Genomic DNA, 53,487 nt, shown 5'->3' on the forward strand with positions numbered 1-53,487 from the left:
CTTCTTGTTCCACTGGGGCCTCGTCTTGCTGCGAATATAAAAGGAAGGATCAGCGCAAACCCCTGTGGCGAGGGAGCTTGCTCCCGCTGGGGTGCGAAGCAGCCCCAAAAACTTGCGAGCGCTGCGCACTCGAGCGGGAGCAAGCTCCCTCGCCACAAAGTGCCCGCTTCAACTATTCGGAAACACCTCCCCCCATCTTTTTGTCATGTTAAAGGAGGATAAACACACCCATGCATGGGCCGATTGTATAAACGTCGCCTGCGCAGAAAACAAGCAGACAAATGCGTTTCGATCGGGTGGGTTTTCTGTGGTAACGTCCGCGCCCGCAAAAACCTTCAAGCTGTTTTCGGATCGTCGAAACCAATGAAAAAAGGTCCACTCCAGCTAGGTCGCGGCCTACAGAGCTGTTCCACGTTTCGCACACAAATTACGCACAGGCTTATCCACAGGTAGTACGTTGCATACCCCCCAAAAACGCATTATCTTGTAGCCCGCCGCGTAAAAAACCCTACATGTAGGGTTTCAGGCCAAAAACCAAACACAAGTCGGGCAGAGAATTCAAGCGCTTTTCTTGCTTCTGTCCAACTGGAACATCGCATTTCCCCAAGCCCAGACCGCCCCTGCGGATGGCAACTGTTTCAAGGTCCGAAACGACCGAAACGGTACGGGTGTTGCAGTCAATTGCTGCCACCCCGGCAACCCGGTTTCGAGCCTCGCTCGCAACCTGAGAACTTCGGATGGAAGCGGCATTAAACGCCTGCTTCCTACTGTCCCGAAGTTGTTATGCCCGGCGCCAGTCGGTTGTAGTGCTTCAGGACGGAACGGTGGGCACCGTGATGGTGCCCAAACAAACATAGAGAACGTGGAGACACCCATGCACACCGACACAACTCGCGAGAACCCGCAGGGCACCGCGCCGCTGGCCGCCGATTCGAGCCCGGATCTGTCCGCCACCGCGCCGGGCCAACTGCGCGTGATCAAGCGTAACGGCACTGTCGTTCCTTACACCGATGACAAGATCACCGTCGCCATCACCAAAGCGTTCCTCGCAGTTGAGGGCGGCACCGCTGCCGCTTCGTCGCGAATCCACGACACCGTGGCCCGCCTGACCGAACAGGTCACCGCGACCTTCAAGCGTCGCATGCCGTCGGGCGGCACCATCCACATCGAAGAAATCCAGGACCAGGTCGAACTGGCCCTGATGCGTGCCGGCGAGCAGAAAGTGGCCCGCGACTACGTGATCTACCGTGACTCCCGCGCCAAGGAGCGTGCTACCCGCTCCCCTGCCGACGCCCCGGTCCAGGCCCACCCATCGATCCGCATCGCACGCGCCGACGGCAGCCTGGCGCCGCTGGACATGGGCCGCCTGAACACCATCGTCACCGAGGCCTGCGAAGGCCTGGAAGAAGTCGATGGCGACCTGATCCAGCGCGAAACCCTGAAGAACCTCTATGACGGCGTCGCCCTCAAGGACGTCAACACCGCGTTGGTGATGACCGCGCGGACCCTGGTGGAACGCGAGCCGAACTACTCCTTCGTGACCGCCCGCCTGCTGATGGACACCCTGCGTGCCGAAGGCCTGAGCTTCCTGGAAGTCGCCGAGAGCGCGACCCACCACGAAATGGTCGACCTGTATGCCAAGGCTCTGCCAGCCTACGTCGCCAAGGGTATCGAATTCGAACTGCTGAACCCGGTCCTGGCCGAATTCGACCTGGAAAAACTCGGCAAGGCGATCAACCACGAGCGCGACCAGCAGTTCACCTACCTGGGCCTGCAAACCCTGTACGACCGTTACTTCATCCACAAGGATGGCGTGCGTTTCGAACTGCCACAGATCTTCTTCATGCGCGTGGCCATGGGCCTGGCCATCGAAGAGAAGCAGCGTGAAGACCGTGCGATCGAGTTCTACAACCTGTTGTCGTCCTTCGACTACATGGCCTCGACCCCGACCCTGTTCAACGCCGGCACCCTGCGTCCGCAGCTGTCGAGCTGCTACCTGACCACCGTTCCGGATGACCTGTCGGGCATCTACGGCGCGATCCACGACAACGCCATGCTGTCGAAATTCGCCGGTGGCCTGGGCAACGACTGGACCCCGGTTCGCGCATTGGGCTCGTACATCAAGGGCACCAACGGCAAATCCCAGGGCGTCGTGCCGTTCCTCAAAGTAGTCAACGACACCGCTGTCGCGGTCAACCAGGGCGGCAAGCGCAAGGGCGCGGTCTGTGCCTACCTGGAAACCTGGCACATGGACATCGAAGAGTTCATCGAGCTGCGCAAGAACACCGGTGATGACCGTCGTCGTACCCACGACATGAACACCGCCAACTGGATCCCCGACCTGTTCATGAAGCGCGTCTTCGATGACGGCAAGTGGACCCTGTTCTCGCCATCCGAAGTGCCGGACCTGCACGACCTGACCGGCAAGGCTTTCGAAGAGCGCTACGAGTACTACGAAGCCCTGACCGAGTACAACAAGATCAAGCTGTTCAAAGTCGTCCAGGCCAAAGACCTGTGGCGCAAGATGCTGTCGATGCTGTTCGAGACCGGTCACCCATGGCTGACCTTCAAGGACCCGTGCAACCTGCGCAGCCCGCAGCAGCACGTGGGCGTGGTCCACAGCTCGAACCTGTGCACCGAGATCACCCTGAACACCAACAAGGACGAGATCGCGGTCTGCAACCTGGGCTCGATCAACCTGCCGAATCACATCGTCGACGGCAAGCTGGACACCGCCAAGCTGCAACGCACCGTGAACACCGCCGTGCGCATGCTCGACAACGTGATCGACATCAACTACTACTCGGTGCCGCAAGCGAAGAACTCCAACTTCAAGCACCGTCCGGTGGGCCTGGGCATCATGGGCTTCCAGGACGCGCTGTACCTGCAGCACATCCCGTATGGTTCGGACGCTGCGGTCGAGTTCGCCGACAAGTCCATGGAAGCGGTCAGCTACTACGCGATCCAGGCTTCCTGCGACCTGGCCGACGAGCGTGGCGCCTACGAGACGTTCCAGGGTTCGCTGTGGTCCCAGGGCATCCTGCCGCTGGACTCGCAACAGATCCTGATCGCCCAGCGCGGCCAGAAGTACATCGACGTTGACCTGAACGAATCCCTGGACTGGGCACCGGTTCGTGCCCGCGTGCAGAAAGGCATCCGTAACTCCAACATCATGGCCATCGCACCGACCGCCACCATCGCCAACATCACCGGCGTGTCGCAGTCGATCGAACCGACCTACCAGAACCTGTATGTGAAATCGAACCTGTCGGGCGAATTCACCGTGATCAACCCGTACCTGGTCCGCGACCTCAAGGCCCGCGGCCTGTGGGACTCGGTCATGATCAACGACCTGAAGTACTACGATGGTTCGGTGCAGCAGATCGAGCGCATCCCGCAAGAGCTCAAAGCGCTCTACGCGACCGCGTTCGAAGTGGACACCAAGTGGATCGTCGACGCCGCCAGCCGTCGCCAGAAGTGGATCGACCAGGCTCAGTCGCTGAACCTGTACATCGCCGGCGCCTCGGGCAAGAAGCTGGACGTGACCTACCGCATGGCCTGGTACCGTGGCCTGAAAACCACCTACTACCTCCGTGCCCTGGCCGCTACCAGCACCGAGAAGTCGACCATCAACACCGGTAAGCTGAACGCGGTTTCCAGCGGCGGCAACCACGGTGACGATTCGGTCCTGGCCGCTCCAGCCGGACCTGCGCCAGTGCCGAAGGCCTGCGCGATCGACGAGCCGGATTGCGAAGCTTGCCAATAAGCTGAGCGGGTGGGCGTGTAAAAGCGCCCGCTGAAGAAGCCCCCGATAGACCGCTGGTTTATCGGGGGTTTTCTTTTGCCTGAAGAAAATTCGGCGCCTGGCCCCATCGCGAGCAGGATGTAGAACTGCGTACACATAACCCTGTGGGAGCGGGCTTGCTCGCGAAAGCGGTGGGTCAGGTACCGTCAATGCTGATTGTGCCGACGCCTTCGCGAGCAAGCCCGCTCCCACAGTCGGAAGTTGTTTGCTCGCGATGAGGCCAGCACAGGCACCACAAAAATAGCCACCCATAAAAAAGCCCCTCTTTCGAGGGGCTCCTTGTGCAGCCTTCAAACAGCCATCGACATCAAGCCATCTGAATGATGGTCTGCATGATGGTGCTCTGGGTGGAGATGGTCTTGGCGTTCGCCTGGTAGTTGCTTTGCGCCTTGATCAGCTCGACCAGTTCGTTGGTCAGGTTGACGTTGGACTCTTCCAGGGAGTTGGAGACGATCGAACCCAGGGTGCCGGTCTGTGGCGCATCGTAGCCCGGGATGCCCGAGGCGAAGGTTTCTTTCCAGCTGGTGCCGCCTACCGGTTGCAAACCTTGCTCGTTGGTGAAACTGGCGAGGGCGAGCTGGCCGATCGGCTTGGTCTGGTTGTTGCTGAAGTTAGCCAGCAATACACCGCTGCCGTCGATGGTCAGGTTAGTGATCTGGCCAGTGGCGTAGCCGTTCTGGGTTGGGATCGAGCGGGCGGTGTCGGCGTTGAACTGGGTGGTGTTGCCCATGGAAATCGTAATGGTCGGTGCGCTGGAAGCGCCGTTGGCGGTCCATGTCCCGTTGGTCACGGTGCCCGGAACCCAGCCGGTCAATACCAGATCGCTGTTGACGGTCGCTGGCGGAGTGGTGACCGTGGTCAATCTGCCGCTTGAATCGAAGTTCATGGTCGAAGGAACAGGCGCGGTCGCACCAGTCGTGGTCGGTGCGGTGCCGTTGAGGTTACGGCCATCGATCAAGGTGTAGACATTCCAAGTGTTGCCAGCCGTCTTGACCATGTACTGGTCCATCGAGTGCTGGTTACCCTGGGTGTCGTAGATCGGGGTGGTGAACTGCTTGGTAAACGTAGCGGTGTCGGCCGGGTTGAACGCGGCAGTGATCGGCGTCGCTGTCGAGTTCAGGTTGATGGTCGACGATACCAGGCTGGTAGCGGTCGGCGGCAGGTTCGAAGTGTCGATGCGCAGGTCGGTCAGGATGCCGTTCTGGATCTTGCCGTTGGCATCCACGCCATAGCCCTGCAGGCGCGCAGTGCCATCGCTGTTGGTGATGAAACCTTCCTTGTCGGTCTTGAACGTACCGGCACGGGTGTAGCTCAGGGAACCGTCGTTGCTCAGGACAAAGAAGCCCTGGCCCTGGATGCCCATGTCCAGCACGTTGCCGGTGTTGTTCACGTCACCCTGGCCGAACTGCTGGGAAACGTTGGCCAGGCGCACGCCGTTGCCGACGGTCTTGCTGCCCGAACCCAGCTTGGTGGCCGAATAGACGTCTTCGAATTCCGCGCGGGACGATTTGAAACCGGTGGTCGCCACGTTGGCGATGTTGTTGCCGGTCACGTCCAGCTGTTTGTTGGCTGCATAGAGACCGCTAAGGCCGATGTTGAAAGACATGTTGACTCCTTTTGCCGGTTAGTCGGCTCTACATACCAATAGTTTGTACTTTGGACAGGGCAATGCTGCCCAGCCCGGCCAGGTTGAGCATCAGCTCACCGCCCGTCTGGCTGATCGTCACGCTGCTGACCGTGGCCGGCAGGTTGGTGATCAACGACGTGGCCTTGCCATCGATGGTGGTCGAGGCCGCGAAGGTGTACGTGCCCGACTCGACCGTCGTGCCCGCGTCGTTCTTGCCATCCCAGATGAAGGCGGAGTTGCCGGCCTTCTGGCTGCCCAGGTCGATAGTGCGGACGGTCTTGCCATCCTTGTCCATGATCTTGACCGAGAGGGAAGACACTGCCGCCGGTACCACCACCGTGCCGTTGAGGCTCTTGGAGGTGTCGACCACGGCCTTGTCACCGGGCGCGATCACCGAGCGACCGACCAGGGACGAAGCCTGCAACGCCTGGGACGAGTTGTAATTGCCAGCGATGCCGCTGACGGTGTCGTTGAGCGTGGTGATGCCTTCCAGGCTGCTGAATTGCGCCAGTTGGGCAACGAATTCACCGTTGTCCTGTGGCTCCAGCGGGTTCTGGTTTTTCAATTGGGTAACGAGCAGTTGCAGGAACGCATCCTTGCCCAATTCCTGGTTGCCGCTCGCCGCATTGGTCGCCGCGCCCAGGCCATCGGTCGTGGTGTTGGTCTTGACCGAGGAGTTGGCCAGAATCTCGTTGAGGCTCAAACCGCCTGTTGTACTGGTGACGCTCATATGAATCGCCCCTTATCACTGACCGAGGGTCAGGACCTTCTGCATCATGGTTTTGGCGGTGTTCATCATTTCGACGTTGGTCTGGAACGAACGACTGGCGGAAATCATGTCGGCCATTTCTTCGACGACGTTGACGTTCGGGTAGTAGACATAACCCTTGGCGTCCGCGGCCGGATGGTTTGGCTCATAACGTGCTTCGAGGTTGCTCTGGTCTTCGACCACGCCAAGCACTTGCACGCCCTGCCCCGCCGCGTCCTGGTCCTGGAACAGCGAGTCGCTGCCGCCGGACTGGCCGCCCTGGAACATGGTGGCGAATACCGGGTGGCGGGCGCGGTAGGTCTGGTCGATGCTCGACGAGACGGTCTCGGCGTTGGCGATGTTACTGGCGACGGTGTTCAGGCGAGTGGTCTGGGCACTCATGGCACTGCCGGCGATGTTGAAAACGCTCGCGATCGACATGGCTTACTCTCCACGCAGGGCCGATACCAGCCCTTTGAATTTACTGTTGAGCAGGGTGAAGCTGGCCTGGAAGTTCACGGAGTTTTCCGCGTAGTTGGACTGTTCCAGTTGAGCGTCCACGGTGTTCTGGTCGATCGACGGCTGCATCGGCGTGCGATACATCAGCGATTCGTCGCCGCTGCCCACGCCTTCGGCTTCGATATGACGATTGTTGGTCATGTTCAAGGCGAAGTGGCCGTTCTTGGTCTTCTCGTTCTGCTCGGCGAGCACCTTGGAGAAGTCCAGGTCGCGGGCCTTGTAGTTCGGGGTATCGGCGTTGGCGATGTTGTTGGCCAGGACTTCGGCACGCTGGGCGCGGAAGCTCAGGGCCTGTTCGTGGATACCGAGCGCTTTATCGAAGCTGATGCTCATGTCGGAAACCTTTGGGTGACCAGAATGTACGTACGATGGCTTTAGCAAGCGTCGTGCCACTTTCAGAAACCCCGTAAACCGGGGCTTTGCGGGGATCGGCAAAGCGGCAATGCCAGAAAAGCGGCAATCGGCTTCCGCTGGCTGCCGCTTTTCTGCCGCTTTCCAAGGGCAGTGATATTCAAATTGTGGGAGCGGGCTTGCTCGCGAAAGCGGTGTGTCAGTGACTGTTATCTTGACTGACACACCGCTTTCGCGAGCAAGCCCGCTCCCACAGGGGACTGTGGTGGATTAGAGAAAACCGGCAGGCAAAAAAAACGGGAACCCATGGGGCTCCCGTTCTTTTACAAAGCCAATCACTTCGCCTGGTAGATGATCCCCGGGCTGCACTGGACCATCTGGTAATGATCCGGCAAACCGTTCAACGCCTCGGAGGCGCCGAGGAACAGGTAGCCACCCGGCTTGAGCGTGCCATGGATACGCAGCAGGATGTCTTTCTTCACTTCGGCGGAAAAGTAGATCAACACGTTGCGGCAGAACACGATGTCGAACTTGCCCAGGCTGGCGTAGCTGTCCAGCAGGTTGAACGAACGGAACTCGACCCGGCTCTTGATCGGCGCCTTGACCACCCACTTGCCCGGCCCTTTCGGGTCGAAGTAGCGTTGCAGGCGGTCCGGCGACAGGCCACGGCCGATGGCCAGGCTGTCGTACTCGCCGGTCTTGCAGTTATTGAGCATGGTGCCGGACAGGTCGGTGGCAACGATCTGCACGCCACCTTTCAGCTGGCCCAGGTTGGTCCGCTCGAACTCATCGATCGACATCGACAACGAATAGGGTTCCTGGCCCGACGAACAGGCCGCCGACCAGATCCGCAGGCGCTGGCCCGGGCTGGCCTTGATGGCCGCCGGCAGCACTTTGTTCTTCAGCACCTCGAATGGATAGGTGTCACGAAACCACAGGGTTTCGTTGGTGGTCATCGCGTCCACCACCATCTCGCGCAAGCCGCTGCGCGGTTGGGTCTGGATACGCTGCACCAGCTCGCCCAATGACTTGAGGCCCTGTTGTTCCATCAATTTATTGAGACGGCTCGACACCAGGTACTGCTTGTTTTCACCAAGCAGGATGCCACAGGCTTTTTCCAGGAAGACCCGGAACTGTTCGAAATCCAAATTACCCGTAGACAAGATACCGCCTCTTTCATCGTGTTGACTTGCCGGGCGCACAACGCACCCGACCTCTACTTTATTCTGCTGCCTTGATCCGATCGACGACCCGGGACGCCAGGTCATCGGGGCGGAATTTCGCCAGGAAATCGTCGGCACCGACCTTCTTGACCATCGCCTGGTTGAAAACACCGGACAACGAAGTATGCAAGATGATGTGCAGCTTTTGCATACGCGGGTCGCTGCGGATTTCCGAAGTCAGGGTGTACCCGTCCATCTCCGGCATCTCGATGTCGGAGATCATCATCAGGAACTCTTCCTCGGGCTTCTTGCCCTCGTCGACCAGCTTGCGCAGGTAATCCAGCGCCTGTCGCCCGTCGTTCAACGCCACCACATCGACGCCGACCGTTTGCAGGCAACGAGTGACCTGCTTGCGGGCCACCGAAGAATCGTCGACGGTCAGCACCCGCAGCGAAATCGCCTTGTGCTGGGTCTCGGCGTCCACCACGCCCGCGGAGATCGCTTCCGGCGTGGGTGCCACTTCGGCGAGGATTTTCTCCACGTCGATGATTTCCACCAACTGGTTATCGACCCGCGTCACCGCCGTCAGGTAGTGATCGCGACCGGTGCCCTTGGGCGGCGGATGGATCTCTTCCCAGTTCATGTTGACGATGCGTTCCACCGAGCGCACCAGGAAACCCTGGGTCTTGGTGTTGTACTCGGTGATGATCACAAACGGATTGCTCTGGTCCAGCAGCCGACCGGAACCGGTCGCCATAGCCAGGTCGAGAATCGGGATGGTCGCACCCCGGATATTGGCCACACCGCACACGACGGGGCTGGACTTGGGCATCAGGGTCAGCTTGGGGCATTGCAGCACCTCGCGGACCTTGAATACGTTGATCCCATACATTTGTTGGCCGTCGAGACGGAACAACAACAGCTCCAGGCGATTCTGACCGACCAGCTGAGTGCGCTGGTTTACCGAATCCATTACTCCCGCCATGCCCTGACTCCTACCTAACGCTAATGTGTCCGACGCGCATTCATCACTAAACGGCACGGGGCTTGCTATTGAACCGGCATGAACGCACAAACGACATTTTCTCGACGCCTGACCACTCACTGCCGCCACTGGCTCGGTGCACTGTTGGCTGCCTGCCTGTTCACCTCGGGTGGTCCTGCCCTTGCGGCGGTTCCGGTTACCTTGCCTGATCTCCTTATCGGCGTCACTCAGGGCTTTCTTGAATTCACCGTAGAAGACTATCTGGCAACCAGTCAAACCGAAGGTCGTTACGAAATCGAAGTCAACCAGCTCGACCCGCGCCTGCGCATGCCCATGTGTGACAAGGAATTGACTGCTTCCCTGGAGAGCCCGGCCCGGCCCCTGGGTCGCGTCACGGTGAAGGTCCGTTGTGACAGCGCCGCGCCCTGGACGGTGTTCGTGCCCGCTCAAGTGCGCCTGTTCCGGGAAATTGTCACCACCACCCGTCCGCTCAAGCGGGCCGGGATCGTCGAGCCACAGGACGTCATGTTGCGCGAGCGCGACATCAGCCAGATCACCCAGGGTTTCCTGACCTCGGTCGATCAGGCCGTCGGGCAGAAACTTGTCCGACCAATGGTCGCCGACCAGGTCGTAACCCTGGTGCATCTGGAACAGGCCGAGGTGGTCCGCAAGGGCGACCAGGTGGTTATCACTGCCCGCAGTGGTTCCCTGGCCGTGCGGATGCCCGGCGAGGCCCTGTCCAATGGCGGCATGCGTGAACAGATACGAGTAAAAAACCTTAACTCCCAGCGCGTCATCAAGGCGCAGGTGATGGCCCCAGGCCAAGTGGAAGTAGCGATGTAATGACCTGGTAAAGGAGGTAGAAAGCTGGCGCTTGATCCCGGTGTTCCCTAGACTGTGCCTTATGCAAAGGCAAGCGCAGACGTGCGCACGTTCATTGAATAAATGAGCCTAAAGTTTTTTTGGGAATGGCCGAAAACATGGCAAGCGTCCAAATACCCAGAGGTTTTTTACCATGGTCATCGATTTCAATCGTTTAAACAGCTCTTCACCGCTGACAGGCACTACGCGTACCAGCGCCACCAAGGAAACCGTCGAAACCGACAAATCCGCGCCGCTGTCCACGCCAGCCGAAGTCAGCAACGGGGAGTCGGTACACCTCAGCAATGAGGCTCAGCAGTTGCAGAAGCTCACTGACAAGCTGCGCGATCAACCTGTCGTCAACAACGCCCGCGTGGCCGAGTTGAAAGCAGCCATCGCCGATGGCAGCTACAAAGTCGACAGCAACCGCGTAGCCAGCAAACTGCTCAACTTCGAAGCCCAGCGCTAGGCCGCCGCCTGCGCCAGGCTTTTGGACGCTAAGACCCAAGGCCAGCCATGCACGACACTCAATTATTGCAACTGATCATCGACGATTTCGTACCAGCGCAACAATTGCTGGAGTTATTGCAGGCCGAATCCGTGGCCCTGCACGGTCGTGACATGCCTTTGCTGGAAAACATCCTGGCGCAGAAACAGGCACTGATCATCTTGCTCGACCAGCATGGCCGCAAGCGCAGCGAGATCCTCGCCAGCCTCAACCTGCCCGCCAATCATGACGGCCTCGAGCAATTGGCCGGTCAGTCGACCGTCGGCGATCAGTTGCTGTCCCAGAGCAAGGTGCTCAACGACCTGCTCGCCCAATGCCAGGCCACCAACGCCCGTAACGGCCAGTCGATCCAGATGCAGCAGGCCGCCACCGCCAACCAATTGCGCATTCTCAACGGCGGCGAGATCCCGACACTGTATGACGCCAGCGGTTCGACGGCCAGAATGGTCAAGCACCGTCCGCTCAGCCAGGCATGAAACGAACTATGCCTTCGCTCTATCAACGCGCGAAACATGCTGGCAAAATGCTAGCCATTCGTAGTCGTATTTTGCCTGGAGATTGACCCACCGTGTTCAATGCCTCAAACGCGGATGATGCTCCGCAGCCACCCAAGGTCCTTACCACGCCCCTGGAAATCTCCGGCAACCTGCGGATGCTGCAAGATAGCCACGACCCGCTGATCATTACGTTCCATGAACGTACCCAGCGCTTTCAAAGTTATCTGGTCAATGTCGATCGCGAGACCAACTCCATCGCCCTGGATGAAATGATTCCCCGGGACGGCGAGCGTTTCCTACTGGCCGGCGAGCCGTTTCGCGTCGAGGGCTTCCATGACGGCGTGCGCATCGCGTGGGATGGCAAGGGCCCGCTGACCATCGATGAATCCAGCGACGGTCGCTGCTACCGCGGCGCCCTGCCCGACGAGGTGGTCTACCACCAACGTCGCAACGCCTTCCGCGCCGCCTTGAAGCTGGCACAACTGGTGAGCGTTGAACTGGGCGGCGACAAGATGAAGTCCCCCGTAGAAGGCAAGCTGCTGGACATTTCCGCCACCGGTTGCAAGTTGCGTTTCGACGGCGATATCACCGAGCGACTGCAATTGGGCCAAGTGTACGAGCGCTTCGTCGCAGCCCTGCCGTTTGGCAACATGACCGCCCCCGTCGAGCTGCGCTACCTGCACTTCGAAGAACGATTCAACACCACCTTCGCCGGCGTACGCTTCCACAACATCAGCGGCCTGGTGCAACGGCAAGTCGAGCGGTTCGTCTACCAGCTCCAGCGCGAAGCCCGCCGCTTCGACAAAGACGACCTCTGATCCTCAAGGCATAAAAAACGGGCAGTCCCTTGCGGTGACTGCCCGTTTTTTTATGCCTGCCCTGGACGGTTTCACTTCGATCCAAGTGTTGTTGTGTTTGGGCTCACCTCATCGCGAGCAAGCTCGGCTCCCACACTGGCTCTCCAGTATTCAAGCTCAAGGCCTGGCCTGGGTAAAACTGGGGCCATCGGGCTCTTCGGTTTCCGCAGCGGCTTCGGCGGCCGGCTCAGGCTCCCCGTCCGGATTGGGCGATGTCTGCATCTGCTCCTGAACGACCTGCTCGTCGACCCGCGGATCAAGGCACGCCACCAAGGGCGAGCTGGTCATGTTGTCCGGCATGGCCACATGGTGCAGCGGCGCATCATCGACCTGATGCAGATTGGTGACCGCTTTCGGCCGAATCCGCCACACGAGCACCAACGCAAACAAAGCGAAGAAGCCATACAGCATCTGGCTGCCGTACAGCTTCATCAGCACGCCGGCCACCAATGGGCCGATACTGGCGCCCACGCCGTAGGTCACTAACAGCATCGCCGTGAGCGACACCCGGCGATCGCCCTCGACGTGGTCGTTGGAAAACGCCACCGCCAGCGGGTACAGGCAAAACTGCACCAACGAACAGCAGAACCCCGCGACGAACAATATTTCCAGCGGAACCTTCGACAAGATGGCCAGGGGCAATGCACACACCGCCAGGGCCAGAGCGAAGCAGCGGATCAACAGTGCGCGGTCATAACGATCCGATAGCCAGCCCAGCGGCCACTGCACCAACAGGCCGGCAAAGATGCAGCTACCCATGAACAGGCCGACCTGTTCGGTGCTCAGGCCCTGCTGGGAGGCGTAGAGCGGCGCCAGACCGTAGAAGGAACCGACGATCAGCCCCGAGCCCAACACCGTGGTCAAAGACTGTGGCACGCGTTTTATAAAGAAACGCGGCTCCATCGGTGCCGGATGCAGCGGTGCCGGGTGAATCCGCCGGGTCAGCGCCACCGGCACCAGGCACAGGGCGAAACACAGCGCCACCAGCATCAGCAGTTCCAGGCCCAGGGCGGGGTGCATGACCAGGATCAACTGCCCCAGTACCAACCCCAGGTACGAGGCAATCATGTAGCCGCTGAACACCACACCGCGCTGCTTGGCGTCGGCCTGTTCGTTGAGCCAGCTCTCGATGACCATGTACTGGCACATCATGCCGAGGCCAACGATCATCCGCAGCACGATCCAGGCCGGCAGCCAGTTCACCAGGCCATGGCCCAGCACCGCCGCCCCGACGATCCCGGCACAGGCCGAGTAGGCGCGGATGTGTCCGACACGGGCGATCAGCCGGTGACCGATCTTGCCGCCCAGCACTAGGCCGAAATAGTTGGCGGCCATCAGCGCACCGACCCAGAGGCTGTCCACATGGTCGGCGGCCAGGCGCAAGGCCAGGTAAGTACTCAAGAGGCCCGAGCCGATCAACATCATCAGCGAGGCGAAATAAAGCGCTCGAAAAGGTTTCCAGATTTGGCGCATCGGCGTTCCGAGCGGCTCCTTGAGGTAAGTAAGGGCTATCCGTTGAAGATAGCCCGAATGCGACGGTTCGTTAGGCCTGGGCCGCGAGGACACGCCGCTCCCAGGGCGTGATTTCGTCAAAGAAACTGGTCAGTTCCAAGGTCTTGGAGGCGATGTAGCCTTCGATGAACTCCGTGCCGAACAGTTCCTTCGCCAGATGACTACGCTTCAGACGCTCCAGGGCGGCATGCAAGGTACATGGCAGTGATAGATTATCCGGCACTTCGAATTCGCCCTGGATCGCCGCGCTCGGCTCCAAGCGATGTTCGATCCCATACAGCCCGGCGGCCAGGCTGGCGGCAATCGCCAGGTAGGGGTTGGCATCGGCCCCGGGCAAGCGGTTCTCGACCCGTCGGGCCAGCGGCGAACTGGCGGGAATCCGCAACCCGGCCGAACGGTTGTCATGGGACCAACAGGCATTGTTCGGCGAAGCGAATGGATGGCACAGGCGTTGGTAGGAATTCACGTTCGGCGCGAACAACGCGGTGAAGTCCGCCAGGCACGCCTGTTGCCCGCCGATGAAATGCCGGAACGTGGCCGTCGGGTCGCCCGCGTCGTCACTGAACACGTTGCGGCCGCTGTCCACCTCGACGACGCTCTGGTGGATATGCATCGAGCTGCCCGGCGTGTGGGCCAGGGGCTTGGCCATGCAGACCACGGTCAGGCCGTGCTTGAGCGCCACTTCCTTGAGCAGGTGCTTGAACAGGAAGGTCTGGTCCGCCAGCAACAAAGGGTCGCCGTGCAGCAGATTGATCTCGAACTGGCTCACGCCCATTTCGTGCATGAAGGTGTCGCGAGGCAAGCCCAGCGCCGCCATGCAGGCATAGACTTCGCTGAAGAACGGGCGCAGGCCATTGTTGGAACTGATGCTGAACGCCGATTGGCCGTCTTCGCGACGTCCATCCAGGCCCAGCGGCGGCTGGAACGGCTGGGTCGGGTCCGGATTGGGGGCGAAGACGAAAAATTCCAGCTCGGTCGCGACCACTGGCGCCAGGCCAAGGGCCGCATAACGCGCGACAACTGCCTTGAGCTGGCCGCGTGTCGACAGCCGGGAGCTTTCACCGGTCAGTTCGTCAGCGTCACAGATCGCCAGGGCACGGGGCTGTTGGCTCCAGGGCAAGCGGTGGATCTGTTTCGGATCGGCCACCAGCGCCAGGTCGCCGTCGTCGCTGCCGTAGAAACGCGCCGGCGGATAACCGCCCATGATGCATTGCAGCAGCACGCCCCGCGCCAACTGCAACCGCCGGCCTTCGAGGAAACCCTCGGCGGTCATCACCTTGCCCCGCGGCACGCCGTTCAAATCCGGCGTGACACATTCAATCTCATCAATGCCCGTCAGTCGCTGCGCGAGTGAACGCTGGCCATCGGTTGTCATGACGCAATCCTTGTTATGTGCGAGCCGCGAACGGCAACCCGTACAAAATAGGCTCCGGCTGTTCGGAATATCAAGCGCCCACAAACAATAAACACGAGTGCGGGGAATGTGAGGTCCAGTGTGGGAGCGGGCTTGCTCGCGAAAGCGGTGTGTCAGTCAGCATAAGTATGACTGATGTACCGCTTTCGCGAGCAAGCCCGCTCCCACAGGGGATTTGTGGTGTTTTTTTAGGGCACGCTCAGGGCAAGTAAAGCCGGAACACCCCACCGCCCAACACACCGCCATTGGCAATCTCGGTCCGCCCGCTCACGCCGCCGCGCTGGTGCAGTCCGGCGATCCGTGCGGCGAAATACAGGCCCAGCCCGGTGCTGCCGCTGCTGTGGTTGATGCCTTGCACATACTCGGCCTGACGCTCGATCATCTCTGGCGGGTAACCTTCGCCGTCGTCGTTGATGGTCAGCACCAGTTGCCCGGCTTCGTCGCTCACACTGATCAACAATGCCTGGCGCGCATGGCGAATGGCGTTGTTGATGCAGTTGTCGAGCACCGACGCCACCAACTCGCGGTCGAAAAAGCCCAGCGGGCTGAGCGGATCGACGTCGAAGGTGGCCATGATCCCACGGCTGCGGAATACATCCTGATGGCCAGCCAGTTGCGCCTCGATGAAGTCATCCAGCTCATGGTAGGCCGGGTGCAACGGCAACTGGTTGACGCCGAGCTTGTACAACCCCAGCAACTGCACCATGAGGCCATTGAGATGGGCGAACTCGAACTCGATGACGCCCTGCTCCGAGGTCTGTCGCTCGGATTCGGGCAAGCGCTCGAGCCATTGCCCATGCGCCTGCATGAGCAAGGTCAGGGAGTTTTTCATGTCATGCACGGTCGACGCGATCACCGTGGAAAAATCGAGTGCCTGTTCGCTGTCATTCATCGCCAAATGCCTTGCTTCGCAGTTTTTGATAACGCGCAAAACGCGCATCGGTGTCGGGCATCATGCCCACCAGTTTCAGGCAGGCGCGGCACTCCTGCAGCAGTTCCGACTCCACAGTGGTGTCGGTGCCATGCAGCAGCGATTGCGCCATGTTCAGGGCAATACTGATGTTCTTCGGTTGCATCTTCAGGGCGCGGCGGAACAGCTCTCGCGCCTCCGGCAATGCGCCAGTCTTGTAGACCCGCACGCCTTCGCGGTTCAACTCGGCGGCGGCGTTGCCCTGGTTGAGGATGTTCGGGTCATCGGTGAGCTTGGCGATGCCTTGCATCACCGTCGGGTCATCGCCGTAGATCTCCGCGCAGTTCTTGAGCATCGACTCGCCGGCGCTGGTCTGGCCAAGCATCTGCAACTGCTTGGCCACCAGCAACGCGGCCTCGGCGCTCATGAACTGCTCCATGCCATCGAGGCGCTGCAAAGCCTGCTCGGTGAGCTTTTCGGCGGTTTCGGCATCGTTGAGCAACAGGCTGGTGGCCTTCATCAACCGCGCCCGGACCTGCAACCCCGGGTCGTTGAGGTTCTCCTTCGCCACGGCGCTGAGGGTCGTGTTGATCTCCAGCCGCGTCCGGGTGTCGAGGCCTTTTTCGCTGCCCTTGCTGATCAGCGCATGGGCCAGGCCGAGGTTGCTTTCCGGGTCCTTGAAGCGCGACTGCGCGCCCTGCCCGACCGCTTGGCGATAGGCCCGGGAAGCCGTGTCGAAGTCTTCGTTGGTCATCGCCAGCTTGCCCAGCAACGACTGACGGCGCACCGCCAGCGGCGACAGGCGCACCGCCTCTTCCAACACGTGCTGCGCCTGCTTGGTGTCGCCTTCGGCCATCAACACTTCGGCCATGCCGTCGTACAACGCCGGCATCATTGGAAAGACTTTCAGGGCTTTTTCATAAACGGCCTTGGCCTGCGTCACCTGGCCGCGCTTGAACATCAACTTACCCAACCCCGCGTAGGCCCACGGCAACGGGCGATCGGCGATGATCGAGTTGTACAGCCGCTCCAGGGCCTCATTCTGATTCAGGTCGCGCAACGCATCGGCGCGATAACGCAGGCACAACGGCCCGTAGCGCGGGTCCTGCTTGCACAGGGCGATGCAGGCATTGAGCACTTCCATCGGCTTGCCACGATCGAGGGCTTGCAGGATCGGCTTGAGCAAGGTCTTGCGCTGCTCGAGCCGCTCCAGCCGCTGGGCCAAGCCGGAGCGGTTGAATGGCTTGGTCAGGTATGCATCCGGCTCATGCTCCAAGGCACTGAGCACCATCGCCTGACTGGTCTCGGCGGTCACCATGAGGAAGACACTTTCATGGCTGATCAACTTCTCGACCATCAGGTCTTCAAGCACCTGCTGGCCATTCTTGCGCCCGTCGCCCAGGTGGTAGTCCTGCAGGATGAAGTCATAGCGTTTCTGCGAGCACATGCGCAGCGCCACTTCACCGGTGTCGGCGGTGTCCACGTCCTTGACGCCCAGCTCACGCAGCATGGAGCGGATCGAACTGCGGAAATCCGAGAAATCATCGACGATCAAAAAGCTTTTTTGGTGGTACGCCAGCATCGAGGATGTCCAGGCAAGTAAAAAAATAACCCAATGGCATAACAACGAAACGCCGTGTCACAACCCCGAGGCGCGCAGATGATAGTCACCAGCCAGCAACGTTCAAGGGATTTCAGCACCCGCTTGGCCTGGCTGTGTCGTGACGCACATTGCGAGCCGAAACGCAGGAGACAACCGGGCTCATCAGGTTATCGGCAGGCGATGGCGTTCCGTTAAGAGGAACATGGGGAGAAACCAAGTACGGAGGACTGGTCGAACACCCGTGGCGAGGGAGCTTGCTCCCGCTGGACCGCGCAGCGGACCTGTTTGTTTGGCGGCTGCTGCGCACCCGAGCGGGAGCAAGCGCCCTCGCCACGATCAGCAGATAACCTCTCCCTCGCCATTCACGCCCTTGAATAACATTCCAGAGAGCTCCGCTCGCTCCAGCCGAAGCTTCACTTCCTCGCTAACGATCAATGCAATGCAGTCCTGGCTTTTTCGCTCAGGATCGGCACAGAGGCATATCCAGCCAAGGAAAAATCCAGGCTCACACCTTCCTCACGTACCTCAAGGGCGTAGGTACACGGCTCCATGTACTCAGAAGGGGGGTCGATGAAGAGCCAGTTGTTGCAATGTTTGATATCGCCCAGATACCAGCGCTCAGGAAACCGCACGTCTTCCCGCAATAAGTAATACTTCATTTCAGCCCACCGCATGTCATTGCTTAACTGAAAAAAGGGTCGCGCCTGCGTCTAAAGCCCGAAGAAACGCTCGTAGGCCGTTTCCACTCGGACAGCAAGCTGATCAGGAACGGTGACCAGGTTTTCTAGCGCAGCCGTCTCTGCGGACATCAACGGACTCGACACCGCTGGAGCAGTCAAACCCAGTTGCTGTCGGACCTGGAGAATCGCGTGGATCTCTAAAGGCAACAGATCGAAAGGCGCATGCTTGAACTCAGGATCCCAGGCCCCACCGTTGTCTTCAGCGTTGGACAAGTGATACCGACAAAGCGCTTCCAACGCATCAGCTAGCCCTCGCTCATTTGTCCATTCGTCTATCACGTTTTGATAAATCCCCAGATCCATCGACTTGATCTTCGGAAGCGCAGCACCTTGCGAATAGACTGAATAAAGCCAGAGCATGAAAGGTTCAAATCGACGCCGTTCAAGACAGCTCGAATCGACGGCGCCTTTGACGGACAACATTCCGGCAAGCACATCGGCCACGGATGCAGCCAGATCACGACGATCCACCGCGATCAACCCGGCCAGCAAGCACCCCGCAATGCTCAACTGGTTAGTCAGGTTGGGGACGGTTTGGATGCCCTGAAGAAAAATCGTTTTGGAGAAAGCCTTGGCCTTGAGCATCAGCGCCCAATAACGGTACATCATCGAGCGCGAGACCTGCTCCCAGCCAGAAGCCTCTCCGTCACTGATCGCGACTTCGCCCCGAATGCCGTAATAAGTCGCCAGCATCCCCAACGAGTCAGCCACATTGTCCAATCCGCTTAATGAGTCGCTGGCCAGATCCTCATCGATAAAATCAAGCTCTTGAGCCGTCAGGCCTTCCGACTGTGACAGCCAGCGCCGGTGCTGATGAAGCCGGACGTTGATTGCATCCATTTCGATATGTTCCTTTTACACCAGTACAACGCCCTTCCGCTTACTGTGCCCACTCAGGAACGCATCTGTCGAAGGCTCGTTAAGTGAATTTCTAAATTGCACTTAACCAACTGATCCAGCGAAGCCGTTCCTCCAACAAACAATGCTGGCTCAAAACCGTAGACCTCATGCTCGTCAAGTGCACCCAACTTTTCCAGGGCTCGCTCAAATAAAAACTCACCTTGACTATCCTCCAGATCATAGCGTTCCTTATCAGACATAGCGAAAAATGTCTGGATGGCTAGATCCGGATTTTTATTAGGTACTTTCAACTTATTCATCAACGCGACGATAGACCCCGTCGGGCATGAAACAACAATTTTCTGATTGTATTTCTCGCCCCAAGCATACAGCGCTCCAAAAGCACTCCGGGCAATAACGTGGTAATTGTCTATCTGCGAAAGTTCAGTACCGGCTAACCACATATCGAGCAGGCGCTTGTAATCGTCTGGGTCCACCGTCCAGAAAAGTCCATTGGCATACCCACACCAACCTTCTTTCTGCCAATAGGTGAGCAACGCGTCCGGTAGTATCCCTCGATATTTCACAATATGGGAGCCAGGCACCTGCCGATGTGATGTTGCTTCACCCATTACACCAATGAAACACTCAAAATCTTCGTCGCGCACCCTGTGCCTCCCGTAGCTCAACACCAAATTTTATTTACTGACCTGGCCGCCTTATTCCTGGTTAGCCACTAAGAAGCCGCTTTCAGTGAGAGCACACCTTCCGCCAGCCCGCCAGAATTTGAAATAGGGCGCCAAATCAATATCAAACTTAAACAACGGCTGCCCAATATACCAAGCGAGATAGTAGTCTGCAGCCAACCCATAGAGTGCCTCAAACAGCGCATACACCTGCTCGCTCTCAGATACCCTACTCCCCCTGACTGCATCCCCGATCTCATCAAACAACCAGTAATGAGGAATATCTTGCTGAAGCGCACCTTGCATACATTGCGCATCAACAAAAAGCACCTGAGCATTATGGCAAATCTCGAAAATTTCGGAATCACCAAGCACACCACATACCCTTTCCTGCTCCTTTAACCACTCCCGACCTAACTGACTCAACTGGTTTTTCTCCACCCTACATTTAGGCAAGAGATAAAGAGAGTTATCCATCTCTCCAGCGGTGAGAACGCGCCCTGTTCTAACAATCAACTCTTCCGTAAAAGGAAAGTAGCTAAATATTCGCTCAAGCTCCTCAGCACTACCGTGCACGCTTAACAAACCTAGAAAATGAGACTTATCAAAAAGTGTTTCACCTTCACAGAAGGCACACCATTCCGACAACAAAGAGCTCATCGCTAATTTCTTCCAACTTCTGGCAGAGGCGAAAATAAATTCCCGCAACCATAGCCTTCACTCTTCATCCCAAAACTTCCCGGGTGGTGCATATTCACCATTTCTCAAGATAGCACACCAACCAAAACTCCTATAAAACATCTCAAGATCAATTATTTCATAAACCCCATTCCCAACGCCCTTCAGGGTAATCAAACCAGAAGCATGATGCGTGTACTGCCCCCCCGCCCCTGCAACAGCTCTTAACTCCAATTCTTTCCGATCCCACTCCAACACTACTCCAGACGATTCGGGAATAGTCTCAGCAAAAAAAACCTCAAACTCGCTGGCTATCTTGCATACACAGGGAATCCGTTCCTGTCGGAGCAGCTCATCCGTAACTAAATTTTTGAGAAATTCAATTTTCAACTTCATTGCAACGCACTCCGAGGCACAACAACCACACCTGAAAAATTTTTCTCAAAGGTAGTAACAGGACTAAAATACTGACTGCCATGCGGATCACGAATGGCAACAACTGGGGTATTATTTTTTGTTGTAACTCCATCCACGACAACAAAGTGCGAAAAATCAGAGCCTCCGGACTTATCAAAAATAAGCAAAGGGGACAAGAAAAGGGGACAGATTTATTTGGAAACCTAGAAATTAAACAATCCGCCCTTTCCAATAAATTAATCCGCCCCCCCTTTTCCCGCTTTTCCCCAGATATGCCCTCTAGACCAGCCCCAAGATCGGCTTGATCTGTTCATTCATTTCTACAAAAGTCTCATAGGACATGTCCGGGTCATCATTGAGAACCAAATAAACCCCATCCATCAGCCGAACCGCCATACGACACTTGCCTTGCAGTCGTGCAATGACTTCATCAGGGCCATAGCCTAGAGCACGCTGACAAAGGGCTGCATCCCAGAACTGGGCAGGAAATAGCGTATAAATATTGTTACGCCCATCAACATCTATAGTTTTATCCTGACGCAACCGATTGTAAGCCAAGTTATCATCATTCAACCCGCCTTGATAATACAGACCATACAAATCATAGGACACATGAGCCTTATACCCCTTAAACGCCTCAATCACTTTTAGCAAGTGCTCATTCACAACAAGCTTATAATCAATAGCCTTGTTTGATATTTTAAATCCAAAACGCAAGTGCTCGTCATAGGAGGCCCTATCCTCATATAGGTATCGATCACCACGATACGCATAGTCCCCCACAAACCGAAGCCCTCTGATGGGAAGCTTAACAGTATAGGTAGCAATCAACCCGTCGCCGCAACTCGGGGCGGCAGGAAGCTCAAGACCTGCGAACCCTAAAGGAGCACCAATACGAGACATCCTATCCATGACTTCAGCATGCCGCTGATCTATAGATAAAGCTCTGTCAGGACACGCACAAAACCATAGCTCTATATCTGCTGCACTCATGGGATTCTTGCCCTAGCATTAGAAAAAAGGGGATGGTTTTATTTAAGAAGCGATTAAATAAATCCGTTCCCTTTTCTCTTTTCCAATAAATAAATCTGTCTCCTTTCCCTGGTCACCGCACGAGCGTCACTCGAGATGCTCGTCCATCCTGATGCGTTTGTTGCTGTAAAACTCGCATCATTTGCTGCTGGTGCACCGCTCCCCGCTACTTTGGTTTCACCAGACAGCAGTCTAATCGCAGGTCCTTTTGGACCGACTTACAGCTTGATAAAGGCAAAAACCTCTCTAAAGACACTTTCAATATCTGGCGACGCGTCAAGGTGAGCAAGCGCTTCGTTCGGGGTTAAAGGCATGTCGTAAGGCTCAAAACCTCGACGGACGGCAACACCATACAATGCATACTCGTCACCATCCGAATGTTCCCAATGGGGCACATAGTACCGGCGCAAACGTGCGCCGGGTATCAGCCAAAGTAAAAACAGCTACCAATTAAGACTTTGGCAAGACCAAAAGTACGGATCTAAAAATATGAGACCCATCATCAACCGCTGATGATGCCTCATATATTGCTTCGGCCGCCGCCGTAAGCGAATCCTCTCCGCCGGCTAAGGACAGCGCCGATACAGCGCGTGCCTGGCTAAATAGCTGAAGGACTTTTACATCTGAGCTCTGCCCCTCCCCCATACTGTCTTGCAAGTCAAAATACTGCTCATCTAACTGCGCAGCTAAATCATCTAACCTAGAAACCTGTTCAGTCGTGAGCTTATTACCAAGACATAGTTGTCTAAGGGATTCGATAACAATAGGCACGTCCACTGGACAGGCCTGAAAAACAAGCTCGCAGGCTACTTTTACCGCACTTCGCCGCTGCTCTTCACTGGCGACTTTTAGCTTTTCAACGAGGTTTTTATCAACCGTTTCTAAACGCATAATCATTGCTTAACCTTTGGCGGTGGTTTTAATGGTGTTGACACATTGGCCCCTGTCGGCTCAATCACATTCTGACATGATACACAGACAGGTCGTGTGGCACCAATATCAACAACTTTTAGTCCGTTAGCATTGGCATAATTGACAATGTCTGCCTCTGCGTGACCAGTCCCAACAACTATTTTCTCGCCTTCTTGCAAGCTCACTCCAGGACGAAGATAACCACGAGGTTCACTTGTACTGATTAGAACAGAGCGAACACCATTTGCATCCTCTACCACAGCAACACCCATAGTTATTCGACCTTGAGAGTTCGCAGGTATTTGTGACTGAATTTCACTTACACGATTTTGGATAAGGCTCGATGGGTTGTCGTAGGCAAGACCTCGCTCTAGAGTTGGACCTGCGCCTTTTCCTCCAACACTATACTCCCCCGCATTCTCGACAACCTTCCCATTAACGGTCGTCGTGCCAGGGCCATACCCCCCCTCAAGCTTCTTGCTATACGCCCCCTCCACGCTGGTCCAGTTCATCGGCTTACCGGCCGACACTTCAGCTTTGGCAATGTTGGCCATATCGGCCATTTTTTCAAGCTCTTTGGCCCCCACCTTGATCCCGGTTTTCGCCAGCGCCACGCCGCCCTTGGCCGCCGTGCCCACGCCCGTGGCGATGGTGCCGACTTGCCAGACCAGCTCGCCAATATCCTGGCCCAGTTGCACGGCACGTTCGTCGCCGCCGTGTTCAAGGGCGTCTTCGATACGTGCGATTTTGGCTTTGGCGTCACCGACCATTTCATCGCCTAATCTTTGGCGCGCCTCGGGATCGTCGATCAAGGCTTTGATACCTTTGATCCCTTCAACCGGATTGAGGAGGAATTGCGCCAAGCCTTCGACGTCGCTCCAACCCGCCTGCACCAAGCCTTTGCCCACGCCGAAGCGGGTCAGGACGTCTTGTTTCTGATTGATGTACGCCCACTTGGCGATCACTTGCGCCTTGGCCCCTAAGCCGTCAGCTGCGTCGTATTCCTTCTCCGCCTGAACCAGTTGCTGGGTCGCCAGCCAGTTGTTGTCCACTGCGGCACCGGCCGCGCTGTTGGCGGTAGCCGGGTCGAGCGAGGAGCTGGTGGCGGCCAGCCCGGTGACAATGCTGACGATCAGGTTGCGCTTGGCCTCACGCTGGGCTTCGCTTTCATCGGGGCTGGCTTCGGAGAACAGACCAGTGAGCAGGCTCGACGCCGCCGCGCCTGCAGCACCGCTGCCACAACTCTGGCTGCTGGCGGCGGCGCCCGCGCAGGCGACGATGCCGTGCAGGGCGGCGTGCAGCGGCGAGCCTTCGGTGAGTTTGCCGTCCGCCACCAGGTCACCGATGTAGCCGGCGCCCTGCTGTTGCAGGTAGTTGACCACCAACCCTTGGACGAACGCACTGTTGCCGCCACTGATGTTGCCGCTGGCCGCGCCCACCAGGGCGGTGGTGATCTGCCGGTAGGTGCCGCCCGCGCCCCACTTGTCGGCGATGCCGCTGGCTTCGGCATTCAGCCGCTGAGCGCTGCCGAGCAGCGCCAAGCGTTCGCTGTCGGTGAGTTTGGCGTTGGGGTCCAGGGCCGCAGCCTGAGCTTTCTCGGCCTGTTTGCGCTTGAGGTCGACTTCCTTGGCCTTGTTGGCGAGCAAGGTGCTGGCTTCGTTGGAGAACGCCCCGACGATCTCGAAACCGGCACGGATTTCGTCTTCGTCGAAGATCGGCTTGAGGGTGTTGGTGGTGTCGCGATCGCTGGAAACATCGCGGTTGAGGCTGGCGATAGTTTGCTCGCCGTTCTTGCCGGTGCGCTTCTGTTGCTCGGCGTCGTTGCTGATGACGATGGTGCCGCCACTGATGCCGCTGCGGGTGACGCTGCTGGCGTCGTCGCTGGCACTGATGGCGATCGGCATGGTGGCGCTGAAGTCGTTGTCGTTCTTCGGCAGGTCGGTGCCCGGGGTTTGCGTGCCGCCGCTGGTGGCGTTGCCCTGTTGGTCCTTGCCGACTTCGCGATAGCCACCACCGACGCTGACGGTGCTGGCGTCGTACTCGGCCTTGTTCTTGATGTCGCGGCTGGTGAGGCTGGCGGTGACCAGGCGATTCTTGCCGTCCTGCACGGCCTTGTCGCTGCTGGCGATGACAGCGCCGACCAGATCGGTGTTGCCCCCCACGCGAATGTCAAAGCCGTCGTCCCCGGCCTTGATGCCCGATTGCTCGGTCACGCTGGCGTAGTTGGAGTCGATATCCGTGGCACCGAAGCTGCCGCTGGCACCACTGATCGTACTCATGCCTAAGCAGAACGGCGGAATGCACAGGCTGATGCCAACGCCCAGGCTCTTCTCATCGACCACGTAGGTGTTGGTGTCTTGCAGGCTTTCGATGTTCAGGTCGCCGCCAACATCGGCCAACACTCGCTTGCCGCTGGCCACCGCGCCTTTGAGGTTGGTGTCACCGCCCGAGGACAGCAACAACTGGTTGCCCGCCTGGACATGGGTATTGGTGTGGGTGAGGCCATCGCCATCCGCCTGGCCACGGCTGCCGGATGCCCCCAGATCCAGGGTGAAACCGTTGCGAGCACCGAGAGAAAAGCCGATGCCGATGCTGGCGCTGCTGCCTTTGCTGTCGGTTTCCTGTTTGTCGATATTGCGCGCGGCGAGCAGGTTGATGTCACCGTCCGCCAGCAGGCTGGCGTTGCGGCCGGCCTTGATATCGCTGCCTTGCACGGTGATGTCGCTCGCGGCGCCAGCTCCCGTGGCGCGCAGGCGAACGTCGTTGCCAGCGGTCATGGTCGAGCCGGCCGCGCTGTCGCTGGTGTAGGTGGTGGTGCTTTCGTTCTTCTTGGTGCCCAGCGACAGGCTGATGTTGATCCCACCCACCGCGCCCGGGTCCATCGCCACGGCGGTAGCGGCATTGTTGGTCGCCAGTACGGCGGTGGCGGCGGCCAGGGCCTTCATGCGCCCGTCGTCGGTTTTTTCCGATGCCCGTTTCATTTGCTGGGACGTCTGGATCGCGCTGATCACCGGGTTGGTCACGGTAAGGGTGAACCCGGTCTGCTTGAATAGGGTTTCCCGTTCGCGCTCGCGGGTGTTGCGCGCCTCGACGACGTCGATGGTCTGCGCCGTGACGTCGATGTTGCCTTGTGGTGCCGATACCTGGCTGCCCACTTGGCGGTAGCCCTTGCCCGCTTCGATCAGCACATCACCGGTGGTCGAGCCGACCGTGCTCGCCACGGCCGTGTGCTCCGTGGTGAGGTCCTTGACGCTCTGTTGCTGGGTCCCCATGGTCACGGCGATGCCACCGCCGCTGAACAAGCCACTTTTCTTCACGGACTTGTCATGGCGTTCGCTGCTGCTGGCGGTGTCGGCCTCGATGTTGACGTTGTTGTCCGCCACCAGCACCGTCTGGGTCGTGGACACCACGTTGCTGCCCTTGAGGTTGATGTCGCGACCGGCCTGCACATAGGTCTGCTCGCCGCTCAGGGTGGAGCCTTCGACCGAGGTCTGGCTGATGGTGTCGCGGGTGGTGGTGGTCTTGCTGGAGAACATCCCGTTGCTGCCCTTGACCTTGTGGGCTTCATCGGCGAACTGGTAGTTCTGGCCGGCGGTCAGGTTGACGTCGCGCTTGGCCTCGGCAAACACCGCGCCTTGCTCGCTGGTGACCTGGGCGGCGCGGGCGTTGAGGTCCTGGCCGGCGCTCAAGCGCACGTCGCCCTGCCCTTGGATCTGGGCGCCGACCTCAGTCTGGCTGGCGTCCTTGCGCCAGTTGCTGCTGTTCCAGGTCAGCGCTTGCTCGTGGGCTTCGCCTACGGTGGCCAGGTTGATGTTCTTGCCCGCCTCCAGCAAGGTACTGCCGCCCTTGCCGGCATTGACCACCTGGGCTCCGGTGAGGTTGAGGTCGTTGCCGGCACTTACGCCCATCGTGCCTTGGGCGCCGCTGACGAACAGCCCGGCCACCCGCGACAGGTTGGTGCGGGTGCCTTGGGCACTGCTGCTGTCCCGGCTGCTGGAGATGACGTTGACGTCCTGCCCGGCCTTGAGCGACAGACTGTCCACGGCACCGATCAGGCCGCCGAGGTTGTTGAGGTTTTCCCGCGCGGTGAGCGAAACCTTGTCGGCCTGGATGCGCCCGCCGAGGTTTTCGATGTTCTGCGCAGTGATCGCCATGACACTGCGCCCGGCCAGGCTGCCACTGTTGACCAGGTCGCCGGCGATGTTCAGGTTCAACTGCTGCCCGGCAATCAGGGCGCCGGAGCCGTTGAGGTCGCCCTCCTGGACCCGTACGTACACTTGCGGCACCAGCACGTTGCGGGTGTCGCCGTTGGCCAGGGTGACCTGCTTTTGCACCAGCCAGACGATGTCACTGGTCAACTGGGCCATCTGCGCGGAGGTCAGGGCCACGCCGGGCACCAGTTGCCATTGGCTGGCGACGGTCACGGCGTTGTCGATCAGGGCGCGGTATTGCGCTTCGTCATTGGCGTAGCCGTCGAGGAAACGTCGGCCGGTGAGTTGCGCGATCTGTTCACGAATCAATTTCTGTTCGTAGAAGCCGTCGCCCAGGCGTTGTTGCGTCAGTGCCGGGTCGACTTGCAGGCGCTGCAACATGTAATCCGACGACAACCAGGTGCGGTAGCTGGCAAAACGCGGATCGGTTTCGATCAGGTAGCTGCTGGTGTTCTGCGGATTAGTGGTGAACAGGCTGTTGTTCGGCAATGCCAGGGAGGGCCCGCCACTGCGGATCTGCTCGGCCACGCCCTTGCTGTTGAGGGTGGTCTGGGCCGCGACCTGAACGATGGGCGCCACTTGAAAGGTCCTGTCGATCGGAGCGCTGACCGTGCCCGTGGCGGCGATCTGTGCGCCGACGCCCTGTGTGGCGCGGGCGCTGATCTGGGCGCCGGTACCGTTGCCGGCGGCGTTCTGGGCGAACACGGTCGGTTGCAGGGTGATGTCCTGGATCAACGGCGCAGGCGTATAGGCCGTGACGGCTGTTCCCTGACGGTCCCGACCCTTGCGCTGGATGCGATAGAAGCTCGTTGCCGTGCCGCTGTCGGTGGTGGTGCGCTGGCCGGTCAGTTCGGTGTTGGTCAGGCTGGTAATGTTGGCCTGCAACAACCCACCGGCAATGATGCGGCTCTTGTCGTTGAGCACATCCCCTGCATTGATCTGCATCGTCCCGCCCGAGAGGATCTGCGCCGGTGCCGAGGTGGCGATCTGGGTTTCCTGGACCACGCGAGTGTAGTCGTAGCGGTTCCAGCTATCTTTGCTCCCCTCAGGCGTGTTGAGGTAATTGACCTCGTTGTAGCCCACGGAAATCTGGTTGCCCTGGTAACGGTTCGGCGAACCGCTGAGCTGGAATTCCTGCAAGGCGGTGCGGCTGACTTCCACCTGTTGGGTACTGAAGTGTTCGTTGGTGTTGCGCACGCTTTGCACATCGAGCGACAGGTTGCCGAGGGCCTCGATGGTCGCGCTGGCGTTGGTCAGCAGTTGGGCCCGGTCCTGAGCCTTGTCAGTGGCGCTCAGCGCACCGCCAATGGCGAGGTCCCCGGCACTGAAGATCATCGCCTGCTCGCGGTTGTCCAGGGTGCCGGTGCCAATGTCCAGCGACTCGCGGGCGGCAATGGTCGCGGCGACGCCATTCTCATCGCGGTTGCTCAGAGCCGAAGTGGCAATCGCCAATCGGTCGCCGTATAGACGTCCCGTGCCCAGGTTATTGAGCGACAGCGCTTGCACACGCACTTGCTGGCCGTCGATCAGGCCACGGTTGGTCAAGCTGTCGTTGACGGTCAGGCGAACCTGGCCGGCGCTGATCTCGCCGCTGACGGCGTTGTCCAGGGTTTGCGAGCGCACCAGCAGGAGATTGCCCGCCAGCAGTTTTCCGCTGTTGTTGAAAGCCCCTTCGGTGCTCAGGTCAATCTTGCCATTGGCCTGTATCTGTCCGCTCAGGTCCAGGCCATTTTGCAGGCTGAACGTCAGGTCCCCCAGGCTCAGGGCTCGGCCGGTGCCCGAGTAATAGGCGGCGTTGAGCGACAACAGGCTGCCGGCGAGCAAGGTCCCGTCGAGGTTGTGCACCGCCTGGCGACGTTGCGCCGGATCGCGATCGGTGATGGTCAGGCCGGCCCCCGAGGAAATCAGGCCGCCCTGGTTATCCAGCGCTTGGCTGACGCCGATGGACAACCCTTGGTCGGCGCGCACGGCTCCGGCCTGGTTGCCGAAGGTGTCGAACACCAGGCTCATGGCACCGCCTTCAAGGCCCTGATTGGCACCTTGGGTGGCGCTGTTGTCGAGCACGCCGGCAGTCACGCCCAAGGTGCCCGCGCTGCGCACCAGTCCGCCCTGGTTGCTGAGCGTATCCCCCAGCGCCAACTGGACATCGCCGAGGCCCTGCAATTGACCGCCGCGGTTATCAACCCGGGCGCCTTCGACCTGTACGCTCTTCTGGCCAATGATCTGGCCGCCGCTGCCGTTGGTAACGTCGGTGGCCTTGAGCACCAGCGCGCCCTTGGCACCGAGGAAACCTGCGCTGTTGTTGAAATGGGCACTGTGGATTTCCACCGCGTCCTGGCCGCTGATGCCTTGGGTGGTGCCGGACTGAAGGTTGTTCAGCGCCTGGGTGCCGGTGTCGATGAACAGCTTGCCCTTAGCCTGGATCAGGCCCGCCGCGTTGCGCAATTCACCGCTGCGCAGGTCGAGGGTCGCACCGGCATTCAACGTGCCTTGGCTGTTGTCCATCAGCAGGCCGCGGCTGTCCAGGTCCAAGGCTCGGCCGCTGATGACCCCGCGCTGGTTGTTCAGGCCCTCGGCCGACAGCGTGATATCGCCCAGCGCTTCAAGGCGTCCGCCGCTGTTGTTCAGCGCATCCGCCGAGACGGTGACCTGCAACCCGGACTTCACCGACCCCAGCACGCCGTTGGTGTTGTTCAACTGTCCGGCGATGATCTCCATGCGCTGGGTGGCGGCGAGCGTGCCGCCGATATTGTCCAAGCGGTCGAACTTCGCGTGCAGCTCACCGTCGGCACTCACGGTGCCTTTGGCGTTATCCAGTGCCTTGCCGCTGACTTTTGTCGTCCCGCTGGCGGCCAGCGTGCCACCGCCGTTGTTGACCTCTTTGTCGGCCGTGACGGTCAAGGCACCGCCATCGGTGGCGAGGACTTTACCGCCCTGGTTGTTCAGCGCGCCGACCTTCAGCACCACTGCACCAGGACTGCTGACTTGCCCGGCCTGATTGTCGAAGCGTTCACGGGCAGTGACCTGCAACGGTTGCGCGCCGGTCTGGAGAATACGTCCACGCTGGTTGGACAACGTCGTGGTGTCGAGCGTGATCTGCTGGCCTTGGGTCAGGCCATTATCGACCACCACCTCGCGGGCCTTGATGCTCAATGTGCCATTACTCGCCAAGGTACCTTTGCTGCCGGCCAACTGGGTGGCCTGGATGTCCAGGGTGCCTTTGCCGGCGTGCTCGACCTTGCCCTTGCTGTTGTCGAGCCGGTCGGCGCCAAGTTTCAGGTTAGTGGCATTGGAGGCAATCCGGCCGTCGCTGTTGTCGAACGTGGCGGTGGCCTTGATCGACGTGTCGGCCGTGCCGGTCTGCACCAGCTCGCCGCCAACATTGGAAATATCCCGCGCGCGCATTTGCAGGTTACCTGCGGTGACCTTGGCCGTATCGGTGCGCAAGGTCTTGGCCGCTTTGGTATTCAGCACTTGGGTCGCATCGACCCGACTGCCAGTGAGGTTGGCATCGCCGGTGCTGGCCGTCAGGGTCACATTGCGGCCCAGGGTCTGGCTGCCGCTCAGGTCCAGGTCAGCCGCCTCGACGCTGACATCGCCGCCAGCCAGATTCTGGCCCTGCGCCTTGACGGTGGCGGCCCGTAGCGCGAGGTTGCCGCTGCTGCCCAGTTTGCCGTCCGCGCCGACGCCCGCCGCCAGGCTCGAGGCCGTGGTGCTGCGGATGGTCTTGGCGGTCAGCGTGGTGTGGGTCTGGCTGGCAACCGTGCCGCTGTTGTCGATGTCACCGGTGCTGTCGAGCCTCAGGTCGCCCTTGGCGTAGAGCGTGCCGCTGTTTTCAACGCTGGTGGCAGCAACCCGGGTCGCCGTTGTGCTGCTGATGGCGCCCTGGTTTTGCAACTTGCCGTCGGCGCTGATGACCACCTCGCCCGCCATGGCGCCGATCTGCCCGGCGTTGCGCACCCCCACGCCGGACTCCGTGCCCACCAGCATGATCTTCCCGGCATACATGCCGCCGAGCTTGGCCACGTCGATGGCAACGGTGGGTTTTTCTCCCTCGGCGCCTGGTAGCGGCGTGGCCTGGGTGTTGTCGGCATTGACCTGATTACGTCCGGCCGTAACCTTCAAGTCGTTGGCCCACACCCCGGCGTTGACTTGTACCGAACGGGCAATCAGATCCGTATAGTCGGCCTCGCGGGCGTCCAGGCCTTTGCCTTCGATGTTGATGGTCCCGCCCTGCACGGTGTAGCCGGTGATGCGACCGTTCTCCAACTGCGCCCGACCGGTGCTGAGGGTGGCCCGATCGGCGTTGATGAAGCCGCAACCGTTGCAGGTGATACCGGACGGGTTGGCGATCACCACTTCGGCGCGCTGGCCGGCGACTTCGACGTAGCCGCGCAATTGGCTGGGATTACTGGAATTGACTTCGTTGAGGATGACCCGCGCGCTGCCATTGCCCAACATCGGGTTGCCTTCGATCCAACCGCCCAGTTTCGTCTGGCTATTGCCCGCGCCATTGTTGAGGATTACCCCCCGGCCATCGACGTCGAACTGGTTGTAGGTGTTGCGCGAGACACCGCCAGCGCTAGGCGCGCGGATATTCACCTGCGGCGTGCCGTTGGCGCTTTGTATGATCACCGGTCGCTGGCCAGCCGGCGCGCCCGGGTCGGCGACGATGGTGCCGGCCCAGGTCGGCGCCACGCTCAAGGACACCAGGCCAATCGCTGTCATCAAGGCAAAGCGCAACGCTCCGAGTGTCGCCGTGCAAGCCGCTGCGCCCGCCGCCGGCCCGGAGCGGGTCCCCGGTGCCTTGACTTGGCTGGTAACGTTCTCGGCCACTACCATCAACAGTCCGCGAGCCTTGTTGAAAACGATTCGGTACAGATGCTTGTTCATAGCAATTCCATTTGCGGAGCCAGCCCGCACGAGCAGTGGTTGGAGTTACGCTTCGATTGCCAGCGGGTGGGCGGCAAACCAGGCCTGGGCCTGTTCGGGAATGACCCCGATGCCTTGGAATGTCTTGACCCGCAGGCCGCGCTCGTCGCCTCGGTGATACAGGGCACGGGCACAGCGATCGATAAAAAGATGACGTTGCAACAAGCGGCTCAATACCGCCGTGTGGCCAAAGGGAGCGACCCAGTCGTTGAGCCAGAGGCGCTCGCCGCTGTTCCAGTCGTCCTGGGTCAGCGCCAACGGCGACTGGCGCAGATAACGTTGCTCCGCCGCCTCGTCGAGGTTGAGCCAGGACAGGTAGAACACCGGCTTGCCGTGTTCCGAGCCGAGCACGAACTGGCGATGCTTGAGGGCCGGCAATAGCAGCGTTGGCAAGGTGTGCAACGGCGCATCGCGATGGGCCTTGGAGTGCATCCACAACCAGGTGGCGGAGCCGAACACCGCGGCTTCGCTCCAAGGCTCGTCGATCAGGCCGGGGGCGATAATGTCTAGCGTCTCGAACTGCATGGGATCACCTCAGAATGACCAGATGACGGTGAACGCGCTGGTCACGTTGGCCGTCTCGAAACCATCGGGCTTCTTCAACGGCGTCCCCACCGACCAGTCATAGGACAGGCCTTTGTAACCGCCGCGTATACCCACCACGGCCCCCGCCAGGCGCTGGCCGATCAGGAACTCACTGGCTTGGCCGCTGACCTCGCCATAGTCGATACCGGTATAGAGTTCCTGGCCGGTCTGCCCCAGGGACAGGCCGATTTCGTTGCGCAGGGTCCAGCCACGGTCGGCGGACAGAATGTTTTCACCATCGAAGCCGCGCACGCTGTAGCGCCCGCCGATGGAGAAACGATCCTGAGGCACCAGCGGCGTGCGGTTCCATTGCGCGCGCCAGCCGCCGATGTAGCGCAGGCGCTGATCGCCAACCTGGAACGGCACCTGCAATTGGGCATCGGCGGTGATGATCTGCGAGCGTGACGTGCCGGCGTCAAAGTCTTCTTCGGGCGCCCTGAGCGCATCATGGGCACCGGTGCCGCGACGATAGGCGACGCCCAGGTCAAGAATCGAAGCGCCAATGAACTCCCGATGATCCAACCCCAACTGCCAACCGGCCATGCGGCGTTTCTGGTTGCCGACTTCGGTGTCGTCGATGAAGTTCTCAGAGGAGCGCGTCCACAGGCTGCCCCAGGCCGTGGTCTTGCGAACGGCGTCGCGGTACAGCAGGCGTGACAGGCGCACCTCGTTGTTGCGACTCTCGCCCCGGTACTGATAGGTCTGGTTGGCGCCGGCGACCGACTGTTCGTAGTTGTATTCGCTGCTGGTGAACCCCAACTGCCAATAACCGAACGGCAGCGAATAATGCAGCGTGCTGCCATCGGAGCCGCGATGGCCGGACTCGCCACCGCCCAAGTCATGGTTGACGCTGGCGTAGAACAAATCGTTGAGCGACAGCAGGTTGTCCAAGGACAGCGACACGTTGCCCTGGTATTTACCCGTGGTCTTGCTGCCCGAATTGTCCACCGACAGGCTCACCCGAGCGGGGAACCGCTGGCTCCAGGCGATTACCACGTCGCTCTCACCGGGTTTGGCGTCGGCGGCACGGGCGGGCGCGATCTTGATGTCGGCCTCGGCGGTCGGCACGCGCTTGAAGTTCTCCAGCGCCTGCTCGATGTCGCGCAAGTTGAGCAGATCGCCAGGACTGGCCGGCATCGCGTTCCAGGCATTGGCTCGGGAGCTGGTGCCCTCTTCGAAACGAATCTCACGGATGCGCCCCGGCACGAGGGTCAACACCAGGACCCCACTGTTCAGATCCTGGGCTTCGGCCAGTACGCGCGTGGTGACGTAGCCGGCCTCGATGATCGCATTCTGCATGCGTTTCATCGTCAGGTTGATCCCGCCGCCACCGAGGCAACGGCCAATGGCCGGATCATCCTTGGGGTTGGCGGCGCGCAACGCCCACTGGAATTGTTCCGACGCTTCGCCGATCAGGCGAATGTCATTGATGGCGAAGCAGGGACTCTCCTTGGCGGGCAAGCGCTCGACACCTTCATCCACGGGTGTCGCCTGCAAGCGCACGTCCGGCCGGGACTCCAACTGTTCCCTCAACACTCGTTCGCGTTCCTGCTGGCGCAGCAGCTCTTCTTCAGGCCCAGCCGCCTGTGCAGCGCTCCACGCGCCCGTCATCCAGGCCGCCATCAACAGCAGTGCGAGACGCCTGGCGTTCTGTGCGGATGAACGGGTTGCGTCAACACAACGGCGAGGGCTGCTCGGTTTACGCGTTCGGCAGGGTGCGGCTGGCTGCATGTCACATCCTTGTGGCCTGAATCAAAGAAACGGTGGGTCAGGCCTGCGAAATGCGGCACCGACATCGGTAAAAAAGAGGTAAGAATCCATCGGCTACGAAGGAAAAGTCCTACAACGTACCGAGACGGTCAGATGGCAGAGGGGGGAGAAAGTTTCGCGTTACCGAAACAGGCTCGGTAAAAAAGAGCAAAAATGGGCAGTCGATCACAGCCTGGGGAATGAAGAGTGGTGCAAGGCACGCATGGCGCGCTGAAGGCGAAGATGATCGTGCGCAGATGGGGAATGCAAGCAGAGGAAAGTGAGCGGCAAACACGCTAACCCACTGTTTATAATGGTGTCCCAGGGCAGGTTCGAACTGCCAACCTTCCCCTTAGGAGGGGGATGCTCTATCCAATTGAGCTACTGAGACACGAGTCGACCACGAGGAATGCGGTGCGCGGAACGGCGTGCATGTTAACGACCTGCCCTGCGTTTGTCATGTCGTCCCTTTTTTTAAGTGTAGGCAAATGGTACTGCTCGGAAGGCTGGATAGGCCAGACAGCCATGCCTCGGCCACCATTCATCTGCCCCAGGCTTGTTCATCCTAGTAAATCGGCCATTTGCCACTATCCTGTACAAGACAGGGACGGCAGGCGTTTTTGTCCATTTCCGTTATCCGCCAGACGGTATGGCACAACGACACAATCTGACGGTCACAAAATGCGAACCTGTTGTTTTTTCCAACCAGTCCGCATTTTTTTGATGAAAGGTGCTGGCATAACGCCTTTACCCGGATCAGAATTTGTCACAGAATTGGCGCCAATGATCTGGCAATTTTGAGGCATGATGCGGGCCTCTTAACAATTCAGGTTGAACATTTGGCAACGGGGCTTGTCCTATCGACATCCTGCGGCCAATCCCAAGAACCGCTCCCCTGAACTAACCGGTTAAATAAATATGCGCCCAATGAAACAGGCAATTTATTCCAGCCGTACGGCTGACAAGTTCGTCGTACGTCTGCCAGACGGAATGCGGGAACGCATTGCCGAGGTGGCTCGTAATCATCATCGCAGCATGAACTCTGAAATCATTGCGCGCCTGGAGCAAAGCCTGATTCAGGAAGGTGCACTGGGTGAAGAGTTGAGCATGCGCCTGGACAGCCCAGAGCTGTCTTTGCATGAACGCGAGTTGCTTCAACGCTTCCGACAACTTTCCCACCGCCAGCAGAACGCCCTCGTTTCGCTGATTGCTCATGACGTAGAGATGGCCGCAGAGCCGAGCTGATCACACACAAAACACTCAAGCCAGCTTCGTGCTGGCTTTTTTATGCCTGGCGTTTGGCCCTCCTTCCCCATTTTTCTCGTGCCCATAAGAAAGCCCGCCAACCTGTGGGAGCGAGCTTGCTCGCGATAGCGGTGGTTCAGTCACATGGATGTTGGGCTTGCCGACCCAATCGCGAGCAGGCTCGCTCCCACAGGGGTTCCGTGTTGGATATAAATTTTGTGTTCGATGGAAATTGAATGTGGGAGCGAGCCTGCTCGCGATGGCGGTAGCTCAGTCAAATGGATGCCAGGTTTTCCGGCCTCATCGCGAGCAGGCTCGCTCCCACAGGAGATCGCGGCCTTTAATAAGAAACAGGTCGGCTACCAGGCCGCCTCGGAGAACCCTAAGCAGCCGTTACCGCAGAAACGGATATGCGCACCACCCGCTTGGAAAAAGGCGATTAGACTTTTCAAAAAAAAACGGCGCTTTTCATTTCTGAAACAAGCGCCGTTTTTCCCAAGTGAACAGTATTACGCCAACAGGCGGCTTTCCCGATAAATGATCAAAGCAGAAAGATAGTCGCCAAACCCAGGAAAATGAAGAACCCGCCACTGTCGGTCACCGCGGTAATCATGACGCTGGCACCCATGGCAGGATCACGTCCCATACGGGCCAACGTCATGGGGATCAATACCCCCATCAATGCCGCCAGCAGCAGGTTGAGTGTCATCGCGGCCGTCATGACCACCCCCAGCGACCAGCTGCCATAAAGCAGATAAGCCACCACACCGATCACGCCACCCCAGATCACGCCGTTGATCAAGGAGACAGCCAGCTCCTTGCGCATCAACCGCGAGGTATTGCCGGTGCTGACCTGGTCCAGCGCCATGGCACGGACAATCATGGTGATGGTCTGGTTACCGGAGTTGCCACCGATGCCAGCGACGATGGGCATCAGCGCCGCAAGCGCCACCAGCTTCTCGATGGAGCCTTCGAACAGGCCGATGACCCGGGAAGCCACGAACGCCGTGATCAGGTTGATCGCCAGCCAGGCCCAGCGGTTACGCAGGGACTTCCAGACCGAGGCGAAGATGTCTTCCTCTTCGCGCAGACCGGCCATGTTGAGGACTTCGCTTTCGCTTTCCTCACGAATCAAGTCGACCATTTCATCGATGGTCAAACGGCCGATCAGCTTGCCGTTCTTGTCGACCACCGGTGCGGAAATCAAGTCATAACGTTCGAATGCCTGGGCCGCATCGTAGGCGTCTTCGTCCGGGTGAAAGCTCACCGGGTCGCTGGCCATGACCTCGGCGACCTGCTTTTCCGGGTCGTTGACGAGCAGGCGCTTGATGGGCAGCACGCCCTTGAGCACGCCGTCATAGTCGACCACGAATAGCTTGTCGGTATGGCCGGGCAGCTCCTTGAGACGGCGCAGGTAACGCAAGACCACTTCAAGGCTGACGTCCTCGCGGATCGTCACCATCTCGAAGTCCATCAACGCACCGACCTGCTCCTCGTCATAGGACAGCGCCGAGCGCACACGCTCACGCTGCTGGCCGTCGAGGGCTTCCATCAGTTCGTGGACAACATCCCGTGGCAGTTCGGGCGCCAGGTCGGCGAGTTCGTCGGCGTCCATCTCCTTGGCCGCCGCCAGCAACTCGTGATCGTCCATGTCGGCGATCAGGGTTTCCCGAACCGAGTCCGACACTTCGAGCAGGATGTCACCGTCGCGGTCAGCCTTGACCAACTGCCAGACCGTCAGGCGCTCTTCCAGTGGCAGGGCTTCAAGAATGTAGGCGACGTCGGCGGAGTGCAGGTCATCGAGCTTGCGTTGCAGCTCGACGAGGTTCTGCCGGTGGACCAGGTTCTCGACCCGGTCATGATTCGGGCCTTCCTGGCGATGCGTCAGGTCTTCGACGACCCGCTGGCGCTGCAGCAGCTCAACGACTTGAGCGAGGCGATCCTGAAGGCTTTCCTGCGTTTTTTTTACTTCTACTTGGGTCATAGGCGAACTCCACTCCCAGCAGTGGAGCACGCCGGAAGGATCAATCAGTTAATTCATGATTGGCAAAACTAGATATTGAGTAACTACTGGGTAAGTCCATGGAGATATTCCAAAGCCCCGGCGGGGCTGACGGGCGCAATCATACACCGCTTGACGCTTTAAAACGCTAAAAAATCATGGCAAGAACAAGCGCTTGCGAGACAAACCTGAACACAGGCTGAACCATCCCCTTACGACGACTTATCCAGAAAAGAAAACACACGCGCCGATAGGAATGCAGCGACTACCCTTTTCTCCTGCACCGTCAAGGAGGACGACCGGATGCCTGTCAGCCACTACCTGTTCCTGCTCGCCGCCCTGCCCTGCCTGCCGTTGTGGGCAGCCGGGCAGACCGTGCACCGCTGCGAAAGTCTTGCGGGGCACGTGACGTTCACCACCTTGAGCTGCGGCCCGGGAGAAGCCCTGTCGCTGCAGCAGATCCACCCGTACAGCCCTGGCACGAGCGAGCCGACGACCGAAGCGATGCTGCCCGAAGCGGAGCGCCGACAAACATCCAGCAACACAACCGCCCGCAAGGAACCGACCGTGGTTGGCCAGTTCCAGGACCGCTGCGGGAACCTCATCGATGCCAGGCAACGGCGCGATGCCATCCTGGAACGACGCATCGTCGTCGGCATGAGCCAACAAGACGTAGAGAGCGCCTTGGGCAAGCCAGATTCGATCAAAGTCAGGAATTCGAGCACACGCTATACCTACAAGGCGAAGAAAGGTCGCAGCGCCGAGGTTGTGTTCGATGAGAAGGGGTGCGTAAAAGGCAAATCGTAGACAGCAAAAAGCCCGCGTTAAACGCGGGCTTTTTGGTGTTTGGTGCACTCGACAGGATTCGAACCTGTGACCGCTCGGTTCGTAGCCGAGTACTCTATCCAGCTGAGCTACGAGTGCAAGTTGTGGTTTTATACCAGATCACAACTGGTTGAAGCCAAGTTATTTGCATTGCTGCAAACGACTCTTAAATGGTGCACTCGACAGGATTCGAACCTGTGACCGCTCGGTTCGTAGCCGAGTACTCTATCCAGCTGAGCTACGAGTGCATTTGTTGCCGCGCATTATAGGTCGTCAACTCCTTTTGTAAAGCGCTTTTTTCAGTAATTTCAACCACTTACTGATAAAGCCAGGTTCTGACGCACTAAACGAATAATGGCGGAGAACGGGGGATTCGAACCCCCGACACCCTTTTGAGGTGTACTCCCTTAGCAGGGGAGCGCCTTCGGCCACTCGGCCAGCTCTCCGCAACACGGGGCGTATATTAACCACCTTCATCCCCGTTTGCAAACATAAAAATCGATAAAAATTAATGGCTTGGTTCGTCGTCCTTCTCTTTCTTGATACGCAGGTAGATTTCCTCCCGGTGTACAGCGACCTCTTTCGGGGCATTGACGCCGATACGCACTTGGTTTCCTTTGACGCCGAGCACGGTCACGGTGATTTCGCCATCGCCAATAATCAGGCTTTCTGCACACCGACGGGTCAGAATCAGCATACCTTTCTCCTCACGCAATTCACTTAAGGGACAACAGTCTGCAAAAAAAAGGCATTGGACCTACAACCGAAACGGTCGAAGCCTACAGGCCTAGTATTGACCAGCGCGGGCAAAAGAACAGTTTTGAGACGCGCCATTCAGAAAAACAAAGGGCGCGGTCCAGCCGCGCCCTCAAGACAACGCTTTATTCGCCCTGTTGGACAGCAGCGTCGAGTTCGAAAGCCGTGTGCAGGGCGCGCACGGCCAGTTCCAGGTACTTCTCTTCGATGACCACGGAAACCTTGATTTCCGAGGTAGAGATCATCTGGATGTTGATGCTTTCCTTGGCCAGGGATTCGAACATGCGGCTGGCCACGCCCGCGTGGGAACGCATGCCGACACCAACGATCGAGACCTTGGCGATCTTGGTATCGCCCACCACTTCCCGGGCACCGATCTCGCCAGCGGTCTTTTTCAGGATCGCTTCGGCAGACTGGTAGTCGTTGCGGTGCACGGTGAAGGTGAAGTCTGTGGTGTTATCGTGCGAAACGTTCTGCACGATCATGTCGACTTCGATGTTCGCGGCGCTGATCGGGCCGAGAATCTTGAACGCCACGCCGGGGGTGTCTGGCACGCCACGGATGGTCAGCTTGGCTTCATCGCGGTTGAAAGCGATGCCGGAAATGATCGGCTGTTCCATGGATTCCTCTTCATCGATAGTAATGAGGGTGCCCGGACCCTCTTTGAAGCTGTGCAGAACGCGCAGCGGAACGTTGTACTTGCCGGCGAATTCAACCGCCCGGATCTGCAACACCTTCGAGCCGAGACTGGCCATTTCCAGCATTTCTTCGAACGTGATCTTGTCCAGGCGCTGGGCCACAGGCACGACCCGTGGGTCGGTGGTGTAGACACCGTCCACATCGGTGTAGATCTGGCATTCGTCAGCCTTGAGAGCCGCTGCCAGCGCCACGCCGGTGGTGTCGGAACCGCCACGGCCGAGGGTGGTGATGTTGCCCTGCTCGTCCACGCCCTGGAAACCAGCGACGACCACGACACGGCCAGCCTTCAGGTCACCGCGAATCTTCTGGTCGTCGATCTGCAGGATACGCGCTTTGTTGTGCGCGCTGTCCGTCAGGATGCGCACCTGGTTGCCGGTGTAGGACACCGCCGGCACACCACGCTTGATCAGCGCCATGGCCAGCAAGGCGATGGTCACCTGCTCGCCAGTGGAAACGATCACGTCCAGCTCGCGGGGAACCGGTTGCTGGTCGCCGCTGATTTGCTTGGCCAGATCGATCAGACGGTTGGTCTCGCCGCTCATGGCCGACAGCACAACCACCAGGTCATCGCCCGCTTCACGGAATTTCTTAACCTTGTCGGCGACTTGTTCGATTCTCTCGACAGTGCCGACCGAGGTGCCTCCAAATTTCTGTACGATCAAAGCCATTTCAAAGCCGCCTCTGCCCATGAAGGGCGCCCAATAATTCAATCAGCAGCGCGCGGGCTCGTCACTAGACCACGAGCCCGCGACGCCGCCTTAAATACCCTGCTCTACAAATGCAACGGTCTGGGCCAGTGCCGCGTCCAGTGCGCCGATGTCGGTACCACCGCCTTGCGCCATGTCCGGACGACCACCGCCCTTGCCGCCCACTGCCGCGGCGGCCTGCTTCATCAAATCACCGGCTTTGAGTTGGCCAGTCAGGTCTTTGGTCACGCCTGCGACGAGAACGACCTTTTCCTCATGGACACTGCCGAGCAGGATCACTGCGCGGCCGAGTTTGTTTTTCAGTTGATCGACCAGCGCCAACAGCGCCTTGCCATCCTGGCCGTCCAGACGCACGGCCAGCACCTTCACGCCCTTGACGTCCACGGCCTGGGCCGACAGATCGTCGCCCGCGGCGCTGGCGGCCTTGGCCTGCAACTGCTCGAGTTGCTTTTCCAGCAGGCGGTTGCGTTCCAGCACAGCCGACAGCTTGTCGATCAGGTTGTCGCGGCTGCCCTTGATCAGGGTGGCCGCTTCCTTGAGTTGTTCTTCGGCCGCGTTGAGGTACGCCAGGGCCGCAGCGCCGGTAACCGCTTCGATCCGGCGCACGCCGGAGGCCACGCCGCCTTCGCTGATGATTTTCATCAGGCCGATGTCGCCGGTCCGGTTGGCGTGAATGCCACCGCACAGCTCAACGGAGAAGTCGCCCATGCTCAGCACACGCACGCTGTCGCCGTATTTCTCGCCGAACAACGCCATCGCGCCCTTGCGCTTGGCGGTTTCGATGTCGGTTTCTTCGGTTTCCACCGGGGAATTCTTGCGAATCTCGGCGTTGACGATGTCTTCCAGCGCCTTGATCTGCTCAGGTTTGATGGCTTCAAAATGGCTGAAGTCAAAGCGCAGGCGCTGACTGTCCACCAACGAGCCCTTCTGCTGGACATGCTCGCCCAGCACCTGGCGCAACGCTGCGTGCAGCAAGTGCGTGGCGGAGTGGTTCAGCGATGTCGCGTGACGAACCTCGGCATCGACATGGGCCGCCACGGGAGCGGCGATCATCAAGCTGCCCGACGCCAGCACGCCGTGGTGCAGGAAAGCACCACCGGTCTTGGTGGTGTCACGCACGTCGAAACGCGAGCTGCCCGCTTGCAGGTAACCGCTGTCGCCGATCTGGCCGCCGGATTCGGCGTAGAACGGCGTCTTGTCCAACACGATCACGCCTTCCTGGCCTTCGCTCAGGATGTCCACCGACTGCCCATCCTTATAGATGGCAACGATCTTGGCCGAACCGGTGGTGCCGGCATAACCGGTGAACTCGGTGGCCACGTCAACCTTGACCAGGCTGTTGTAGTCCATGCCGAAGGAGCTGGCGGAACGCGCGCGCACCCGCTGGGCTTCCATCTCGCGCTCGAAACCATCCTCGTCGAGGGTCAGGTTGCGTTCGCGGGCGATGTCGCCAGTCAGGTCCATCGGGAAACCGTAGGTGTCGTACAGCTTGAACACCACGTCGCCCGGGACCACGTTGCCCTTGAGTTCGGCCAGGTCCTGCTCGAGGATCTTCAGGCCTTGCTCCAGGGTCTTGGCGAATTGTTCTTCTTCTGCCTTGAGCACGCGCTCGATGTGCGCCTGCTGGGATTTGAGTTCCGGGAAGGCTTCGCCCATCTCGGCCACCAACGCTCCGACGATCTGATAGAAGAAGCTGCCCTTGGCGCCCAGCTTGTTGCCGTGACGGCAGGCGCGACGGATGATCCGGCGCAGCACATAACCGCGGCCTTCGTTGGAAGGCAGTACACCGTCGGCAATCAGGAAACCGCAGGAACGGATGTGGTCAGCGACGACTTTCAGCGAAGCCTGGTTGTCGTTGGTGCAACCGATGGCCTTGGCCGACGCGCTCAGCAGGCTCTGGAACAGGTCGATCTCGTAGTTGGAATGAACGTGCTGCAGCACCGCACTGATCCGCTCCAGGCCCATGCCGGTGTCCACCGACGGCGCTGGCAGCGGATGCAACACGCCATCGGCGGTGCGGTTGAACTGCATGAACACGTTGTTCCAGATCTCGATGTAGCGGTCGCCGTCTTCTTCCGGCGAGCCGGGTGGGCCGCCCCAGATGTCGGCGCCGTGATCGTAGAAAATCTCGGTGCAAGGACCGCATGGGCCGGTGTCACCCATGGTCCAGAAGTTATCGGAGGCGTAAGGCGCGCCTTTGTTGTCGCCGATACGCACCATGCGCTCTGCCGGGACACCGACCTCTTTGGTCCAGATGTCATAGGCTTCGTCGTCAGTGGCGTAGACCGTTACCCAGAGCTTCTCCTTGGGCAGGTTCAGCCACTTGTCGGAGGTCAGGAAGGTCCAGGCGAAGGTGATGGCGTCGCGCTTGAAATAATCACCGAAGCTGAAGTTACCCAGCATTTCGAAGAAGGTGTGGTGACGTGCGGTATAGCCGACGTTTTCCAGGTCGTTGTGCTTGCCGCCGGCACGCACGCACTTCTGGCTGCTCACTGCACGGGTGTAGGCACGTTTTTCCTGGCCCAGGAAGCAGTCCTTGAACTGGTTCATCCCCGCGTTGGTGAACAGCAGGGTCGGGTCGTTGCCCGGAATCAAAGAGCTGGAGGCTACTCGAGTGTGGCCTTGCTCTTCGAAGAAGCGAAGGAAGGCTTCACGGATTTCTGCGCTTTTCATTAGGTTCTTCCACGGAGGCTGCGGCCAAAGGCCTGTGCAAAACGTCAACAGACGAAGCAACGGCAAAGGGCCGCATTATATCGGCCCCGCGCGTGGGGTACAGCGTGTTTATGCAATAGAAACTGTCAATTGCCCCGATTGGCGGGTCATTGATGGGAAAATTCGACGAAAGTGGCGACCACCTGGTCGATTTGCGCCGCGCTCACGTCCATGTGCGTCACCATTCGCAAGCGTGGCGCCGCGCTGAGCTTGACGCCCCGCTCATCGGCAAACGCCTTGATCGCCTCGGCCCGCTCGCCCATCTGCACGTAGACCATGTTGGTCTGCACCGGCTCGACCTCGTAGCCCGCCGCGCGCAAGCCCTCGGCAAGCCGCTGGGCATTGGCGTGATCATCGGCCAGGCGCTGGACGTTATGGTCCAGGGCATACAGCCCCGCCGCCGCGAGAATCCCGGCCTGGCGCATGCCGCCACCGACCATCTTGCGCAGCCGGCGCGCCTTGCCGATCAGCTCGACGCTGCCGCACAGGACCGAGCCCACCGGCGCGCCAAGGCCCTTGGACAGGCACACCGACACCGAATCGAAATGTTGCGTGATCTGCCGGGCATCGACATTCAACTTGACCGCGGCGTTGTACAACCGCGCCCCGTCCAGGTGCAGCGCCAGGCCATGTTCCTGGGTGAAACGCCGGGCCCGAGCCAGGTATTCCAGCGGCAGCACCTTGCCCTGCATGGTGTTTTCCAAGGCCAGCAGGCGGGTGCGGGCAAAGTGGAAGTCATCGGGCTTGATCGCCGCGGCGACGTGCGCCAGGTCCAGGGAACCGTCCGCCTGTACTTCGAGAGGCTGAGGCTGGATCGAACCAAGCACCGCCGCACCGCCACCTTCGTACTTGTAGGTGTGGGCCTGCTGGCCGACGATGTATTCATCGCCACGCTCGCAGTGGGCCATCAACCCCAACAGGTTGCTCATGGTGCCCGTGGGCACGAACAGCGCCGCGGCGAAACCCAGGCGTTCGGCCAGTTCGGCTTCGAGGCGATTGACGGTCGGGTCTTCGCCATACACATCGTCGCCGGTCGGCGCACCGGCCATGGCATCGAGCATGCCGGCGGAAGGTTGGGTGACCGTGTCGCTGCGAAGATCGATAACACTCATGAATCTGGCCTCGGGTGCTGTTGGGGGAATTCCCTTTCGAAGGACAATTACTGCGGGCATGGGCAAGAATAATCAAGCCCGGTCGAAGTAATTTCCGTGGCGAGGGAGCTTGCTCCCGCTGGACTGCGAAGCAGGCCCATCTTTTGCGGCTGCTTCGCAGCCGAGCGGGAGCAAGCTCCCTCGCCACAATGTGTGCTCAAGGCTTCCAAGTCATGCACTGCACCGGAATATGTGTTAAAAATCGTCCGCCGTTACAAAATGTGGCGGCAAAACGTTCTCAGGGCGGGGTGCAACTCCCCACCGGCGGTAATTGCGCGCAATGCGCATAGCCCGCGAGCGCTTGGCGGTACATCACTGTTGGGGTGTAGCGACAAGGTCAGCAGACCCGGTGTGATTCCGGGGCCGACGGTCATAGTCCGGATGAAGAGAGAACGGGATCGACACCCAAGGGCCGACTGCGACTCCGTGCGCGGCGTACCCTCGAATCCCCTTCGATTCATGACGCCCTGTTTTTCACACAAACAGGAACCAGAACATGCAACCCACTGCAATCGACAGCAAAAGCAAAAGTCATCCGGGCGAGCGCGTCGCGTTTATCCAGGCCTGCTGGCACAAGGAAATTGTCGACCAGAGCCGGAAAGGCTTCGTCGCCGAAATGATCCTCCAGGGTTACCAGGAAAGTGATATCGACTTCTTCGAAGTCGGCGGCGCCTTCGAGATCCCGCTGCACGCCAAGCTGCTGGCCAAGTCAGGCCGCTACGCCGGCATCGTCGCCGCCGGCCTGGTGGTGGACGGTGGTATCTACCGCCACGAGTTCGTCGCCCAATCGGTCATCAGTGGCCTGATGCAGGTGCAACTGGAAACCGAAGTGCCGGTGTTCTCGGTCGTGCTCACGCCGCATCACTTCCATGCCGGGGACGAACACCAGAAGTTCTTCTTCGAGCATTTCGTGCACAAGGGCCAGGAAGCGGCGAAGACCTGCGCCGATACCTTGCACAAGACCCGGGCGTTGCGTCGCAGTGAACAGCGAGCGGTAGCGGTGTAAAAGCGGCTAAAAAACCTGTGGGAGCGGGCTTGCTCGCGAATGCGGTGTGTCAGTTAACAAATATATTGCCTGACACATCGCATTCGCGAGCAAGCCCGCTCCCACACTGGAATGAGGTGGGTTTTAGACCAGGCTTTCGTCCGTCGTCGGCACGATCAGAATGCCAGCCCGCAAGCCATTCTTGACCTTGGGGTTCGGGAAGATGATCCGCGCGCCCTCCTCTTCGATCACCCAGCGGGTCTGGGCGATGTCTTCGGCCAGCACATAGCCTTTTTCAAGTTCGGAGAAGTTCTCGACATCCGCCGGCAGGTTAAGGCGGAAACTGTCGCTGTGCTTGATGATTTCCCGGGCCACGCTGAACAGCTGGAGGCCATCGAGGCCCTCGTCCAACTCCGGCTCGTTGCCTTCGATGATCTGGTGCAGGCCAGTTTCCAGCAGGCTGACGTTGACCCCGTCGTTCTGCCCGAATGGCCGGGCCTTACCCAGCTCCAAGGTGAAGGATTCGGCACCGAGCTGATCGTAGGTATAGGCACTGAACACGATGGACGGCTTGTTCTGCAGCAGCACCGCTTCCATGCCCGCGGCACGCAGGCGCGCCAGTTCCCGGCGTGAATGCTGGCGACCTTCTTTCCATGGATAGAGGGCGAACTGCTCGATTTTCGAGCCACGAATCGCAGTGTGCAGGTCGTAATGCAAGCGACTGCGCTCCGGCCGGCTGAAGAAACTGGCGGCCAGCCGCTCCAGCTCACAGGCCCGCAGCGCTTCAGGACCACCGCTCAACTCATGGCGACCATTGAACAGCCGGTTGACGTCCTGTTCGACGAAACGCTCACCGCGCCGGATGGCCTCGGGGTTGCCGAACAGGAACAGAATGCGTGCCCGGGGTTTCAGGTCACCACGGGCAATATCATGCAGCAGGCGGTCGAGCAATTCGATCGGCGCGGTTTCGTTGCCGTGGATGCCGGCCGACAGCAGCAGGTCCAGGCCGTTGTCCCAGGCTTCGGGCGGCTTGACCTCCAGCGCGCCCTCGCTCAACCAGCGCATCCGTACGCCTTCGACAGTCAGTTGAGTCTTCTCCGCCGGTTCACGGCCGGCGAGGGTCAGTTCAAGCAGTTTGCCGAGGGCGAGCATAGCGCGGTTTCCTTAATGGTCGTGGCCGCAATCCGGGCCATGGACATGGTCATCGTCGCCGACGTCCGCCGGTTCCATTTCCAGTTGCAGGCTGACCAGGTTGGTCGCCAATGGACGCAACAACAGGTTGGCGTATTCCTCGTCCCCTTCCTCGACGTCAACGCCGATCAGCAGCTGACCGCGGCCATCCTGCTGGATCCACAATTCCTTGCCTTGCCACATCACCGCGACGCGGGTGCAGGAGGTTTCCAGTTGGGTGCCGTCGGTGTCTTCAAGGATCAGCTGCAGGGTATCGCTCATGTCTTTACATTCTCGTCTGGGGATAAGGCAACGCGCCCTGCTTTGACTGTAGTCAGGTCGCGCGCGCTTTCAATTGATCTGGAAAGGATAAACCGCGCCAAGTTTAAGGATTTGTGTCAGTTCATCCAGTGCCCCGCGGCATTCGAGCAGCAACTGCGGGTCTGCCAGGTCATTCTCGGTCATGCGGTCGCGGTAGTGACGCTCGACCCATTGGGTCAGCGACTCGTACAGCGGCGCTGTCATGATAACCCCTGGGTTGACGGCCGCCAGTTCGGTTTCGTTCAGCGCTACGCGCAACCTCAGGCAAGCGGGGCCGCCGCCGTTCTGCATGCTTTGCTTGAGGTCGAAGACCTTCACTTCGCGGATAACGCCGCCAGCGCCCGTCAGGCCTTGCAAGTATTGCCAGACGCGTTCGTTGCCACGGCATTCTTCCGGCACGATCAATAGCATCGAGCCGTCGGGGCGCGACAGCAACTGGCTATTGAACAGGTAGGAACGAACCGCATCATCGACGGTGACCGCCGAACGCGGTACGCACACCGATTGAAATTTCCCACCGACCTTGGCGAGTTTGCTGCTCAATTCGGCCAACATCTTGTCGGTCTCGAGAAACGCGTCCTCGTGATAGAACAGCACTTCGCCATTGCCCACGGCGATCACGTCGTTGTGGAACACGCCTTGGTCGATCACCGACGGATTCTGTTGCGCGTAGACCACGCCCTCCTCCCGCAGACCGTGCAGGCGCGCAACCGCCTGGGAGGCTTCGAGGGTCTGGCGTGCCGGGTACTTCTGCGGTGCGGGGTAACGGGTGTCGAAGGCACTGCGACCGAAGACGAAGAATTCGACGCCGGCCTCGCCGTAGGCGCGGCAGAAACGGGTGTGGTTGGCCGCGCCTTCATCACCGAACTGCGCCACCGCCGGCAACGCGGCGTGATGGGCGAAGTGTTGTGGGTTGGCGAACATCGCCCCCAGCACGCGGCTGGTGGTCGGATGCTCGATGCTGCGGTGGTATTTGCAGTTCAGGTTGGCGGCGGTGAAGTGCACGCGGCCATCAGCGGTGTCGGCGCTCGGGCTGACCGTGGCGGCGTTGGCCACCCACATGCTTGAGGCCGAGCAACTGGCGACCAACAGTGGCATCGCTTCTTTCGCGGCCTGCTGGATGACTTGGGCATCGCTGCCGGCAAAGCCCAGCCGGCGCAGGGCCGCCACGTCCGGGCGCTCCTGGGGCGCCAGCACGCCTTGCTGGAAACCCATGTCCATCAGCGCTTTCATTTTCGCCAGGCCCTGCAACGCCGCTTCCTTGGGGTTGGAAGACTGCTGGCTGTTGCTCTGGGAGGCGACGTTGCCGTACGAGAGCCCGCCGTAGTTATGGGTCGGCCCCACTAGACCGTCAAAGTTGACTTCATAGGATTTCATCAGCGAGGCTCCACGAGAATCTGTTTTTATAGGCATCAGTAAAGACCGCGGCGCGGCCTTCGCGAGCAGGCTCGCTCCCACAAGGACTGTGTAAATCCCTGTGGGAGCGAGCCTGCTCGCGAAAAGGGCTACACCATTCGCACGCCAGGCGTCAGGCTCGCCGGCATGACCAGGCTCGGTGTCTCCAGGGAAGCCACCGGATAAGCGCAATAATCCGCCGCGTAATAAGCGCTGGCGCGATGGTTGCCCGAGGCACCGACGCCGCCGAACGGCGCGCTGCTGGCGGCGCCGGTCAGCTGTTTGTTCCAGTTGACGATACCGGCGCGGCTTTGCAGCCAGAACTGTTGGTAACGGTCCTGGGAATCGGACAGCAAGCCGGCGGCCAGGCCATATTGCGTGTTGTTGGCTTCGGTAATCGCTGCGGGGAAATCCTTGTAGCGGATCACTTGCAGCAACGGCCCGAACAACTCTTCGTCGGGACGCTCGGCCACGGCCGTCACGTCCAGGATACCCGGCGTCAGCAAGGCCGCCTGGGCCTGCGGCTGAGTCATGGCCAACAGCGGCACGGCGCCTTTGCCCAGCAAATGGTTTTGCGCATCCATCAGCGCCTTGGCCGCGCCCAGGGAAATCACCGAGCCCATGAACGGTGCCGGTTGCTGGTCGAAGGCACCCACTTCAAGGGTCGAGCTGACCGCCACCAGGCGCGCCAGCAAGGCATCGCCCCAGGCACCTTCCGGCACCAGCAGGCGGCGCGCACACGTGCAGCGCTGCCCGGCGGAAATGAAGGCGGATTGGATAATGGTGTAGACCGCAGCATCGACGTCCGCCACCTCATCCACCACCAGTGGGTTGTTACCGCCCATTTCCAGCGCGAGGATCTTGTCCGGACGCCCGGAAAACTGTTGGTGCAGCAAGTTCCCGGTGCGGCTGGAGCCGGTGAAGAACAGCCCGTCGATGCCCGGGTTCGCCGCCAGGGCGATACCGGTTTCCCGCGCGCCTTGCAGCAGGTTCAGCACGCCCGCCGGCAAACCCGCCTCGACCCAGCACTTGACCGTCAGCTCGGCGACTTTCGGCGTCAGCTCGCTCGGCTTGAACAACACGCAGTTGCCGGCCAGCAGCGCAGGCACGATGTGGCCATTGGGCAAATGGCCAGGGAAGTTGTAAGGGCCGAACACCGCCACCACACCGTGGGGTTTGTGGCGCAGCACGGCGGTGGCGTCGCCCAGGGGGCCGCTCTTCTCGCCGGTCCGCTCGCGGTAGCTCTGCACCGAAATGGCGACTTTGTTGACCATGCTGGTCACCTCGGTCGCCGCTTCCCACAACGGCTTGCCGGTTTCTTCACCGATGCACCGGGCCAGTTCGTCAGCATGGCTTTTCAGGGAAGCGGCAAAGGCCTCCAGCACCTGGATGCGTTCATCCAGCGAGCGGCGGGCCCAGTCCGGGAACGCCTGGCGCGCGGCCTGCACCGCCGATTCCACCTGCGCCGCGGTGGCGCCGTTGCCCGACCACAACACCTGCTGGGTGACTGGGTTCAACGACTCGAAGAGGTCGCCCTGGCCTTCCAGCCAGCTACCTGCGATGTACAACGACTTCATCATTTCGACTCCCGGGCAGCAGACAACGCGACGGCACGCACCTGGTCGCCGGCGTTGAGTTGAAGACGTTTGGCGGTCAGCGGATCGACCACCAGTGTGCCTGCGGCAAAGCGCGCCGGTGCCGCGGTGATGCGGCAGTCTTCGCGCTTGCGGTTATGGATGAGGAACGGCGTGGCGTCATCCCCCGGCGTGCCGATGGCCAGCACCAGCGCCTGGCTGTCGCGAATCGCGCGGATCTTGCCGGTTTCGCATTCCACCGCCGGGCCGGCGTCGAAGATGTCGACGTAACCCTGGTAGCTGAAACCTTCGCTCTTGAGCATCGACAAGGCCGGTTCGGTGTCCGGATGAACCTGGCCAATCACGGCCCGGGCATCTTCGGACAAGAAGCAGGTATACAGCGGGAACTTGGGCATCAGCTCGGCGATGAACGCCTTGTTGCCAACGCCCGTCAGGTAATCGGCCTGGCTGAATTCCATCTTGAAGAAATGCCGGCCCAGGCTTTCCCAGAACGGTGAACGCCCATTGTCGTCGGACATGCCGCGCATCTCGGCGATGATCTTGTTGCCGAACAACTGCGGGAATTCAGCGATGAACAACAGCCGCGCCTTGGCCAGCATCCGGCCGTTGAGGCCATTGCGGAAGTCGGCGTGGAGGAACAGCGAGCACAGCTCGGAATTGCCGGTCAGGTCGTTGGCCAGGAACAACGTCGGGATTTCCCGATAGATGTTCAACTCCTGGGACGCACTGACCGTCAGGCCGACCCGGAAGTTGTACCAGGGCTCACGCAATCCCACGGCGCCGGCGATGGCGGAAATGCCCACCACGCGACCGTCATCGTCTTCGAGCACGAACAGGTAGTCCGCGTCACCACGCCCGGCTTCGCCGCGAAAGGTCTTCTCGGCCCAGCCGACCCGATGGGCCAGGCGCTCTTCGTTGGCCGGCAAGGTAGTCAGGCCGGTGCCCGTGCTGCGGGCCAGGGCGATCAGAGCGGGTAAGTCGCTGCTGCGTACGGGACGAACGATCATGCTATCTCCTCAGACGGGCCGCTCTCGCCACCCGCGAAACTCAGCTGTAAAGCGTTATACCGCTACCAAACGTACGCTGGCGCCTTCGCCAACGCCCAAGGCTTCGGCCGCTTCCATGTCCAGCGTTACAGGCTTGCCTGGCGCGTAGTCGAGCTCGAGCAGCACGGCGCGGTAATCCTGCAATTGGGCATTGGCCACCAGGTATTGGCGGCCGGCACCCTTGACCGGTTCGCCGATCTTGACCGGCACCACGCGGCTCTGGGCAATCGAACGGATGCCCGAGACGCGGGCATGCAGGGTCGGGCCACCGTCGAAGATGTCGATGTAGTGATCGGTCTCGAAACCCTCGCGCATCAGGATGTCGAAGGTGATCTGCGCCCGCGGATGGACCTGGCCCATGGCTTCCTGGGCAGCGTCCGGCAACAGCGGCACGTAGATCGGGTAATGGGGCATCAGCTCGGCGAGAAAGGTACGGCTTTTCAGCCCGCACAAACGCTCGGCGGCGGCGTAGTTGAGGTCGAAAAAGTTGCGGCCGATGGCGTCCCAGAACGGCGAGTCGCCATTCTCATCGCTGTAGCCGACGATCTCGGTCACCACCGAATCGGCGAACCGCTCCGGATGGCTGGCGACGAACAACAGCCGCCCGCGGGAATTGAGTTCCGACCACGGCGAACCCACCAATTCCGGCACCACGTAGAAACTGGTCAACAGGCTGTTGCCGGTCAGGTCGTGGCATTGGGAGAGTACGTGGATCTTGTTGTGGATCTTCAGCTCACGGGACGCGTGAACGAAGGTCTCGTTGCGAAAGCTGTAGAACGGTTCGGAATAACCGGCCGAAGCGACAATGGCCGAACAGCCGGCCAGCTTGCCGGTCGCGGTGTCTTCGAGGACGAAGAAATAGCTCTCTTCGCCGTTGAAGCTGACTTCGGCGGCAAACGAGGCTTCGCTGGCGGCGATCTTGTCGCTCAGGCGTTCAACGTCATCCGGCAAGGAGGTGACACCGATCGGACTGTCCGCAGCCAGACGCTGTACCTCGCCCAGATCAGCCATTTGCGCGGGGCGCATCACCAGCATGGTGTCACTCCTTAACTTGAAATAAACGGTTCGACCAAAGGGTCGATACACAGAAAAAAATACTCAGTGTGGGAGCGGGCTTGCTCGCGAAGGCGGTTTGTCAGTCAACATTTGCGTTGAATGTGATGGCCTCTTCGCGAGCAAGCCCGCTCCCACACCAGAGCCGGTTCAGCCTGATGGATCAGGCTTGCGTCAGCTTCGCCGCAGCCCGCTCGAAGCGGTCCAGGCCGGCGTCGATGTCGGCGTCTTCCACCACCAGGCTCGGGGCGAAGCGAATCACGTCCGGGCCGGCTTGGAGGATCATCAGGCCTTCCTGTTCGGCGGCGTTGAAAATGTCCTTGGCCTTGCCTTTCCAGGCGTCGTTCAGCACGCAACCGATCAGCAGGCCCAGGCCACGCACCTGGGTGAACAGACCGTATTTCTCGCCGATCTGCTCCAGGCGCGCCTTGAATTTGTTGTGCTTGGTCTTGACGCCACCGAGCACTTCAGGGGTATTGATCACGTCGATCACCGCCTCGGCCACCGCACACGCGAGCGGGTTGCCGCCGTAGGTGGTGCCGTGGGTGCCGACGACCAGGTGCTTGGCCAGCGCTTCGGTGGTGAGCATCGCCGCGATCGGGAAACCACCGCCCAGGCTCTTGGCGCTGGTGAGGATGTCCGGGACCACGCCGTAATGCATGTAGGCGAACAGATGGCCGCTGCGGCCCATGCCGGTTTGCACTTCGTCAAAGACCAGCAGCGCATCGTGGGCATCGCACAGGTCGCGGGCGCCTTGCAGGTAGGCCTGCTCGGCCGGCAGCACACCGCCCTCGCCCTGGATCGGTTCCAGCACAACGGCACAGGTCTTGTCGGAGATGGCGGCTTTCAAAGCAGCCAGGTCGTTATAAGGAACGTGGGTAATGCCGGTAATTTTAGGCCCGAAACCGTCGGAGTACTTCGATTGCCCGCCGACGTTGACGGTGAACAGGGTGCGACCGTGGAAGCTATTGAGCGCGGCGATGATTTCGTATTTTTCGCTGCCGAAACGATCGAACGCAACGCGACGGGCCAGCTTGAAGGCGGCCTCGTTGGCTTCGGCGCCGGAGTTGCAGAAGAACGCGCGCTCGGCGAAGGTCGCGTTGACCAGTTTGTGAGCCAGGCGCAGGGCCGGTTCGTTGGTGAAAACGTTGGAGACGTGCCACAGCTTGTTGGCCTGCTCGGTCAGTGCACCGACCAGCGCCGGGTGGGCATGGCCCAGTACGTTGACTGCGATACCGCCAGCAAAGTCGATCAGCTCGCGACCGGATTGGTCCCATACGCGGGAACCGGCACCACGCACAGGAATGAAGGCAGCAGGTGCATAGTTGGGAACCATAACCTGGTCGAAATCGGCGCGTTGTACCGCGGCTTGCTCAACGGACATCGGAGTCTCCTGATGAGGAACACCCGCCTGGAACTGGCGAGCTTGGTAAGGATTGTAAGGACAGTTTTCAGCCCGGCCTTGCCGCCAAGCGACAACTTCTTATAGCGCCAACCCACGTTTTGCGCGGGTTTACGGCAATGCGACAAATAGCGTCGCAAAGGCGCAGTTTAAACGTTGCCGGTGTATTTGAGGGGCCTGCATTCACATTTGCGCTGCCAGACACAAAACACCTGTGGGAGCGAGCCTGCTCGCGATGGCGGAGTGTCAGCCACCTTCAGCATTGGCTGACACTGCGCCAT

General features: G+C 59.9%; 41 protein-coding genes, 4 tRNA genes and 1 riboswitch (1 of these 46 cut by a window edge). Of the genes, 8 read left to right on the forward strand and 37 right to left on the reverse strand.

The window, feature by feature from the left end; genetic code table 11:
• On the reverse strand, positions 1-13 hold the 5' portion of the coding sequence (locus tag HU767_RS06080; RefSeq protein WP_186707042.1) for a response regulator. It extends 710 nt beyond the left edge of the window; the window shows 13 of its 723 coding nt (coding positions 1-13); its start codon is at positions 11-13; the stop codon falls past the left edge of the window.
• An 861-nt stretch (positions 14-874) separates the two neighbouring features.
• On the opposite strand from HU767_RS06080, the gene HU767_RS06085 reads away from it, so the two are divergent.
• Positions 875-3,766: a ribonucleoside-diphosphate reductase subunit alpha gene (locus tag HU767_RS06085; protein ID WP_053124363.1), complete on the forward strand. Its 2,892-nt coding sequence runs from the start codon at positions 875-877 to the stop codon at positions 3,764-3,766.
• Positions 3,767-4,112: 346 nt separating this feature from the next.
• Here HU767_RS06085 and flgE read toward each other — a convergent pair whose 3' ends face one another.
• The 6 genes from flgE to HU767_RS06115 all read right to left on the reverse strand — a co-directional run bounded on the left by flgE (position 4,113) and on the right by HU767_RS06115 (position 9,198).
• Positions 4,113-5,411, reverse strand: a complete 1,299-nt coding sequence (gene flgE, locus HU767_RS06090; RefSeq protein WP_186728820.1) for a flagellar hook protein FlgE — start codon at positions 5,409-5,411, stop codon at positions 4,113-4,115.
• A gap of 28 nt (positions 5,412-5,439) precedes the next feature.
• Positions 5,440-6,162, reverse strand: coding sequence for a flagellar hook assembly protein FlgD (flgD, locus tag HU767_RS06095; protein WP_186707044.1), 723 nt, complete (start codon positions 6,160-6,162; stop codon positions 5,440-5,442).
• 15 nt (positions 6,163-6,177) lie between these two features.
• Positions 6,178-6,621, reverse strand: coding sequence for a flagellar basal body rod protein FlgC (gene flgC / locus HU767_RS06100; protein ID WP_039591882.1), 444 nt, complete (start codon positions 6,619-6,621; stop codon positions 6,178-6,180).
• Positions 6,622-6,624: 3 nt separating this feature from the next.
• On the reverse strand, positions 6,625-7,032 hold the full coding sequence (flgB, locus tag HU767_RS06105) for a flagellar basal body rod protein FlgB (RefSeq protein ID WP_186707045.1): 408 nt from the start codon (positions 7,030-7,032) through the stop codon (positions 6,625-6,627).
• 353 nt (positions 7,033-7,385) lie between these two features.
• Entirely contained in the window at positions 7,386-8,213 is an 828-nt protein-coding gene (gene cheR / locus HU767_RS06110) for a protein-glutamate O-methyltransferase CheR (RefSeq protein ID WP_186707046.1), read from the reverse strand.
• A gap of 58 nt (positions 8,214-8,271) precedes the next feature.
• Positions 8,272-9,198 carry a chemotaxis protein CheV gene (locus HU767_RS06115; RefSeq protein ID WP_186707047.1) on the reverse strand — a complete coding sequence of 309 codons (927 nt, stop codon included), beginning with the start codon at positions 9,196-9,198 and terminating at the stop codon, positions 8,272-8,274.
• Between the two features lie 78 nt (positions 9,199-9,276).
• Between HU767_RS06115 and flgA the strand changes: the two genes are divergently transcribed.
• The 4 genes from flgA to HU767_RS06135 all read left to right on the forward strand — a co-directional run bounded on the left by flgA (position 9,277) and on the right by HU767_RS06135 (position 11,882).
• Positions 9,277-10,041 (forward strand): flagellar basal body P-ring formation chaperone FlgA, encoded by a 765-nt coding sequence (gene flgA / locus HU767_RS06120; RefSeq protein WP_186707048.1) that lies wholly within the window; start codon positions 9,277-9,279, stop codon positions 10,039-10,041.
• A gap of 172 nt (positions 10,042-10,213) precedes the next feature.
• Complete coding sequence (gene flgM, locus HU767_RS06125; RefSeq protein ID WP_186707049.1) at positions 10,214-10,528, forward strand: flagellar biosynthesis anti-sigma factor FlgM; 315 nt, start codon at positions 10,214-10,216, stop codon at positions 10,526-10,528.
• 47 nt (positions 10,529-10,575) lie between these two features.
• Positions 10,576-11,043, forward strand: coding sequence for a flagellar protein FlgN (locus HU767_RS06130; RefSeq protein WP_186707050.1), 468 nt, complete (start codon positions 10,576-10,578; stop codon positions 11,041-11,043).
• Positions 11,044-11,135: 92 nt separating this feature from the next.
• Positions 11,136-11,882 carry a flagellar brake protein gene (locus tag HU767_RS06135; protein ID WP_186707051.1) on the forward strand — a complete coding sequence of 249 codons (747 nt, stop codon included), beginning with the start codon at positions 11,136-11,138 and terminating at the stop codon, positions 11,880-11,882.
• A gap of 156 nt (positions 11,883-12,038) precedes the next feature.
• Here the strand turns inward: HU767_RS06135 and HU767_RS06140 are convergent, their stop codons facing one another.
• The 15 genes from HU767_RS06140 to HU767_RS06215 form a co-directional block, all read right to left on the reverse strand.
• A complete protein-coding gene (locus HU767_RS06140) occupies positions 12,039-13,394 on the reverse strand; it encodes an MFS transporter (protein ID WP_186728822.1) in 1,356 nt (451 codons plus the stop codon).
• A gap of 70 nt (positions 13,395-13,464) precedes the next feature.
• Positions 13,465-14,706: a glutamine synthetase family protein gene (locus tag HU767_RS06145; RefSeq protein ID WP_186728860.1), complete on the reverse strand. Its 1,242-nt coding sequence runs from the start codon at positions 14,704-14,706 to the stop codon at positions 13,465-13,467.
• A gap of 340 nt (positions 14,707-15,046) precedes the next feature.
• Positions 15,047-15,739 carry a HAMP domain-containing sensor histidine kinase gene (locus HU767_RS06150; RefSeq protein WP_186728824.1) on the reverse strand — a complete coding sequence of 231 codons (693 nt, stop codon included), beginning with the start codon at positions 15,737-15,739 and terminating at the stop codon, positions 15,047-15,049.
• Positions 15,732-17,339, reverse strand: coding sequence for a tetratricopeptide repeat-containing response regulator (locus tag HU767_RS06155; RefSeq protein ID WP_186707053.1), 1,608 nt, complete (start codon positions 17,337-17,339; stop codon positions 15,732-15,734). The genes HU767_RS06150 and HU767_RS06155 overlap by 8 nt, the downstream gene beginning before the upstream one ends.
• Before the next feature lie 452 nt (positions 17,340-17,791).
• On the reverse strand, positions 17,792-18,019 hold the full coding sequence (locus HU767_RS06160) for a hypothetical protein (RefSeq protein ID WP_186707054.1): 228 nt from the start codon (positions 18,017-18,019) through the stop codon (positions 17,792-17,794).
• Positions 18,020-18,070: 51 nt separating this feature from the next.
• Positions 18,071-18,940, reverse strand: a complete 870-nt coding sequence (locus tag HU767_RS06165) for a hypothetical protein (RefSeq protein ID WP_186728826.1) — start codon at positions 18,938-18,940, stop codon at positions 18,071-18,073.
• Between the two features lie 53 nt (positions 18,941-18,993).
• Positions 18,994-19,608 (reverse strand): GAD-like domain-containing protein, encoded by a 615-nt coding sequence (locus HU767_RS06170; RefSeq protein WP_186728828.1) that lies wholly within the window; start codon positions 19,606-19,608, stop codon positions 18,994-18,996.
• 51 nt (positions 19,609-19,659) lie between these two features.
• Positions 19,660-20,286 (reverse strand): hypothetical protein, encoded by a 627-nt coding sequence (locus tag HU767_RS06175; protein WP_186728830.1) that lies wholly within the window; start codon positions 20,284-20,286, stop codon positions 19,660-19,662.
• A 57-nt stretch (positions 20,287-20,343) separates the two neighbouring features.
• Positions 20,344-20,700, reverse strand: coding sequence for a hypothetical protein (locus HU767_RS06180; RefSeq protein WP_186728832.1), 357 nt, complete (start codon positions 20,698-20,700; stop codon positions 20,344-20,346).
• Positions 20,701-21,000: 300 nt separating this feature from the next.
• Positions 21,001-21,714, reverse strand: coding sequence for a hypothetical protein (locus HU767_RS06190; protein ID WP_186728836.1), 714 nt, complete (start codon positions 21,712-21,714; stop codon positions 21,001-21,003).
• Between the two features lie 489 nt (positions 21,715-22,203).
• Entirely contained in the window at positions 22,204-22,650 is a 447-nt protein-coding gene (locus HU767_RS06195; RefSeq protein ID WP_186728838.1) for a hypothetical protein, read from the reverse strand.
• A complete protein-coding gene (locus tag HU767_RS06200) occupies positions 22,647-31,769 on the reverse strand; it encodes a hemagglutinin repeat-containing protein (RefSeq protein ID WP_238349419.1) in 9,123 nt (3,040 codons plus the stop codon). Before HU767_RS06200 ends, HU767_RS06195 begins: the two co-directional genes overlap by 4 nt.
• A gap of 45 nt (positions 31,770-31,814) precedes the next feature.
• Complete coding sequence (locus tag HU767_RS06205) at positions 31,815-32,333, reverse strand: toxin-activating lysine-acyltransferase (protein WP_109753925.1); 519 nt, start codon at positions 32,331-32,333, stop codon at positions 31,815-31,817.
• A 9-nt stretch (positions 32,334-32,342) separates the two neighbouring features.
• Positions 32,343-34,004, reverse strand: a complete 1,662-nt coding sequence (locus tag HU767_RS06210) for a ShlB/FhaC/HecB family hemolysin secretion/activation protein (RefSeq protein ID WP_186728840.1) — start codon at positions 34,002-34,004, stop codon at positions 32,343-32,345.
• Positions 34,005-34,456: 452 nt separating this feature from the next.
• A tRNA-Arg gene (locus HU767_RS06215) sits at positions 34,457-34,533 on the reverse strand.
• A gap of 527 nt (positions 34,534-35,060) precedes the next feature.
• On the opposite strand from HU767_RS06215, the gene HU767_RS06220 reads away from it, so the two are divergent.
• Positions 35,061-35,387: an Arc family DNA-binding protein gene (locus tag HU767_RS06220; protein WP_186707061.1), complete on the forward strand. Its 327-nt coding sequence runs from the start codon at positions 35,061-35,063 to the stop codon at positions 35,385-35,387.
• A gap of 541 nt (positions 35,388-35,928) precedes the next feature.
• On the opposite strand, the gene mgtE is transcribed toward HU767_RS06220, so the two are convergent.
• Positions 35,929-37,371, reverse strand: coding sequence for a magnesium transporter (gene mgtE / locus HU767_RS06225; protein WP_060741018.1), 1,443 nt, complete (start codon positions 37,369-37,371; stop codon positions 35,929-35,931).
• A gap of 321 nt (positions 37,372-37,692) precedes the next feature.
• On the opposite strand from mgtE, the gene HU767_RS06230 reads away from it, so the two are divergent.
• Positions 37,693-38,196 (forward strand): cell envelope protein SmpA, encoded by a 504-nt coding sequence (locus HU767_RS06230; RefSeq protein ID WP_186728842.1) that lies wholly within the window; start codon positions 37,693-37,695, stop codon positions 38,194-38,196.
• 40 nt (positions 38,197-38,236) lie between these two features.
• Here HU767_RS06230 and HU767_RS06235 read toward each other — a convergent pair.
• The 7 genes from HU767_RS06235 to ltaE form a co-directional block, all read right to left on the reverse strand.
• A tRNA-Arg gene (locus tag HU767_RS06235) sits at positions 38,237-38,313 on the reverse strand.
• Between the two features lie 72 nt (positions 38,314-38,385).
• Positions 38,386-38,462, reverse strand: a tRNA-Arg gene (locus tag HU767_RS06240).
• Positions 38,463-38,569: 107 nt separating this feature from the next.
• Positions 38,570-38,660, reverse strand: a tRNA-Ser gene (locus HU767_RS06245).
• A 62-nt stretch (positions 38,661-38,722) separates the two neighbouring features.
• Positions 38,723-38,911: a carbon storage regulator CsrA gene (gene csrA, locus HU767_RS06250; protein WP_003178872.1), complete on the reverse strand. Its 189-nt coding sequence runs from the start codon at positions 38,909-38,911 to the stop codon at positions 38,723-38,725.
• Between the two features lie 184 nt (positions 38,912-39,095).
• A complete protein-coding gene (locus tag HU767_RS06255) occupies positions 39,096-40,337 on the reverse strand; it encodes an aspartate kinase (protein WP_053124398.1) in 1,242 nt (413 codons plus the stop codon).
• A 90-nt stretch (positions 40,338-40,427) separates the two neighbouring features.
• On the reverse strand, positions 40,428-43,049 hold the full coding sequence (gene alaS / locus HU767_RS06260; RefSeq protein ID WP_186728844.1) for an alanine--tRNA ligase: 2,622 nt from the start codon (positions 43,047-43,049) through the stop codon (positions 40,428-40,430).
• A 146-nt stretch (positions 43,050-43,195) separates the two neighbouring features.
• Positions 43,196-44,200 (reverse strand): low-specificity L-threonine aldolase, encoded by a 1,005-nt coding sequence (gene ltaE / locus HU767_RS06265; protein WP_186728846.1) that lies wholly within the window; start codon positions 44,198-44,200, stop codon positions 43,196-43,198.
• A gap of 269 nt (positions 44,201-44,469) precedes the next feature.
• A riboswitch (FMN riboswitch) is annotated at positions 44,470-44,637 on the forward strand.
• Between the two features lie 98 nt (positions 44,638-44,735).
• Here ltaE and HU767_RS06270 point away from each other — a divergent pair.
• A complete protein-coding gene (locus HU767_RS06270) occupies positions 44,736-45,245 on the forward strand; it encodes a 6,7-dimethyl-8-ribityllumazine synthase (RefSeq protein WP_186707065.1) in 510 nt (169 codons plus the stop codon).
• A 123-nt stretch (positions 45,246-45,368) separates the two neighbouring features.
• Here HU767_RS06270 and astE read toward each other — a convergent pair whose 3' ends face one another.
• From astE to HU767_RS06305, 7 genes are all read right to left on the reverse strand, one after another.
• Entirely contained in the window at positions 45,369-46,376 is a 1,008-nt protein-coding gene (gene astE / locus HU767_RS06275; protein ID WP_186728848.1) for a succinylglutamate desuccinylase, read from the reverse strand.
• A 12-nt stretch (positions 46,377-46,388) separates the two neighbouring features.
• A complete protein-coding gene (locus tag HU767_RS06280; RefSeq protein WP_003178862.1) occupies positions 46,389-46,676 on the reverse strand; it encodes a hypothetical protein in 288 nt (95 codons plus the stop codon).
• 69 nt (positions 46,677-46,745) lie between these two features.
• Positions 46,746-48,092 (reverse strand): N-succinylarginine dihydrolase, encoded by a 1,347-nt coding sequence (gene astB / locus HU767_RS06285; protein WP_186728850.1) that lies wholly within the window; start codon positions 48,090-48,092, stop codon positions 46,746-46,748.
• 128 nt (positions 48,093-48,220) lie between these two features.
• Complete coding sequence (gene astD, locus HU767_RS06290) at positions 48,221-49,690, reverse strand: succinylglutamate-semialdehyde dehydrogenase (RefSeq protein WP_186728852.1); 1,470 nt, start codon at positions 49,688-49,690, stop codon at positions 48,221-48,223.
• Entirely contained in the window at positions 49,687-50,712 is a 1,026-nt protein-coding gene (gene astA / locus HU767_RS06295; protein WP_186707069.1) for an arginine N-succinyltransferase, read from the reverse strand. Before astA ends, astD begins: the two co-directional genes overlap by 4 nt.
• Before the next feature lie 54 nt (positions 50,713-50,766).
• The gene (gene aruF, locus HU767_RS06300; protein ID WP_003178851.1) at positions 50,767-51,786 is read right to left on the reverse strand and encodes an arginine/ornithine succinyltransferase subunit alpha; all 1,020 of its coding nucleotides are present in this window, start codon (positions 51,784-51,786) and stop codon (positions 50,767-50,769) included.
• Between the two features lie 181 nt (positions 51,787-51,967).
• Positions 51,968-53,188: an aspartate aminotransferase family protein gene (locus HU767_RS06305; protein WP_186707070.1), complete on the reverse strand. Its 1,221-nt coding sequence runs from the start codon at positions 53,186-53,188 to the stop codon at positions 51,968-51,970.
• Between the last annotated feature and the right edge of the window lie 299 nt (positions 53,189-53,487).

It is taken from the genome of Pseudomonas sp. SWRI179 (assembly GCF_014268705.1).
GTDB classification, from domain to species: Bacteria; Pseudomonadota; Gammaproteobacteria; order Pseudomonadales; family Pseudomonadaceae; genus Aquipseudomonas; species Aquipseudomonas zanjanensis.

Excerpts from the sequence above, each read along its gene's own strand:
- HU767_RS06085 (WP_053124363.1), top strand. The coding sequence starts at position 875 with ATGCACACCGACACAACTCGCGAGAACCCGCAGGGCACCGCGCCGCTG.
- flgE (WP_186728820.1), bottom strand. The coding sequence starts at position 5,411 with ATGTCTTTCAACATCGGCCTTAGCGGTCTCTATGCAGCCAACAAACAG.
- flgD (WP_186707044.1), bottom strand. The coding sequence starts at position 6,162 with ATGAGCGTCACCAGTACAACAGGCGGTTTGAGCCTCAACGAGATTCTG.
- flgC (WP_039591882.1), bottom strand. The coding sequence starts at position 6,621 with ATGTCGATCGCGAGCGTTTTCAACATCGCCGGCAGTGCCATGAGTGCC.
- flgB (WP_186707045.1), bottom strand. The coding sequence starts at position 7,032 with ATGAGCATCAGCTTCGATAAAGCGCTCGGTATCCACGAACAGGCCCTG.
- HU767_RS06115 (WP_186707047.1), bottom strand. The coding sequence starts at position 9,198 with ATGGCGGGAGTAATGGATTCGGTAAACCAGCGCACTCAGCTGGTCGGT.
- flgA (WP_186707048.1), top strand. The coding sequence starts at position 9,277 with ATGAACGCACAAACGACATTTTCTCGACGCCTGACCACTCACTGCCGC.
- flgM (WP_186707049.1), top strand. The coding sequence starts at position 10,214 with ATGGTCATCGATTTCAATCGTTTAAACAGCTCTTCACCGCTGACAGGC.
- HU767_RS06130 (WP_186707050.1), top strand. The coding sequence starts at position 10,576 with ATGCACGACACTCAATTATTGCAACTGATCATCGACGATTTCGTACCA.
- HU767_RS06140 (WP_186728822.1), bottom strand. The coding sequence starts at position 13,394 with ATGCGCCAAATCTGGAAACCTTTTCGAGCGCTTTATTTCGCCTCGCTG.
- HU767_RS06145 (WP_186728860.1), bottom strand. The coding sequence starts at position 14,706 with ATGACCGCCGAGGGTTTCCTCGAAGGCCGGCGGTTGCAGTTGGCGCGG.
- HU767_RS06150 (WP_186728824.1), bottom strand. The coding sequence starts at position 15,739 with ATGAATGACAGCGAACAGGCACTCGATTTTTCCACGGTGATCGCGTCG.
- HU767_RS06155 (WP_186707053.1), bottom strand. The coding sequence starts at position 17,339 with ATGCTGGCGTACCACCAAAAAAGCTTTTTGATCGTCGATGATTTCTCG.
- HU767_RS06160 (WP_186707054.1), bottom strand. The coding sequence starts at position 18,019 with ATGAAGTATTACTTATTGCGGGAAGACGTGCGGTTTCCTGAGCGCTGG.
- HU767_RS06165 (WP_186728826.1), bottom strand. The coding sequence starts at position 18,940 with ATGGATGCAATCAACGTCCGGCTTCATCAGCACCGGCGCTGGCTGTCA.
- HU767_RS06175 (WP_186728830.1), bottom strand. The coding sequence starts at position 20,286 with ATGAGCTCTTTGTTGTCGGAATGGTGTGCCTTCTGTGAAGGTGAAACA.
- HU767_RS06180 (WP_186728832.1), bottom strand. The coding sequence starts at position 20,700 with ATGAAGTTGAAAATTGAATTTCTCAAAAATTTAGTTACGGATGAGCTG.
- HU767_RS06190 (WP_186728836.1), bottom strand. The coding sequence starts at position 21,714 with ATGAGTGCAGCAGATATAGAGCTATGGTTTTGTGCGTGTCCTGACAGA.
- HU767_RS06195 (WP_186728838.1), bottom strand. The coding sequence starts at position 22,650 with ATGATTATGCGTTTAGAAACGGTTGATAAAAACCTCGTTGAAAAGCTA.
- HU767_RS06200 (WP_238349419.1), bottom strand. The coding sequence starts at position 31,769 with ATGAACAAGCATCTGTACCGAATCGTTTTCAACAAGGCTCGCGGACTG.
- HU767_RS06205 (WP_109753925.1), bottom strand. The coding sequence starts at position 32,333 with ATGCAGTTCGAGACGCTAGACATTATCGCCCCCGGCCTGATCGACGAG.
- HU767_RS06210 (WP_186728840.1), bottom strand. The coding sequence starts at position 34,004 with ATGACGGGCGCGTGGAGCGCTGCACAGGCGGCTGGGCCTGAAGAAGAG.
- HU767_RS06220 (WP_186707061.1), top strand. The coding sequence starts at position 35,061 with ATGCGCCCAATGAAACAGGCAATTTATTCCAGCCGTACGGCTGACAAG.
- mgtE (WP_060741018.1), bottom strand. The coding sequence starts at position 37,371 with ATGACCCAAGTAGAAGTAAAAAAAACGCAGGAAAGCCTTCAGGATCGC.
- HU767_RS06230 (WP_186728842.1), top strand. The coding sequence starts at position 37,693 with ATGCCTGTCAGCCACTACCTGTTCCTGCTCGCCGCCCTGCCCTGCCTG.
- csrA (WP_003178872.1), bottom strand. The coding sequence starts at position 38,911 with ATGCTGATTCTGACCCGTCGGTGTGCAGAAAGCCTGATTATTGGCGAT.
- HU767_RS06255 (WP_053124398.1), bottom strand. The coding sequence starts at position 40,337 with ATGGCTTTGATCGTACAGAAATTTGGAGGCACCTCGGTCGGCACTGTC.
- alaS (WP_186728844.1), bottom strand. The coding sequence starts at position 43,049 with ATGAAAAGCGCAGAAATCCGTGAAGCCTTCCTTCGCTTCTTCGAAGAG.
- ltaE (WP_186728846.1), bottom strand. The coding sequence starts at position 44,200 with ATGAGTGTTATCGATCTTCGCAGCGACACGGTCACCCAACCTTCCGCC.
- HU767_RS06270 (WP_186707065.1), top strand. The coding sequence starts at position 44,736 with ATGCAACCCACTGCAATCGACAGCAAAAGCAAAAGTCATCCGGGCGAG.
- astE (WP_186728848.1), bottom strand. The coding sequence starts at position 46,376 with ATGCTCGCCCTCGGCAAACTGCTTGAACTGACCCTCGCCGGCCGTGAA.
- HU767_RS06280 (WP_003178862.1), bottom strand. The coding sequence starts at position 46,676 with ATGAGCGATACCCTGCAGCTGATCCTTGAAGACACCGACGGCACCCAA.
- astB (WP_186728850.1), bottom strand. The coding sequence starts at position 48,092 with ATGAAATCCTATGAAGTCAACTTTGACGGTCTAGTGGGGCCGACCCAT.
- astD (WP_186728852.1), bottom strand. The coding sequence starts at position 49,690 with ATGATGAAGTCGTTGTACATCGCAGGTAGCTGGCTGGAAGGCCAGGGC.
- astA (WP_186707069.1), bottom strand. The coding sequence starts at position 50,712 with ATGATCGTTCGTCCCGTACGCAGCAGCGACTTACCCGCTCTGATCGCC.
- aruF (WP_003178851.1), bottom strand. The coding sequence starts at position 51,786 with ATGCTGGTGATGCGCCCCGCGCAAATGGCTGATCTGGGCGAGGTACAG.
- HU767_RS06305 (WP_186707070.1), bottom strand. The coding sequence starts at position 53,188 with ATGTCCGTTGAGCAAGCCGCGGTACAACGCGCCGATTTCGACCAGGTT.